The following is a 57671-nucleotide window of genomic DNA, read 5'->3' as shown; positions in this document are numbered from 1 at the left end:
ATACGATTAAGTTGACATTCGTAACTACGGGCATGTTCGACGGCTTCAAGTATGTAAACGATATCAAAGCGTTGCAAGATACGGTTTACAACATCGCAGCCTTCAAGGCAGTAAATGAAGTAAACGATGCATACTGGGTAGAAAAGAACCACAGCACGACTCACCAGATCGGTTTGGATGGTGACATCGAAAACGCTGGCGAATGGAACTTGCACGTGGCTATGAAACCGCAACGCGATGCAGACGGTGAAATCGTGAAGAACGAAAAGGACGAGTCGGTAATGGTTCCGGATACGGTATTCGTTAAGAGCACATTGTATACTTGGGATGCTTCGAAGGGCGCCGTACCGAGCGAAAGCGTATTGGCTATCTTCCCGTATGCTATCCAGAACAATGACAACAACGAGTTCGTTAAGTATGACGATGCACATGGTCGCGAATATTATGTAGCAGATAAGGATAACAAGACCCATTCAACAATCTACAATGAAGAAGGCGAATGGGCATACGGTGTAGATCGCTTCGCATTGAAGATCCAGCCGGATGGTTATCATATTGTAGCATTGAATACTGTAGATCGTAGTGATCTTGTTAATGTTGAAGAAGCTGAAGCATTCTTGGCTGAACAAGTTAAGTTGTATGGTAACTACGACAATGAGTTGGAAGCTAACTACAACATCACAACGATGGGCAACAAAGTCTTCGCCGGTAACGCTGCTACAAGAGGTACTTTGGACCAAGTAGGTAACTACACATCGGTTTACAACGACGTGATGACGATCACTCCGGTAGCCATGCCTGAATATCGTCCGGTTGTGAAGGCTAACGAGGCTGCATTCGATACGGTTCGCATCTATCGCGACGAGAACCATTCGCAGTTGCTGTATGAAAAGAAGGATCAGAAGTCGGGTATCAGCTTCTTGAACATTGATAACGAAAATCAATTCGAGTTGGCAGACGCTATCTTCGTCGATACAGCTTATGTAAACCGTGGCACGAATACACGTTGGCAGTATCTCTTGGTGGTTCAGCCGAACAACGTAAGCGAATGGTATTGCCCGATGCAGGAAGAGCACAACACGGAAGCTTGGCGTGAAGAAAACGGCGTAGACCACTGCCACGACGCAATCCGCAAGAACTACGTAGAAGGCCGCTTCTTGGTGAACTTGATGGATACAGCTAACGTTTACGAAACGACTACGCAGCATGACAATCCGTACATCCACGAAGTAGAAGCTGGTGATATGAAAGCTAAGTTGGCGTTCGTACCTGGTAAACACTTCGGCGATACATTGGTTATCTACAAAGATGCTGCTATGACGCAAGTAAAAGACAGCTTGTTCTTGGGTGAAAGCGACTTCAACATTGCTAAGTTCGCATTCCGCTACGAAGACAATGCTACTGGTTCGTTCAAGATTCAAACGCAGTACAAGGAGTGGTTGGATGGCAACTTGCGTGCTGCAGACGAAGATTGGGCTAAACCGACTAACGAAGGTTACTTACGTTGGGTAAACGGTACGTTGGTTGTAGACGAAGGTTATGACAAGGGTGATGTATTCAACATGACTGAAAACTACACGGAAGGCAACCCGACAGCTAACGAGTCTATCGAAGCAAACGGTGCAATCAGTGTAACAGCAGTTGACGGTGCCGTAGTAATCAAGGGCGCAGAAGGCAAGAACGTAGTAATCGCAACGATCCTTGGTAAGGTAGTTGCTAACGAAACAGTTAACAGCGACAACGAAACGATCGCAGTTCCAGCTGGTATCGCAGTAGTTTCAGTTGACGGCGAAAGCTTCAAGGTTGTAGTTAAATAAATGAATAGAAATAAGTTCATAACATTATAAATTTAAGTTGTTAATAAATAGTTAATAAGCTGGTCGTGCCCCTCGCGAGAGTCGCCGCAGCTAAGAAATACGTTAGTATTAATATTAGTAGAAAATTCTATTCAAAACGCGCTCCCTTCTGGGAAGACCGGAGCGTAAAACTCTTAAGAGCCTCTTTCCATTCCGGTGGGAAGGGGCTTTTTCTATGTTAAACGTCACCTTCGATAGACAGAAGGAATATGCATGGGATGGATTACATACAATTTTCGGTCCAAATGCCCTTCTATCCAAGAAATATTTGTACTTTTGGCTGTTCATTTAAAAAAGGAATAACGTATGGGTATTTCATCATTTTATAAGATGCGCAAACCGCGGCAGTTCGAGCACAAACCGATTTACTGGGATCCGCACGCCGAGGAGCGGGAGGCACGTTTCCGCCGTATCCGCCGGGAAATGGGGGAGGAAAAGGAAATGACGTTGGAGGAATATAAGGAGGAAATCCGAGGAAGCTTCATCGACGGGACGAAACACCTGAAGAAAAGTGTAGATAAGGGCGATACGGCACGCTCACGGAAGTACAAGAACATGCGGCTGCTGTTGGTGTTGGTTATTTTGGTAGTATTGTTTTGGTTTATGTTCTGGGGATGAGCGATATCATACATCTACTTCCGGATAGCATTGCCAACCAGATTGCGGCAGGCGAGGTGATTCAGCGACCGGCTTCGGTCGTGAAGGAGTTGGTGGAAAATGCCATCGATGCCGGCGCGACACAGATACAAGTCCGGATTAAAGAGGCGGGAAAAACCTTAGTACAGGTGGCTGATAATGGTAAAGGCATGTCTGAAGCTGATGCTCGGATGGCTTTTGAACGCCATGCGACGTCGAAAATTGCCCAAGCCGAAGATCTTTTCGCTTTGCATACGATGGGATTCCGCGGGGAAGCGTTGGCTTCGATTGCCGCTGTGGCACAGGTAGAGCTTCGTACGCGCGAACAGGGAGCTGAATGGGGAACGAAGCTGGAGATAGATGGTTCGGAACTGCAATACATCGAAGCGGATACCTGTGCGGAAGGAAGTATGTTTTCGGTCAAGAACCTGTTCTTCAACGTTCCGGCACGGAGAAAGTTCCTGAAGTCGAACGAGACGGAATTCCGTAACATTCTGAACGAGTTCGAGCGCGTTGCCCTGGTCAATCCTTCCGTGGCTCTTTCGCTCTACCACAACGATACGGAGATATTGAATCTGCCAGAGTCTGGACTTCGGCAGCGCATTATCAGTATTTATGGGAAGAACCAGAACCAGAAGTTGCTTTCGTTGGAGGCCACCAGTTCGCTGGTCTCGATTACCGGATTTGTAGGTCGTCCGGATGCAGCCAAAAAGCGGGGCGCACTGCAGTATTTCTTCGTCAACGGACGATTCATGAAGCATCCCTATTTCCATAAAGCGGTGATGCAAGCCTATGAACAGCTCATTCCGGCAGGCGAGATGCCGAGCTATTTCATCTATTTTCAAGTAGACCCGGCTACAATAGATGTGAATATCCATCCGACGAAGACCGAAATCAAATTTGAAAACGAACAACCTATCCGGCAGATTCTTTTAGCCGCTATTCGGGAAACGTTGGCCAAGTCGAGTGCGATTCCTACCATTGATTTTAACCTGGAAGACATGATCGATATCCCTGTCTATAATCCCGAACGGCAAATGGGTAGTAGCGAAGCTCCCCAAGTACAAGTACATAAAGAGTATAATCCATTCCATAGCGACTCGTCCGAACGGGCCGCACGCCCCGCATTCGATTGGGCAGAACTCTATCAAAGTTTTGAAGCAGAACGTTCGGCAGCAATACCCGACGAAAAGGTATTCGAGAAGCCTATCCTGATGCCGGAAGGGAAGTCTCTTTTTCAGGCTTCTACACCAGCGGCGATGCCTTGTTTCCAATATAAGAACCGCTATTTACTGACTACATTGAAGTCGGGGTTGGCGGTGATAGACCAACATCGGGCGCATCTTCGTATCTTATTCGACCAATACCAGCAATCGATTCGCCAACACAAGGCCGCTTCCCAGCAGATGCTTTTCCCTGCACGTGTGGAATTGACGCCTGCCGAAGAGGCCGCTCTGCCTGCGTTGCTTGATGATTTAGGCTATTCTGGGTTTGATATTAGTAATTTAGGCGGCGGTAGTTATTCGATTAACGGTGTACCAGTCGGTATGGAGGGTATTGATTGCGTTGAATTACTTAAAGATATTATCCAAAAAGCTATCGAAACGGATAGCAAAGCGCAGGATGAGATGGTTAATATGATTGCATTCTCGTTGGCTTCGGCCCAGGCGATTCCGGATGGCAAAGCTTTGTCTGCCGAAGAAATGGATCATCTGCTGGCCTCCCTTTTCCTTTGTCCGGAGATGCATTTGACGCCAGACGGGAAAACCATCTATACGCTCTTGACGGACGAAGAGTTGGGCAAACGTTTGGGTTAAGTCCACGGGACGAACAGCACCGTCTCGCCACACTCCAGCGAACGGGGAACGTCGATAAGCCGTTGGTTCGAACTCCCGCGAAAGAGCAAGTCCTCATCGCGAAGCGCTTGGATAAAAGGACCATCGACCAATACATCCACCTGGTGCAACAACCGGGTGGGGGCGGATTGTTTCCGCAAATCCTCGAACAGGAAACCGGTATAGCACCAAATCGTCTTCCGGCTATGCCTTTTGATTGCTTCCGCTAATTCGGCAAATCCTTCGGCTTGAAACATTGGGTCGCCTCCACTAAAGGTGACATTCGCGAACTCGTCTGCCAACACGCGCGCCAGGATTTCCTCCGTGCGCATCCATGTGCCTCGTTGGATGTCCCACGATTCCGGATTATGGCAACCCGGGCAGGCATTGGGGCAACCGGCCGCATAAATCGCCGTGCGGAATCCTGGTCCATCTACGGTTGTATCTTCTATAATATCTAAAATCGAAAGCATTTTAATCGTGCGTCACGCGGTCGTGCAGTTCGGCGAGTTTGGCTTGGTTCCACCGGTCGGTTGTTCCGACGAGATAACCCGTGATGCGCTGGAGCTTATCCAAGTGATGGCTTCCGCACTTGGGGCAGACTTCCAGATTCGGGGCGGCGTTTTCGTATCCGCAATCGAGGCATCGGTTCCGGTTATGATTTACCGAGCCATAGCCCATATTGTATTTATCCATCATGTCGACCACTTGCATGATGACTTCCGGATTATGTGTTGCGTCGCCATCTATCTCGACATAAAAGATATGACCACCGCGCGTCAAGTCGTGATACGGGGCTTCGATCTCCGCTTTATGTCGTGCACTACATTTATAATATACTGGCACGTGGTTCGAATTGGTGTAATAGTCGCGATCTGTAATGCCGGGAAGCGAGCCGAACCGTTGGCAGTCTCGGCGGGTGAATTTACCCGACAAGCCTTCGGCGGGTGTTGCCAACACGCTGTAATTATGTTGATATTGTTCGGAGAATTGGTTTGCCCGGTCGCGCATGTAGGAGACAATTTTCAGTCCCAATTCTTGGGCTGAGGCATCTTCGCCATGATGTTTCCCTACGAGTGCCACCAGACATTCCGCCAACCCGATAAAGCCGATGCCGAGCGTACCCTGATTGATGACTGAGGTAATCGTGTCCGTCGGTTTCAATTGTTCGCATCCCAGCCAGAGGGATTTCATGAGCAACGGAAATTGCTTGGCATAGGCCGTCTTCTGAAACTCCAACCGTTCGTGAAGCTGGCGAGCGGTTAATTCCAGCATGGCATCCAACTTTGAGAAGAACAAAGCAATGCGCTCTTCTTGATTCTTCACGTGCATACACTCGATGGCCAAGCGTACGATATTGATGGTCGAGAAGGAAAGGTTCCCACGTCCGATGGAGGTCTTCGGTCCGAACCGGTTCTCGAAGACGCGTGTCCGACATCCCATGGTAGCTACTTCGTGCAGATAACGTTTGGGGTCGTCTGCCTGCCATGCTTCGCTTTGGTTGAACGTCGCGTCGAGGTTGAGGAAATTCGGGAAGAAGCGCCGTGCCGTCACTTGGCAAGCCAACTTATAAAGGTCATAATTCCGGTCTTCTGGCAGATAGCTTACACCCCGTTTTTTCTTCCATATCTGAATGGGGAAGATAGCTGTCTCACCATTTCCTACGCCCCGGTAGGTCGATTTCAAAAGCTCGCGGATGATGCAACGCCCTTCGGCCGATGTGTCGGTTCCGTAATTAATAGAGCTGAACACCACTTGATTGCCTCCTCGTGAATGGATGGTATTCATATTATGGATAAAGGCCTCCATGGATTGATGCACGCGGGCTACGGTTCGGTTCATGGCATGTTGCAAGATACGAGCCTCGCCTGTCAGCCCATCGAGCGGCTTCTCTAAGTAATCGTCTAATGGCACCTGATACAGATGGCTATAATCCACCCCGTTTAATTGTTCCAACGTTTTCAACTCTTCGATAAAGCTATCCCGCACGTAGGGTGCAAGGTAGAAATCGAACGCCGGAATCGCCTGTCCTCCGTGCATCTCGTTTTGGGCTGTTTCCAATGAAATGCACCCCAAGATGCTGGCCGTTTCGATACGCTTCGCTGGCCGCGATTCGCCATGTCCGGCCGAGAATCCATCATGCAAAATGCGGTCTAACGGATGTTGTACGCACGTGAGGCTTTTTGTCGGGTAATAATCTTTATCATGAATATGCAGGTAGTTGTTTTCAACCGCCACGCGGACCTCTTCGCTCAACAGGTAATCGTCTACAAAGGGTTTAGTAGTTTCACTTGCGAATTTCATCATCATGCCTGCCGGCGTGTCGGCATTCATGTTGGCATTTTCGCGCGTTACGTCGTTCGATTTAATGTTAATGATGTCCAGAAACACATTACGTGTTTTCGCTTTGCGGGCGATGCTCCGCTGGTTACGGTAGGCGATGTATTTCTGGGCTACGTCTTTGCGGCTGCTATTCATTAGCTCCCATTCGACTGCATCCTGGATGTCTTCTACCGTCATTTGCGGGTTTCCTTTGAAAGAAATCCGATCCGTAATCTGGCGAATCAAATGAATATCTTCGCCCTGTTGGGTGTGCAACATGGCTTTACGGATAGCGGTAGCTATTTTTTCTTCATTAAAACCGACGATACGTCCGTCTCGTTTAACTACAGTTTGAATCATTTTTCCGTTGTATTTATAGTGTGTTGAAAACTGCTGCAAAGATACATTCTATTTCAAGTCGGTTTTTATTTTGGAAAATTTTCGGCGAGTTAATATTTGTCAATCTATTTATAGATAACGATTTGAGATAATAAAATGGAAAACTTTTGTTCTTTTGTCAAGAAAATAGTTTTCCGAATGAGAAAACAAATAGATGGGATGTGGTATCTTGAAAATGATTCTCTTTGGAATCTCGTTGGTTTCCGTTTGGAATATAGTTATAATCGCCGGCAAATATAACGATAATCCGCGCGGGTTATGCCTATGTTTTCAGGAAATAAAAACGTGTATTGGCTAAAACAGGAAAAATATGTATCTTCGCCCAGTGTTAGAATGAATGTAGACAGGCTTACTCATATACCATATTATTATAGAAACATGAAAAAGACAATTTGGGGTTGGTGGTGTGGCATAGCGACATGTACGGCGTTGTGCGGATGTGTAGGAACGGGAAATGGACCGGACGCGGCGGATTATACCCGGGGCATTGGCGTTTATCCGGGTAATCCGAAAGAGGATTTCTCGCCTAAATTGGTACAAGATGATACGTATCGTAACTTGGCATACATGCGTGCTACCCGGCAATCTTCGGCTTATGATTATAATTTGACCTCTCAATTAACAACGGACGGCCTTATAGCCCGCGAGTTGCCTCCCTATTTCATCCTTTCAACACCGGAAGGGGAAGTGCCGAAGCGCGAAAAGGAGTGGATGATAGATGGCGGACCTTACTCGCGTAATACCGTTTATGGCGAGGATACCTATTTTCAATTTGCCTTGAAGCATTATCGCAAAAAGATTCGGCAAGTACGTTTGACAGGTACGTTGGCTTATGACGCCGGGAAGGCGAAGGGCGGATACGAGATGACTTGGGAGGGTTCGTTTGATGGACAATCGTGGACGACCTTGGATAGTCATCGGGGGAAAGGATTGCCGGGCGAAGCTTCCCGGCGGAATATACGCGTGAACGATCCGAACAAACAGACGGATGAACTTTCGATGCCCGTCCGGAGATTGAACGAGACCTTCTCTTTTTCAGATACGACATCGTATGCCTTGTATCGACTTCGCTTGAAGATGAAAGGCGCTTATGCCTGGATATTCCATGAAGCCGAATGCATGGACGAACAAGGTGCTGTGGATTTGAAACCTTCCCAGTTTTTTGCCAGTGCATGGATGAGTGCTACCACCGGAAAGGAATGGATTGAGGTTGATTTAGGTACCTGCGCGGAATTCGACCAAATTGTCTTGCATTGGCTGAACAAGGCCGTGAAAGGGAAAATTCAAATCTCCGACGATGCCTCGACCTGGCAAGAGATTGCCTCTTTGCCGGGAGGTGAAAATCCGACTGACATGATTCAAGTCAAAGGAAAGGCGCGCTATGTACGCGTGTGGATGGAAGAACCCGCAAACCAAGAACGCTATATTTTGAGCGAAATAGAGATTAAGGGAAGGGGAGGATTGGTGCCTCGTCCTGCAGATCAAGCACCAGCTGCTGAAGGGAAGATAAACCTTGCGGGCGGTAATTGGCGTTTGCAACGGGCTTCGGAGGTGAAGGAAAGCGGCAAAATCCTTTCGACCTCGGCTTATGAACCGGAGGGGTGGATTGTGGCTACCGTGCCGGGCACGGTGTTGAGCAGTTATAAGAACATAGGTGCTTTGCCTGACCCTAACTATGCGGATAACCAGCGAATCATATCGGAGTCATTCTTTAACGCCAACTTTTGGTATCGGAATGAATTTGAAGTGCCGAAGGGATTCAAGCGCGAGTGTGTTTTGTTGCATTTGGATGGCATCAATTGGAAAGCGAACATTTTCTTGAATGGAGAGAAGGTGGGGCGCATGGAGGGAGCTTTCATCCGGGGACAATTCGACGTGACTTCGTTGTTGAAAGAGGGGAAGAATGTATTGGCAGTGGAAATCATCCGGAATGAACATATCGGTGCGGTGAAGGAGAAGAACAAGCAGAGCACGGACTTCAACGGCGGTATTTTAGGAGCGGACAATCCGACGTTTCATGCCAGCATCGGATGGGATTGGATTCCTACCATTCGCGGGCGCAATATCGGTATTTGGAATGATGTCTTTTTGTCCTCTACAGGTCCCGTTACGTTGCAGGATCCTTACGTGGCCACGAAACTGCCGTTGCCTGATACGACTTCCGCCTGCTTGATACCCGAAGTCGTCGTCAAGAACCAGGGTTCGTCTCGCGTGGAAGGTATCTTGAAGGGACAAATCGGCGAGGTCTCTTTCGAACAACCGGTTGCTTTGGCGGCTCACGAAGAGCGGACCGTCCGCTTCGAACCGCTCCAATTCCCGCATCCGCGCCTTTGGTGGCCCAACGGGTATGGTACGCCCTATCTCTACAATGCCCGCTTTACGTTTTCCTTAAATGAAGAGGTGTCGGATACGAAAAACTTCCGGGTAGGTATCCGGCAAGTGGATTTCAAGGAGGATAATCACATCTTGAATCTGTATATCAACGGGCGACGTTTCATTGGCATGGGTGGTAATTGGGGCTTTAGCGAGTCGAATCTGAATTACCGGAGAAGGGAGTATGAGGCGGCCGTGGCGTATCATGCGGATATGAACTTTACGATGCTCCGTAATTGGGTGGGCATGATTGGGGACGAAGAGTTATACGAGGCGTGTGATAAGTATGGCATCCTGGTATGGCAAGATTTCTGGCTCGCCAATCCCTCGGATGGTCCTGACCCCTACGACCCGGAGATGTTTATAGCGAATGCGCAAGATTACGTGAAGCGCATCCGGCATCATGCCTCCATTGGGTTGTATTGTGGACGAAACGAAGGTTATCCGCCCAAGGAAATCGATGATGCGTTGCGGCGAATCGTGCGGGATACGCATCCGGGTATCCATTATATCTCCAGCTCGGCAGACGATGTGGTGAGCGGACATGGTCCTTACCGAATGCTTCCGGCTAAAGAATACTTTACGCTGAAAAGCGGCAACGATAAGTTCCATAGCGAGCGGGGAATGCCGAATGTCATGACCTACGAGAGTTTCTTGCGTACTTATTCGCCGGAGGGCATCTGGCCGCCGTCGGATGAATGGGGTCTGCATGATTACACGTTGGAAGGCGCGCAGGGGGCGGCTTCGTTTAACGACATAATTGCCCAAGGTTATGGCGAGCCTCAAAGCGCGAAGGAGTTTGCCGAACTGGCGCAGTGGGTCAACTACGACGGGCATCGGAGCCTTTTCGAATCGCGCAGCGCACATCGCATGGGGTTGCTCATGTGGATGAGTCATCCCTGTTGGCCCTCGATGGTATGGCAAACCTACGATTATTATTTCGAGCCGACTGCCGCCTATTTTGCCATCAAGAAAGCCTGTGAACCGTTGCATGTCCAGTGGAATCCGGCGACAGACGAGGTGGAGGTGGTCAATTATCGTGCCGGGCATCACCCTGTGCTGACCGTAGAAGCACGCGTGTTGAATCTGGATGCTTCGGTGGTGTGGACGCAAGAGGCGAAGGTTGATAGCCGCGAGGATACGACCGAGAAATGCATCCGCCTGGAATTTCCAGACGACTTGACGAAGGTTCATTTCATCCATTTGAAATTGAAGGAGGGCGACCGCATTCTTTCGGAAAACTTCTATCATCGGAGCCTGGAGGAAAACAATTACCAGGATTTGAAAAAGCTGGCGCGCGTCTCGTTGGATTCGCATTTCCAATACGAAAAGGCGGCCGACGGCACCTGGCAAGGCATTGCCACCATCGAGAATCCGTCGTCCGTGCCCGCCCTGATGGTGCGTTTGAACGTGGTGGGCGAACAGGATGGCGGGCAGTTCCTCCCTATCTTCTATGCCGACAATTATTTTGCCCTCTTGCCCGGCGAGCAGAAAGAGGTACGCATCCGGTGGAAAGAGGAAGATACGCGCGGGCAGAAGCCTCGGCTGGAAATCTCCGGATATAATGTGGATTGAGATAGCTACAAGGTTGCATGGCGTTAGAAGTCGGACTTCTAGTCTCCCGCAGCATTGCATGGCGTTAGAAGTCGGACTTCTAGTCTCCCGCAGCATTGCATGGCGTTAGAAGTCGGACTTCTAGCTTCCCGCAGCATTGCATGGCGTTAGAAGTCGGACTTCTAGCTTCCCGCAGCGTTGCATGGCGTTAGAAGTCGGACTTCTAGCTTCTCGCAGCATTGCATGGCGTTAGAAGTCGGACTTCTAGCTTCCCGCAGCATTGCATGGCATTAGAAGCCGGACTTCTAGCTTCCCGCAGCATTGCATGGCGTTAGAAGTCGGACTTCTAGCTTCTCGCAGGGTTACATAAGGTTTCCTCCTTTTGCATCACGGCTCTTCCCTTTAGATTGGATACCGCAGGCCTCGCTCCGCTTCGACCCACGGTTACCTGAAGATTGTGCCTCTTCGAGGCGAATATAAGGTGGTGTATCAAAATACTATCTGAAAAGCTCCCCTGTCCTTAGGGGAGCTGGCTCGCGTAGCGAGACTGAGGGGTTAAATCTCTCATAATAAGCAACCACCCCTCACCCCTGCGGGGAGCTCCCCTAAGGCAGGGGAGCTTTTTCAGTTACTTCCTGATAATATTTCTCTATTTTGATACATCCCCCTTTGCTTAGCTGTCTGGTCGAAGCGAAGCGAGGCCTGCAGCAAATTTTAAAAATGAAAAGGACGGGCTTTTTGTATTAATTTAACAGGAAAAGGATAGGAGCGTATGGCACAAACTTGTACTTTTGGAGTGTCTGCTCTTTTAGGTAGAGAGTGGATTTAAGAGGTAGATTTAATTTATTTGTAAACTAAAAACGGTGTAAACCATGAAACATGTATGCTGGGGGACGTGTATCGTCCTGCTTTGCTTCCTGGCTGGCGTGACCCAGGCGCAACAAAAGGCGGGGGCATTTGGAGTGAAAGGCGTGTTGCTCGATTCCTTGTCGCACGAAGGCGAGCCTTATGCGACGATTCGCGTGTATTTGAAAAGCGAGCCGAAAGAGCCGGTCAAGTTGGCGGCCTCGGATCTGGACGGGAAGTTCCAAGCCGATCTTCCTTCGGCCAACGAATACATTATTTATATTACATCGATTGGAAAGAAAACAGTTTCCCGGACGTTTACGACGACCGACGAGCAAAAGATGGCCGATCTGGGGACGCTTTATACCTCGGAAGATAGTGAAGTGCTCGAAGGGGTAGAGGTCGTGGCGCAAAAGCCGTTGGTGAAGGCGGAAATCGACAAGATTTCGTACAGCATCGAGGACGACCCGGATTCGAAAACCAACACGACGCTCGAAATGCTCCGCAAGGTGCCGCTCGTGACGGTCGACGCCGAAGATAATATCCAGGTGAACGGCTCGTCGAACTTCAAAGTGCACGTGAACGGCAAGCCGAATACGCTCATGAGCAACAATCCGAAAGAGGTGCTGCGCAGCCTGCCTGCCAACTCGGTGAAGTCTATCGAGGTCATTACCGAGCCGGGCGCGAAATATGACGCCGAGGGCATCGGCGGTATCCTGAACATCATTACAACGGACGCGAAGATGCAGGGCTATAACGTGACGCTGGGCGCGAACGGAGGCAACCAGAATGCCGGCGCTTACGCCTACGGAACAGTACAAGTCGGGAAATTTACCGCGACCGGCAATTACTCACATAGTTGGCAATATTCACCGCGAGGCTATGGCATGTCCGGTCGAGAGGATTACACGTCCGATCAGTATAAATACCTAAATGGCGAGAATTCTTATAAGAGCAACGGCCATTTCCAATTTGGCAACATCGAGGCGAGCTACGAAATCGACACCTTAAACCTGCTCACCTTCTCGGCCAATGTGTTCGGCGGCTCGTTTGACACTGACAATGATTATTCCGCAGAAATGCGTAATGCGCAACGTGAGCTGATGTATAAGTACAAGTCTCGGAGTGCCAATACCAACAGCTTCGGGAATGTAGGCGTCAACCTCGATTACCAACATTCGATGAAGCGGAAGGGAGAATACCTGACCGCCTCTTACAAATTCAACAACTCGCCGAACAACTCCGAATCGGCCACGATGTATGAAGAGCGCGAAAATATTCCCTTCGACCTCATCGACCAACGCTACGACAACGACGCGCACACGTCGGAACATACGCTCCAGCTCGATTACGTCAACCCGTTGAACGAGATGCACTACGTGGACGCCGGCGCGAAGTATATCTTCCGGAAGAATGCCAGCGACAGCAAGTATTTCTTGGAGCAGGCAGACGGCTCTTTCCTGCAAAGCCAAGATATGAGCAGTATCTTCGACCAAGGGCAAAACATCCTCGCCGCTTACGCAGACTACCAGCTGAAATGGAAGAAGCTGGGCGTGAAGGCGGGTGTACGCTACGAACATACCTTCATGAACGTGGAATACGACCTGCAGCCCGACCGTAATTTCGACGCGGGATTCGATGATGTGGTTCCTTCGGCCAATATCTCCTACATGTTGGGCACGGCATCGACCCTGCGCGCCAATTACAACATGCGCATCAACCGTCCGGGCATCTGGTACTTGAATCCGTTCCGCGATGAAAGCGATCCGACCTCCGTCAGTTATGGTAATCCGGATTTGGATACGGAGAAGTCGCACAACTTCGGACTGACCTACAGTAGCTTCACCGCCAAGTTCAGCCTCAATGCCTCGTTGAGCTATATGTTCATCAATAATGGCATCGAGCGGTACTCGTTTATGAACAACGGCGTGATGGAAAATACGTATGGCAACGTCGGCAAGACGAAACAGACGCGCCTCTCGCTCTGGGCCAACTGGAATCCGGGCAGCAAGACGCGTATTTCCATCAATGCCAGCGGTTCCTACGTCGATTATAAGAGCGATGCCCTCGCGAGCCATAATTACGGATGGCAAGGGAATCTCTTCGGCAATGTCCAGCAAACCCTGCCGTGGAAATTGCGTCTCAGCTTCTACGGAGGAGGAAGCACACCCTATATTTCCCTGCAAGGCGAAGGCTCTTCCTATTATTTCTATGGTATCGGACTGAGCCGCTCGTTCCTGAAGGAAGACCGCTTGAATATCTCCATCAGCACCAGCAATATCTTCCAGAAATATCAAACCTACAACAACGAGACGCTAACGGATACCTTCCGCTCGTGGAGCGAGAGCAAATCGCCCAACCGTTACGTGAACCTCAGCATCAGTTGGCGATTTGGCGAACTGAAGACGCAAGTGAAGAAAACGGCGCGTAGCATCCAAAACGATGATGTGAAATCCGGAGGTAATAGCGGCAGCCAAGGCGGAGGACAGGGAGGCGGAATGTAACTCGTGCTACAAAGACGAGATAATCAGATTATATAATATAGAATAGGAAAGGTGTGTCCTAAATAGAAAATGGCACACTGAACACTGATTTAACAGATGACCACAGATTTATTTAGTTATAAATCAATAAAAAAACTGAGGTCATCTGTTAAATCAGTGTTCAGTGTGCCATACACCCATTATGACATACCGCCTTTTTAGCACAAATGGATACCGTGCATCGTATAAATAGTGATTTTATCCTCGAAACCCTGGGGTTTTGTCCTCGATTCCCTTAGTTTCGGATAAAAACTCAAAAGTTTTTTCAGCAAAACTCTTGCATTTTCATTTTTCCTCCTTACCTTTGCATCGATTCCGCGAAGGAAGACGTTCCCGCGGAGGTTTGAATAGAATATTAGAATAGAATTTTATAGAACTCAATTTTATTAACAATTAAATTTTAGTTTAGTTATGAACAAAAAAGTACTTACGCTTTGCGCGGGCTTCTTGCTCGCGGGTAATGCCGTAGCTTTTGCAACAGTTTTTGGAGGTTCAACTTCTGGTGCTGTTGCTCCGACAACAGGGTACACGATTCAAAACGCTACCTTCACTACAGAAGGTGTTATTAGCGCGGATGAATCAGATGCGGTGGATAATCTGCGATTCCCGACAGTTTCTCCGTTCCCTGTTAATACCACGTACGGAGCAAAACCTATTGCAGAATTGAAGCACGTAAATGGAGATATTGCGGAAGATCAGTATTTCCAATTTGTTGTCAGTGGTGATCCTCAAGGTAATGGCCATGAAGGTAAGGAGGTATTGACAATGGTTTGGGTAAATGACACGAATAACCAAGGTCATTACGAATTACAAGTAGAAAATGTTTTGAACGCAAACATTCGTTCGAATCGTATTCTTTTGGATCGTACTTTATGGAAAGTAACTGCGAAGAAGGAAACATCTGGTGCAGGTAACACATTGTATTATACTTTACAAAACAAAGCAACAGATGCAATTCTCCAACTTTCAATTTCATCAGCAAAGGATGTTGCTATTACAGGTGTTGATGCAAAAGAAGTAGAATTGAAAATTGTGGCTGGCCAAACTCAGTGGCGTTGGGCTGAAGGAGAAAGAGCTGCTACGACTTCTCGGAATGATTTAGGCAAAGAAGTTCTGAAAAATCAATTTTCTGCTCAGTTTAGTAATGGGACAACTTTATTCCTGGTAAAGAAAACAGATACAAATGGAAATTCTAAACTGACAGGTTTATTGTTGAATAGCAACTTAGGTTTTGGACCAGCGTATAGTCAATTGACTGCAACAAATGGAGACAAGTACCAATATGTAGAGTTCGAAGGTTGGGAAGCTAACCCGATCATTTTGACTGCAGACCAAATCAATTCAGAATTGGGTGCAGAGACTTTGAATGGAGGTCAGGATAGCAAGAGCTTCAAGTTTACTTTCGACCCGGGCGTTGTGGGTAGCACGAATATTATGACAGATGACGGAATTACATTCGAAGCTATCAGTGCAGATGCAATTGAAGGTAAGAATCGTGTTCCAGGTGATGCTGCTGATGGTTTCGTTCGTTTCCAGAAAAAAGGTACAAGCGAATTCTTAATGGTCGATACTACTTATTACAATGAAGCAGCTCAAGACCGTTATGAATTGAAGATGGCCGTTCAGGAAATTACTTTCCCGCGTGCAGCTGTGTTGAAAGATCAAACCACTATTGAGGAGTTGAATACTAAAAAAAGTAATAAAACGCTATACGATGCGGTAAGTTACTCTGCTGCTGCTTACGTCCAGTTAATGCGTCAATCAAACTTCCGTCCTATCTTCTATCCGGCTACGCAGACTTTGAAATTGCAGGCCGAAATGATTTACAAGAAGGCGAAGAATGATGAACCTTGGTGGTATCAAGTTCGTCATGATATTGCTACTTCTGGATATTTGGATATTGCAGCATATGCTTTGGATAATTCAAAGAATCCGTTAAGTACTGATGCTATATCTGGAGAAGTAAACGCAGTAGGTTATTATCCGGCTTATGTAGATGCAACAACATCTTCAAATGAGATAAAAGCTCGTGCATTGGCTTATAATTCAGCATTCAGTTCTTCAAGTTCATCAAATGGTTACAACAAGTTTGGTGCTGAATATAGAACTGGACAAGATGTTTGGAATGCTGTTACTAATTTGAAAGTACAGGATGTAATTTCAGACGGTGGTGGTATCAATCAACGTGATGTTCCTTTCTATAATAGTGTAGGAGATGGAATTTATTCACAAATGTTAGTTCGAGATCCAGCAAATGCAGCAACAGATGCAGATATGAAGACTATTTGGAGTCCGCTTTATGTACAGGCTAACAGCAATGTCGTTAAATTGGTTACATTGTCAAGCAATGAGAAATTCTTATCTACTGACATCGCCGATCCGAACGACGCTACTTACAACGGCTTGTTAACAAACATCTCTATCGAAGGTTTGCGTCAGAACTCGGATATTCCAGCTGCAGCGAATATCAAAGAAGGATATTACTATATCCAGAATGCTAACGAGGAAGATTCGCAGATCGCAGGCGTAGGCGCTTATCGCTATGAGGACTTAGCTGCTACAAACGCTATGTTCGCTTACTGGAACCAGAATACACAGAAGTGGGATCGTGGTGTATCAGGTGATGGCGATGGTGCAAAAGCTGGAGATAAGACAGTCACTACTTTAGGAGACGTAATCAAAGACAACACGGGCATTAACGAAGGTCTGCACAGTGCAGATAACGCAAATGTCGGTAACTTGGTTTACTCTGACAAGAAGTTGGCTATCCCGTCGGCTCAATGGTACATCAAGGGTGATGGCAACCACTATGTGATGATCAACCGTGAATCTGGCCGTCAGTGGAATACGGAATACTGGTGGGCAACAGACGAACCGGGCGTATACATCAACCAAGCAACTCGCACGAACTCGGCAGGTCAATCTGAAACTTACTACGATAAGATTCGTTTGACAGAAGTTCCGGCTGCTGAATTGAATGATCCGTACATGGGTTATTTGAACCTCTCGCAGGCAGAATGCCAGAACGATACAACGGTTTACAACATTGGCATGACAAGCATGAACACAACTCGCTTCTCATTGTCTTCTGTAGACGGTGTATTGACGATGACTCCGGATTCAACAGGTGCTTACAAGCTGGAAAGAGCATTGGTTAAGGACGTTGATAAGTATGTAAATACAAACAACGAACACTATGCTGACGAATTAGTATATGGTTATGTTCGTCCGGACGCTAACGATCCGACAGCAGTTGATACGATGCAGATGTTGAAACGTGCTAAATACTACATCTATAAGGATGAAGTGAGCGCTAACTCAGGTATCGAAGACGAAAGTATCAAGACACGTAGCTATATTACTTTGTCGAACGGTAAGTATCGTTTGCAGGATGTAAAGGTACAGTTCAATAAAGTTGAGAATGGCAACGATGTTGAGGATAACGATTTGTATTCGTTCAACTTGGACGTAGAAGAAGTACCGGGTACTGAAAACGTGAAGTATCGCCGTGCATTCTACATCAAGCAAATCACTCCTGATGCGAACCAGTTCGTATTGGTTGATCCGGAAGTAGTTTCTACAACAGACAACAATACAACAGGCAAACCGGCTTACGGTGCTCGCGTATTCGTGAACCAATTGACAGCTGAATTGCAACCGGGTAACTTGATTTCTGGTGGTTATGCAAGCAGCTATGCAAACAGTATCTTAGACTTCGAAAAGGTTGGCAAGCAGAACTACGCAGACATCCGCGGTGGTGAAGATCGTATGAACGCTAAGTTCTTCGTAGAAGGTGATAACACTTGGTTGTTAGGCGAAAATGGTGCTGTGAAGGGTTCGAACGTAGGTTTGTTGGAATTGAGAAAGCAAGATGCAGACATCTGCAACTCGATCTTTGTAGATACAGCTAACGTACATGATGCAGCGTTCCCACGCTTTTTATTGGCTGTTCGCAATGTAGATTCTACAGAAGTTTCTAACATCCCGAACCACAACCACCACATCTTGACGAAGGGTGCTTACCTTGTAAATATGATTGATTCGGCTGCTACGAACAATGTTTACAAGTATGTGAACCGCGACTTCAACAACACTGAATGGTATCGCTTAGGCTTCGTAAACGCTACGCACCAAGGTGACTCTTTGACAATCGATAATACGAAGACGGTATTCGACTTGTCTACAGAAGGTTTGGATAAGACTGGCGGTTTGAACTACGCTACATTCGCATTCCGCTATGTAGATACAGAACGTGACAACTTCTATATCGAAACAGCTTACAAGGATGCTACTAAGGGTTGGGTTAAGATCCACAACGGTGTAGCCGTAGTAACTCCGGATATCCAAGAGGCTGAAGTATTCTCGTTCGAGACTACAGATGAATACGCTACAGCAAACGAAACGATCGCAGCAGAAGGTGCAGTTTCAGTAGTTGCAACGGACGGTGCAGTCATCGTGAAGGGTGCTGAAGGCAAGAACGTAGTAGTTGCTACTATCTTGGGTAAGGTAGTTGCTAACGAAACTATCAACTCAGACAACGAAACGATCGCAGTTCCGGCTGGTATCGCAGTGGTATCGGTAGACGGCGAAAGCTTCAAGGTAGTGGTTAAGTAATTGACAATTGATAATTGACAATTGACAATTTAAATAAGGGAAGCCTCTCTCTGTATAGAGAGGGGCTTTTTCCGTCTAAAGGCGACCTTTAGCCCGTCTCGGTTTGATTCATGTGACGATTACGGTAAGGATACGGTGCTATCCTTACAAGGATACGGAGCTATCCCGATAAGGATATGATGCTATCCTTATAAGGATACGGAGCTATCCTAAACGAGAGGCGCGGAAGGCTGCACTAAAACGAGATAAGCAAACAAAAAAACAACTATTAAACATATCATGATATGAAACAACGATTACTTTTAGCCCTGCTGATGCTGTTTGTGTCGGTGGGTGTTTCGTGGGCGACCACAGGAAAGCTCACTTTAAATATAAAGAAAGGTAATACAGTTACTGTTTCAGCTATAGGTGGAACTGTGGGATATGGCGGTTGGAAGTCACAAGTCACGGTTACGGCCAATCAAGGAAACGATGATAAGGCTGAGAACTATATAGTTGAAGTTAGCGAAACCGTTACTGCATTATCTGTTTCAGGTAAGGTCATTCAATGTTCTTTGAAGGATCCCAATAATACGATTAAGACATTATCTTTTACAGGAAATGGAGATTTGACTCACTTGTACGTAACAGAAGCAACAGCTTTGACGAAGGTAGAATTAGGAGAGAATCAGTTGTCTACTCTTAGTGCACCTTCTTCTTGTGAAATAACAGGAACGCAAACCATCGCAGTTGCAGACGGTGATGGTTGGGCGACTGGAACAGCAAAAGGTTTCGATGTATTAAGTCAATTGAAATCGAAGTTGATTGCATTCCATGGTGATTTTTCGAACGTTACTTTCTCTAATTGGAAAGCCGTAGAAGGTACGATTGTGGCTAAAGAATATGGCAATCAATTTGCATTTGTGGACGGCGATGGTTATTATACTTCCGGTGAAGTAGGTTGTACAATCAGCAATGGCAAAGCAACTGTTACTATCAGCCGAGGCATTAAGATTACACCGGCTTCTATCAAACTGGACAAAATAGACAGTCCGAAAGATATGTGGGGTACGTCAACAGGTGATGTCAATGGTTTGCCTACTTCTGCGGAACAAGGCACGGAAATATCTGTAACTGTTACTCCTACCACAGGATACGAATTGGATAAGTTCGTTACAACGGGTTTAGTGGATGGCGAATTGACTGGAACAGTAAAGAAGTTTACCGTAAAAGCCAAGGCGAGCGATAGTAATCCTACCGTCCAGGAAGCCGTGTCAATTCAAGCTATATTTAAAGGAAAACCTCAGAAAGTAACTCTCTCAAAAGAGACAAAAGGTGGAGATTTCTCAGTGATTGAATATGCACAAAAGGAACCTGGAAGCAGTGAATTAACGCCGACACCATGGCCTGCCGGGACATTGTCGAAGGATGTACCTTATGGCAATAAATTGGAAATTATAGCAGCACCGGATGAGTTCTATAAGGAAAGCTATACAATCAATGCAGAAGAGCCAACTACACCTAATACGCCTTTCTCTGCTAAACATGTAGCAACAGTAAAAGTCGACAAGAATATGTCCATTGCTATCAAGTTTACTCCTAATTCTATCAATCAGGAATATAGCTTTGCTTTATCGGGTACAAATGCACAATATTGGTCAGATGTATTTAAGGCCATTTCTGTAGAAGAAGAGGAAGTGAAATTGATTTATTCCAGCGGAGATAATATACCGGTTAGTACGGATGTTCAGTTTAAAGCGACTCCATCAAGCATTACAGCAAGCGAAACGGTTGCGATGAAATTGGAATTAAATGAAGACATGAAGGGTAAATATGCGATTGAATCAATAATGCTTGGTGAAACTCAGCCATTGCCCTTGACTCCTGTTGCTACGGGTGTCTATACAACTGCATTTACCGCTCCGGAAGAAGGAAATGCTTCATTTACTATCAAAGTATCGGTATTGAAAGAGATTGAGGTTGCATTTACGAATAAGAGTGCCACTAATGCGGGACAAGTCATAAAGGCACAGACCGTCACTTATGATGGTTCATTGAAATCATTCCAATATACAACAACTCCATCAAACTTGGAATTAGATATTTGGTATAAAGTAGCTGGAGCAAGCGATAACACTTATACAAAAGATAAGCCAATAGATGCAGGTTCTTATGCTGTTAAATATGCACGAGATGCTAAAGATGGCTATCAAGCCATAGAAGAAACAAAAGTTACGGTAGAAGGTATTAATTATACATCAGATAAAAAAGGTGCTGAATCCGTTTTAATAATCGAACCGGCCGATGTACAAATTAAAACAGTTCCGGAAGTAAAAGCTATAAAGCAAGAAGATGGAACGTATAAATATGAAATCGGCACAGGAGAAGGTACAGCTTTAGATAAAACAGTAAAAGGTGTATTTGAAATTGTCGCTGTGAATGGAAAGAATGGAACTACGACAATTGATGTAAATGATTTAAGCGGAATTGCGAATGCTTCAGTATTATATGAATCCGGAGACGCCGTACCTGGAGGCGTTAATGCTAAAGCACATACGGTAACTTTACGTTTCAAAGTACAAAAGGATGGTAAAGAGGATGTAAATTACCAAGTTGCAGCCGTGGTTGTTCCTGTTAAAGTCGGAGACCAAGAACTTGCCTCTCAAACAATAACAATCAATCCGAAAGATGTTCGTGTTGATGGCGTGTCCATGGGAAATGCACCGACTATTACAGTTAAAGTATTTAATGGTACTCAAGAATTGAAGAGCGGAACAGACAAATTTGAAGTTTCTGTTGCGAAAGGTTCGACTATCAAATTGCAGGCAATTGTAGCAGATTATAAGACGGTAGAATTTATAGATGCAGATAAACAGTATAAGCCTGCTACTTATATAGGCAATAATACGTTTGAATGGACTTTGACTTCTGTTACGAAAGATGAGACTTTTGGAATTGCGTTGAAAGACGAATTGAAAGACATCTTTGAAATAACAATCGACGAAGTATATTCAACGCCTTATACAGGAGATGTTATTCCTTTTGATAATAGCAAGATTACTATTAAAAAAGATGGCTCGGTGTTAACAGGTGCCGATAAAGATGCGATATGCAAGACCATTACATATAAAGATGCGTCTGGCAATTTATTAGCAGGAGCTCCTAAGAACGCAGGATTTTATACTATCTGTCTGGATATTCCAATGTCAATGGAAGAAGGTTATGCTGGATATTCATTTGTAGGAACAGGCAAGATGCAAATCACCAAGAAAGTGCCAACCATCACTTGGCCTACTTCTGTAGATATGATTGGCAAAGGACAAACTTTGGAAGCTGCGACGTTGCGTGGCGGTTCGGCTGAAGTACAAGGTAAGTTCTCTTATGTAGATGCTGCAACGACAATACCGGAAGATGGCGAGAACTATCGTATTCAGTTTGTTCCGAACGATCAGACAAACTACGAGATTGCTTATCTGGAAATCGAAGATCAGACGACTACGGCATTAGATTTAGATATTGTTGTGTCTGATAAACCGATTTTGGCGATTGCAGATGTGCAGAATGGTAAGATCATCGTAGATAATTATGCGAAGAATACGCAGATTCCGGCTGGTACGAAGTTGACGATTCGTGCGATTCCGAATGAAGACTTCGAAGTAGAATCAATTACTGTAAAGGGAACAAAGACAAGCCAGACTTATTCTGGATCTACGGTAACGATTGAAATGCCAGATGAATCCATCTTAGTAACCGGCTCCTTCCGCGTCATCAAAGAAGACCCCGAGGAAATCATCGACCCGAATACGCAGTACATTGTTACATTGCCAGAGGCCAATGCCGTGCGCGGCGCGATTATCAATAATCCGGGCAAGAACGGGGTGAAGTTCAACGATCCGTTCACATTCTCGATTTCGACGTTGGCAGCTGATGCCAAGAACTTGGTCGTAAAGGCGAACGGTACGACGTTGACGCCGACATCGGCTGGTACTTATCGCTTATCTTCTGTGACGGGCAATACAACCATCACTGTTTCGCTCCCGAACCCAACCGAATTGAAAGTCAACATCCCGCGTGAATACAAGAACACGAAGGGCTATTTGGTTGGTAAGGTACAGGTAGAAGGTCCAGCGGATGGCAAATGTTATTATGGCGATGCCTTGACGTTAGTGGCTTATCCGGAGAGCGGTGTTTCGTTTACTCGCTGGAGTGATGGTAATCGTGAGCAATTGCGTGAAATCACGGTAACGAAGGACTTGGAACTGAAGGCAGAGTTTTCGGGCACGCCAACCGGCATCGAAGATATCGAATCGGCCAGCATCTATGCAGGTGACGGTTATATCCAAGTGAAGAACGTAGTGAATGCGGACTTGACGGTGGTTAGCATCAGCGGTCGCATCCAGACGAAACAACAACTGAGCGGCGATACGCAAGTACGTGTGCCAGCCGGTGTGTATGTCGTTATCTTGGAGAGTGGCCAAGAGGTGAAACGTGTGAAAGTAATCGTGCGTTAATTGATTGATATTATTGACTGGGCACAGAGTCTCGGGACATGGAGCTTTTTCGGAAGCTCCTGTCTCAGGGGCTCTGTGTTTTTATTATATTATGGCCGTTATATCGCCGAAAAGCCGTACCTTTGCGGCAAAATAGATTAGAAGAAAGAAATATGGGTATAGAACAGCAAATTACCGGGTCGGTGGTGGCCGGTATCAAAGCACTGTATGGGGCAGAAGTGGATGCCGCACAAGTACAGTTGCAGAAGACGAAGAAGGAGTTTAAGGGACATTTGACGTTGGTCGTGTTCCCTTTTTTGCGTATTTCAAAGAAGGGACCGGAACAGACGGCTGAAGCCATAGGCGAATATTTGGTACAGCACGAACCGGCGGTGGCGAGCTATAACGTCATCAAAGGATTCTTGAACTTGACGGTAGCCAGTGGATGTTGGATTGGTTTGTTGAACGAGTTGAACGCCCAGCCGCATTACGGTATTCGCGAGGCGACGGCCGATTCTCCGTTGGTGATGGTCGAATATTCATCGCCGAATACGAATAAACCTTTACACTTAGGACATGTGCGTAACAACCTCTTGGGTTATAGCCTTTCGCAGATATTGGCAGCCAATGGGAACCGGGTGGTCAAGACGAACATTGTGAACGACCGTGGTATCCATATCTGTAAGTCGATGTTGGCTTGGAAGAAGTGGGGCGAAGGTGCCACACCGGAATCGACGGGAAAGAAGGGCGACCACCTGATAGGAGACTTTTACGTTCTCTTCAGTAATAAGTTGAAAGAGGAGACCGCTGCCCTCGAAGCACAAGGTATGACGAAAGAAGAGGCCGAGGCTGCTTCTCCTTTGATGCAAGAGGCACGCGAGATGCTCCGCCAATGGGAAGCCGGCAACCCGGAAGTGCGTGCACTCTGGAAGATGATGAACGATTGGGTCTATGCCGGTTTCGATGAGACATACCGCTTGATGGGCGTTTCGTTCGATAAGATTTATTACGAATCGGATACTTATTTGGAAGGTAAGGCAAAGGTACTTGAAGGATTGGAAAAGGGTATTTTCTATCGCCGTGAAGATGGTTCGGTATGGGCTGATTTGACGAAGGAAGGGTTGGACGAGAAGCTTCTTCTTCGTGCCGACGGGACTTCGGTGTATATGACGCAAGACATCGGTACGGCGAAGTTACGTTTCGACGATTTCCCCATCAACAAGATGATATATGTCGTGGGTAACGAACAGAATTACCATTTCCAGGTGCTTTCTATCTTGCTAGACAAGTTAGGGTTTGCTTTTGGCAAGGGACTGGTGCATTTCTCGTATGGCATGGTCGAATTGCCCGAAGGAAAGATGAAGAGCCGCGAAGGTACTGTGGTCGATGCCGACGATTTGATGGAAGAGATGATTAACACCGCCCGCGAGACCTCGCAAGAACTGGGTAAGCTCGACGGACTGACGAAGGAAGAATCCGAAAACATTGCCCGCATGGTTGGTCTCGGCGCCTTGAAGTATTTCCTCTTGAAGGTGGACCCGCGCAAGAACATGACCTTCAATCCGAAGGAATCTATCGACTTTAATGGCAATACGGGACCGTTCATCCAATATACGTATGCCCGCATTTGCTCTGTCTTGCGCAAAGCGGCCGAGCAGGGTATCTCGTTGCCTGCAGCTTTGCCTACGAATTTCGAGATTTCCGAGAAGGAAGAGGGCTTGATTCAGCTCTTAGCCAACTTTGCTTCGGTGGTGAAAGAGGCCGGCGACACGTACAGTCCGGCGTTGATTGCCAACTATACGTATGACCTCGTGAAGGAATTCAACCAATTCTACCACGATTATTCTATCTTGCATGAAGCGGACGAACAGTTGAAGACGTTCCGCCTTGTGCTTTCGGCCAATGTGGCAAAGGTGGTCAAGGAAGGCATGGCGTTGCTGGGGATTGAAGTCCCGGAACGGATGTAATTCGCTTCCGACCTCTCAAGATATGACGCTTGCCTGGAGGACCGGGCAAGCGTTCCATTTCAAAACCGGCTGCTTGCATCCCGCGCCGCACTTCCCCTTTGGCGCAATAGGTCGTCAGCACAGCTCCTTCCGCCGCACATTGGTATAGTTTTTCATACATGGCTTGCGTCCACATCTCCGGTTGTTTTTCAGGGGCAAACGCATCGAAATAAATCAGATCTATATTCGAAGGAAAGGTGCACAGGCGGCAGTCTCCTTGTATCTTATGCAGGACGAACCAGTTGCTTATCCGCACCTCCTTATTCCATGCCGCCTCGTGCAGGGCAAAGAACAAATCCTTTCGTTCCGGCCAAATCCGATCGCCATAGTTTAGTGCTTTGATCGTTTCCGGAGGCAGAGGATATAACTCGATGGTATGGTAAACAATCCGCTGGCAAGCCGCCTCTTCGATGGCTTTCAGTGTAAGCAACGCGTTCAGTCCCGTGCCGAAACCGATTTCGAGCAGTTGGATTTCCTTTTTCGGGACCTCCTGCAATCCGGCGCGGATAAAAATATGTTCCGATTCTTGGCACGCGCCGTTTACCGAGTGGTAGTGTTCGTTCATCTCCGGCACGAAGAGCGTATGGGAGCCGTCGGCCGTCAGTTGCAATTCCCGATGTATCAGATGTGTTGTTTTCATGCCTGCAAAGGTACAGAAATTCTTCTGTTCTTTTCTCTTGAAAGAAAAGAACCAAAAGTTCAAGGCTACACTTCAGCGTCTACAAATGGGGGTGTGGAGCTAAAATCTCGGGAAACTCGCTTCGCTCAAACAGCCGAGATTTTTTCACACTCCACACCCTCATTTGCTTTACGCCGCTTTCGTTAGGTCAACTTCTTTAAGCCGATTTGTCCTTGTTCTCCTTTTTGCTTTTCTCTTCCGAATGACTGAAGTAAGCTAGAAGCGTTGCATCTGGCTTCCCGCTGCGTTGCATGGTTCTAGAAACAATGATTCTAGCTTTATGCAGTGTTGCATGGCCTTAGAAACAATGATTCTAGCTTCATGCAGTGTTGCATGGTCCTAGAAACAATGATTCTAGCTTCATGCAGCGTTGCATGGCCTTAGAAACAATGATTCTAGCTTCATGCAGCGATGCATGGTCCTAGAAACAATGATTCTAGCTTTATGCAGCGATGCATGGTTCTAGAAACAATGATTCTAGCTTTATGCAGCGTTGCGTGGCCTTAGAAACAATGATTCTAGCTTCATGCAGCGATGCATGGTTCTAGAAACAATGATTCTAGCTTTATGCAGCGTTGCATGGCTTTAGAAACAATGATTCTAGCTTTATGCAGCGTTGCATGGTTCTAGAAACATTGATTCTAGCCTCGCACAAATGAAAATGCAGCCCAACCGGCCTAACGAAAGAGGCGTAAAGCAAATTCCAAGCGAAGCGTGAAAAAATCTCGGCTGTTTGAGCGAAGCGAGTTTTCCGAGATTTTAGCGGAGCGAAGCGAATTTGTAGCCTCTGGAGTGTAAGCCTTGATTTTTTGGTTCTTTTGCATCAAGGCAAAAGAACAGTTTTAGTTTTTTAAGAGAAAAACGGGAGAAAAGCGGCGGGGAAGGCATATCTTTGCCCCCGAAGATTTTGTGCGGATGATAAGGTTTTGGTTGTTAAGTTTGATAGGTTTGCTGGCTTCGGCCGAAGGGCTGAGGGCGCAAGTGTGGAGCCGGGAAGACTCAGTCCGGTTGGCGAATATCCTTTCGGGGAAAGATACACTGCGGTTGAATCCGGAGTTTCAACGTGCTATTCAAGACGGGACGTTTATCAATGCCCATCCGACCTTGAAGATGCAGGAAACCGACAAGTCGGACATACCTATTATCAAAGACTTTTCGGATTATATCCGCCCGGACGAGAAGACGCTTTACGACGGCCGTTCGTCTGTTATCATTCCCCAGATGCCGCCTCAGGCCGCGATACGCCAACTGGAACCTGCGCCAAAAGAGAAATTACGGATGAACCCGCAAGCCTTTTCAATACCCGGTGCGGTTAAACGGACACCTATGCGAGGAATCGGTACCGACTTCAACCATGTTCTTTCCTACCTTTTTTCGAAGAAATATCGCCAGCATGTGAAGAATCGCCAGCGTGCCGCCAGTTGGAAATACAACGACCTGCCCAGTTCGGAACTATACCGAAAGCAGAAAGCCTTTCGTGAGGCGCATCCGGAATTAATCCACAAGCCTGATAGCATTAAGCCCCTCGAAACGCTAGAATATCCGCAGCCTGCCGAGCCATGAATTTCGGATGGAAAGCCTCCAGTTCGCTGGCCGGACGGAATCCCCACGTGACGCCACACGCATCCACGCCGCTCTGAAGCGCCGTCTGCATGTCTACGTTCGAATCGCCGATATAAAGCGTCTCCTCTTTCGATACGCCGGCGATGGCGAGGATATCGTACACGATTGTCGGGTCTGGTTTCGTCGGGATGCCTTCGCGTTGCCCCAAGATGGCCGTGAAATGTATATGCGGAAAGAAATGAGGCACGAGTTTTTCGGTGGCCGCTTGGTATTTATTGGAAGCGACGGCTATTTGGGCACCATCCGCTTGCAACGCTTGCAGCAATTCCGGAATACCAGGATAGGGACAACTCTTGTCGGCGTTATGGATATCGTAGTAGGCCAAAAAATCCCGGCGAATAGTTTGGATATTCTCTTCTGTCTTTTGTCCTTCCGGCAAAGCCCGTTCGAAGAGTTTATTGATGCCATTTCCCACGAAGAAGTTATACTCGCTCACTTCGTGCGTGGGGAAACCATTCTTTTCTAATGCGTAATTAGTGCTATGAGCCAAGTCGGCAATGGTATTGAGCAACGTGCCGTCCAAATCGAATATAAATAAACGTTTCATGTTTTTTCTTTTGCCTGCAAAAGTAGGAAAAGCATTTTATATACGCAAAAAAGCCGACCCCTAACCTGTAGGAGCCGGCCCAAAGCTTATGAAATCTTTATGGAATTATTTACCTGAAAGTTTGTCTCTCAATGCAGCTAATTCTTCGATATCGCCCAACGTAGTCTTCTCTAACGGAGTAGAGAGGATATTGTCTTCCTTCTTGTTGTGCTTAGCCTTCTTTTCTGCAGCAGCTTCGCGTTTAGCGTTCTTTTGCTCATCTTCGAATACGCGGCTATGCGAAAGGATGATACGTTTAGCTTCCTTGTTGAACTCGATTACCTTGAACGGCAACTTCTCATCAACTTGGGCTTGCGAACCGTCTTCTTTCACCAAGTGTTTCGGAGTAGCGAATCCTTCTACGCCATAAGGCAATGCGATAACGGCGCCCTTATCCAACATCTCTACGATAGTACCTTCGTGGATAGAACCTACCGTGAAGACAGTTTCGAATACATCCCAAGGATTCTCTTCGAGTTGCTTGTGACCTAAGCTCAAGCGACGGTTTTCCTTATCGATTTCCAATACCTGAACTTCGATATCCGCACCAATCTGCGTGAATTCAGACGGATGTTTGATTTTCTTCGTCCAAGAAAGGTCTGAGATGTGAATCAAACCGTCAACACCTTCCTCGATTTCAACGAATACACCGAAGTTTGTGAAGTTGCGAACCTTAGCCATGTGACGAGAACCAACCGGGAAGCGTTCTTCGATGTTCTCCCATGGATCCGGTTTCAGTTGCTTGATACCGAGAGACATCTTACGCTCTTCGCGATCGAGCGTCAAGATAACAGCTTCTACTTCGTCGCCCACCTTCATGAAGTCCTGAGCCGAACGCAAGTGCTGTGTCCAAGACATTTCCGATACGTGAATCAAACCTTCTACGCCCGGAGCGATTTCGATGAATGCACCGTAATCAGCCATCACGACTACTTTACCCTTTACGTGGTCGCCCACCTTCAAGTTCGGGTCAAGAGCGTCCCAAGGATGCGGAGTCAGCTGCTTCAAACCAAGGGCAATACGCTTCTTCTCGTCGTCGAAGTCGAGAATAACCACGTTAATCTTTTCATCCAAATGAACGATTTCTTCCGGATGCGAAACACGTCCCCAAGAAAGGTCTGTAATATGAATCAAACCATCTACGCCGCCCAAATCGATAAATACGCCGTAAGAGGTAATGTTCTTGACTGTACCTTCCAATACTTGGCCTTTTTCCAGCTTGGAGATGATGTCTTTCTTCTGTTGTTCCAATTCTGCTTCGATAAGAGCCTTGTGCGAAACAACCACGTTCTTGAATTCCTGATTGATTTTAACAATCTTGAATTCCATTGTCTTACCAACGAATACATCGTAGTCGCGAATCGGCTTCACGTCGATCTGAGAACCCGGCAAGAAGGCTTCGATGCCGAATACGTCGACAATCATACCGCCCTTCGTGCGACATTTGATGTAACCCTTGATGATTTCGTCATTTTCGAGTGCTTCGTTCACACGTTCCCAAGAGCGAGAAGCACGCGCCTTTTTGTGAGAAAGGATTAATTGTCCTTTTTTGTCTTCTTGGCTTTCAATGTAAACTTCTACTTGGTCGCCAATTTTCAAATCCGGATTGTAACGGAATTCCGACATCGGAACGACGCCGTCTGATTTGAATCCAATGTTTACAACAACTTCGCGCTTGTTCATTGCTGTAACCGTACCCATGACCACTTCCTTTTCCTTTACCGTGTTCAGGGTCTCGTCATACGTTTTTTCAAGGTCTTCCTTGCTTACGTTTCCGTAAGATTCGCCCTTTTCAAGAGCATCCCAGTCGAAGTTTTCGATGGGCTGAATGTTCTTTAAATTTTCCATTCTAAATTTGTTAATACTAAAATTGTTTTGTTTGTTTAATTAGTAAGTTAGACATTATGTTGCCTCTCTCAAAAATCGGTTGCAAAGGTAATGCTTTTTTCTGATTGACAAGTTTATTAAACGTTTTTTTCGTACAAATCGAGCCGATTTGTAGGGCGAAGGGGCGAAAAAGTCCTGCTTATGCCCTTTTTATGGTAGTTATGAACTTTTCGGATGATAACTATAAACCTTTTCAATCATAACTATAATCTTTTCCGATTCTCGTTATATTTCATGAGGTTTCTGCCTGGATTTGGAAAGGATAGCGCATAGGCGTTAATTTTCCCTTGGGTGAATCGTTCCTTTTTCGTACTTTTGCAAGCATAAAATCCAAGCAATGCGAAAGGTTCATTTAATTTCAATCACGGATCCACTTATGTTGGAATTGGCTTTGGCCATCCAGGAAAAGGGATATGAGGTTAGCGTTTCGGGGGGAGCTCTCTCGGATGCGTTGTTAGACGAGTTGCGTCATCGTGGGCTTACGTGTTATGGAAATGGTTGGTTTCCGGAACGATTGACCAAAGATACTTACTCGGTTGTGTTGGGACGCCAAGTGCAAGGCGATAACCCGGAGCTTCAACGTGCCCGCGAGTTAGGCTTGTTGACGTTGTCGGTACCCGAGTTTATTTATCAACGGACGAAGTCGAAGACGCGCGTCGTCGTAGCAGGTAGCCGGGGAAGAAGGGCTATTTTAGCGATGATTATGGCCGCTTTGAAACAGCAAAAGTATGCGTTCGATTATGCTTTAACCAGCGAAGTGCCGCATCTTGCCACGCATTTGCATTTTAGTTATGAATCGCGGATTGCCTTGATAGAAGGCGATGAACACGTTACCTCTCTTTTGGAAAAACGTTCGCAGTTAGAATTTTATCGTCCTCATATTGCGGTTATGACGAACTTGGCGTGGGAATCCTCGCACGACCATGCCTCGCCTGAAGCCTATATGAATATGTACCGTTATTTTTCAACTTCGATTGAGCGCGAAGGAAAGCTTATATATTATGGTGGAGATCCGACCATCGACGAATTGGTGCAAGGCATCCGGGCAGACATTACGGCTATTCCTTTTGAAGAACATCCGACGGTGTGCCGCGATGGACAGGCATTTCTCCAGACACGTTACGGAGATTATCCGATACGGGTATTGAACCGTTATTTCTTGGTCAATGTGAATGCCGCCCGGTTGGCTTGCCGGCAATTAGGTATAAAAGATTCCGACTTTTATCAATCAGTATCTGATTTTACATTATCCTTATGATTATAGCTCGTCAGAAAAGAAAAGAAAACATCTGCGAATACTTGCTTTATATGTGGCAAGTAGAAGATTTGATTCGCGCGAACCATTTTGATATGGAGGAAATCCGCCGAAATGTTCTTTCACGTTATCAACAACCCGAGGAGACGATGCGTGAAATAGAACAATGGTACGAAGAACTCATTGAAATGATGCGTAGCGAAGGCGTTAAGGAATCAGGGCATATTCAATTAAATAAGAACGTGGTCATTACTTTGACTGATTTGCATCTCCGCCTTTTGAAATCTCCGCGTGAGATGGTTTATGGAGCGGCTTATTATAAGACGTTACCTTATATCGTCCAACTTCGCGCGAAATCGGGAGGTACGGATGTAGCTGAATTGGAAACCTGCTTTACGGCGGTCTATGGTTATTTGGTATTGCGCATGAAAGGGCAAGAAGTGAGTCCCGAAACGTTGGAAGGCATCAAGCAAATTAGTTCCTTTCTGGCACTTTTGGCGGCAAAATACCGAGATGATATGGAAGGAAAACTTGAATTAGAAAATGAATAGCGATGAAAACCGTATTGGTATTAGGGGCTAAAGGGCAATTAGGATGCTCGCTCCAAGCAATCGCACCGGCACATCCTGGCTTTCAATTTCTCTTTTGGGATAAGGATGAGTTTAATATGGTGCATTATTCGGATTGGGATACGCTTTTTTGTGTGCAAAAGAAGTATAAGATAGATTGGATTGTGAATTGCGCGGCTTATACGAATGTGGAGAAGGCAGAGACAGAACGTGATGCTTGTGAAAAGCTGAATGTGGACGCGGTTCGTATGATGAGCGACTTCTCACATAAATTCGGTTTCAAAGTACTGCACGTATCGACCGATTTTGTGTTTGATGGAGAACATTTCTTACCTTATACGGAAGATAATCCAATTCGTCCGTTATCCTGGTATGCCAAGACGAAAGCGATGGGTGATTATCAGGTATTGTTGCGTTCGATGGAAGCTGTTGTCTTGCGTACGTCATGGCTTTATTCCGAATATGGAGCTAATTTTGTCAAGACGATGTTGCGTTTAGGAGCCGAGCGGGAAGAGATAAAGGTGGTATGTGATCAAGTTGGTACGCCGACGTATGCGGGAGACTTGGCTTTTGCCATGATGGAAATCTTAGAAAGTGATTCGCGCGGTGAGTTGAAAGCGGGACTCTACCATTATTCGAACGAAGGCGTGTGTAGTTGGTACGATTTTGCGCATGAGGTGATTTATCAAGCGGGTTTGCCAGCTCGGGTGCTTCCTATCGAAACGGGTGAATACCCGTCTGTAGCATCTCGTCCGTGGTATAGTGTGTTAAACAAAAAGAAAATCAAACAAGCATGCGGATTACAGATTCCGCATTGGACGGATAGCCTTCGTACTTGTTTAGCTAATATGAATGCATTGAAGAAATAAACAAAAGAAATGGGCCAATTTTCAGAAGAAATCAAAAGGAGAAGAACATTTGCAATTATTAGTCATCCAGATGCGGGTAAAACAACATTGACAGAGAAGTTGTTGCTCTTCGGTGGAGCTATCCACGTGGCGGGTGCAGTTAAATCAAATAAGATTAAGAAGACGGCGACGTCGGACTGGATGGAAATCGAAAAGCAGCGCGGTATCTCCGTGGCTACGTCCGTCATGGCGTTTGATTATGCCGACCATAAAATAAACATCCTCGATACGCCCGGACACCAAGACTTCGCCGAAGATACTTTTCGCACGCTCACGGCGGTGGATAGCGTTATCATCGTTATCGACGTGGCGAAGGGGGTAGAAGCTCAGACACGCAAGCTGATGGAAGTCTGCCGTATGCGCAAGACGCCCGTCATCGTCTTTGTGAACAAGATGGACCGTGATGGTAAAGACCCCTTCGATTTGCTGGACGAAATCGAGGAAGAACTCCACATTCACGTCCGCCCGCTCAGTTGGCCAATTGATATGGGCCAGCGTTTCCGTGGTGTTTATAATCTTTACGAGCAAAAACTTAATCTCTATATGCCGAGCAAACAATACGTAACGGAAAACGTCGAGTTTAAAGATATCAACAGCCCGGAATTGGAGAACTACATCGACCCGGCTCAGGCCGCAAAGCTCCGCGAGGATGTGGAAATGATTGAAGGCGTTTACCCGGAGTTCGACGTGAATACCTACCTGTCTGGCGACATCGCTCCGGTGTTCTTCGGCTCCGCGCTGAATAATTTCGGTGTTAAGGAGCTGCTGGATTGCTTTATCCGTATCGCGCCTTCGCCCCGACCTGTTCAGGCTCTGGAACGGGTGGTTGATCCGGAAGAGGATGCGTTTTCAGGCTTCGTCTTCAAGATTCATGCCAATATGGACCCGAATCACCGCAGCTGCATCGCTTTCGTGAAGGTTTGTTCCGGAAAATTCGAGCGCAACGTGAATTACAAACACGTCCGCTTCGGGAAGATGATGCGCTTCAGCAGTCCTACGGCTTTCATGGCGCAAAAGAAGGAAGTGGTGGACGAGGCTTTTGCTGGCGACATTGTGGGTCTGCCCGATACGGGAAATTTCAAAATCGGCGATACGCTTACCGCAGGCGAAGAGCTTCACTTCAAGGGCCTCCCCAGTTTCTCGCCGGAAATGTTCAAATACATCGAGAACGCCGACCCGATGAAGGCAAAGCAACTGAACAAGGGCATCGAGCAACTGATGGACGAAGGCGTCGCCCAGCTTTTTACCAACCAGTTCAACGGCAGGAAGATTATCGGTACTGTGGGCCAGCTCCAGTTCGAGGTAATTCAATACCGTTTGCTTCACGAGTACGGTGCGCAATGCCGCTGGGAACCCCTCAGTCTTTACAAAGCTTGCTGGATTGAAAGCGATAACGCCGAGATGCTTGAGAATTTCAAAAAGCGTAAAGCGCAATACATGGCGTTGGATAAGGAAGGCCGCGATGTTTATCTCGCCGATTCCTCTTATGTCTTGATGATGGCACAGCAGGATTTTCCGGATATTAAGTTCCACTTTACATCGGAGTTTTAATTAGAATTAAGCATGAAGAATTATATCCTATTTGTGTGTTTGTTTGGTTGGCTAGTAAGTCTTGTTAGTTGCCAATCAGTTTCGAAACAGTATTATACATATAGTGGGCAATTGCATACGCCTTTTCATATTAAATATGAATATAATGAACCGCTTGATGAGGAAATAAAAGCAGAATTGGATCGCTTTTATCAATTGTTTAATGTTTTTGATTCGACATCCGTTCTTTCGCAAATTAATCGAAATGAATTGGATGTAGTTGAGGATTCGACTTTATTGACAGCATTACATACGGCTTTAACACTTTCTTCTTATACAAATGGTGCTTATGATATTACGTCAGCCCCACTGATTAATCTTTGGGGCTTCGGTTTTAGTAAAAAGGATAGTGTTACGCCAGCACATATCGATAGCATTCAGCAGTTCGTGGGGTATCAGAAATTGCATCTGAAGGGTAATCGCATTCAGAAGGAGGATGCTCGAATGTCGTTGAATTGTTCTTCGTTGGCCGATGGAACCGTATGCGATATGATTGCCGATATGTTCGATAAGCATGGCATTCAGAATTATATGGTTGAGTTTGGGGGAGAAATAGTTTCGAAGGGTATTAATCCACGGGGTGAATATTGGCGCTTGGGGATTACACGTCCGACAGATGATGCTTCTGGATTGAACCAAGAACTTCAGGCAACGATTCATTTGAAAGGTTCGCGTCGGGGGATGGCTACTTCCGGCAATTACCGGAATTTCTATTTGAAAGAGGGAAAGAAATATGCTCATACTATCGATCCGCGTGCCGGCACACCGGTTCAACGGGATGTGTTAAGTGCAACGGTTATTGCTCCAACGGCACAGTTGGCAGATGCTTGTGCGACGGCTTGCATGGTGATAGGTTCGGATAGTGCGGCTGTCTTAAAGCAACAGCTTCCCGAAATAGAATATTTTCTGATTTGTTCGGATGATTCGATGGAATATAAATATGTAGAGTCGGATGGATTTAAAGATTATTTAATCCAGTTGAAAGAGTAAAAACGAAAGGCGACAGATGGAACAAACAGGGGTTGAAAAAAGTAGCAGACTATATTTAAAAATGTTGTTTTCCTGTTTGTCCATCCGTACACCTTTTTATCATATCAAATAGTGATTATTTCGTAGCGTTTACTTCCTAATCCGATTTGCTCGGCATAATCGACTGTGTGTCGTCCGTGGAGCTGGTTGATGCGTTCGACAAGCGGTTGATTGTTATTTCCTTCCGTTGGTTGGATGGCATAAATCAAATCCAGGCAGGCATTGTCGAGTGCGACAGGGTCGAGTGAAGCAAGAATGCCAATATCTTGTAATTCCGGATCGTGCGGATGCGCATCGCAATCACAATCAATGGAGATATTGTTCATGACGTTAATATAAAGAATTTTGTCTCCGAAGTGGTCGGCTACGGCTTGTGCGGCGGCAGCCATCGACTCGAGGAAAGCGTCTTGCTCAGGCAAGTTGTTCCATAGTTCGGCGGGTTCGGATGTCTTACCAGCTGTATGGATATAAGCTTTCCCATGGGAGGAGGCGACGCCAATGGATTGGTTCTTCAATACACCTCCGAATCCGCCCATGGCATGCCCCTTGAAGTGGGCGAGGTTAATCATGAAGTCATAATCTTTTAAATGCGCTCCTACAAGATTGTACTGCAAGTGTTTCTTATCGCGTACTTCAAGTCGCATGTCGCCCTCAGCGTCCATGATATCCACGTTGGCAATCTCGAAGAAGCCGTGTTCACGAGCTGCTTTTAGATGTTCTTCCGTCGTAGAGCGGCGACCAGCATAGGCGGTGTTGCATTCTACGATTGTCCCGTTCGCCTCTTTTACCAAATCTTTTATCAATGCAGGCTGCAGGAAGTTATGCCCTCCAGGTTCGCCCGTTGATATTTTGACGGCTACGTGTCCCGTAGCTTTGCGTCCCAATGCTTCATAGATGCGTACCAAACTGGCCGGTGAGATTTCCTTCGTCATGTATACTTTCGATGCTTTGGCTACGCTCATCCCTTGCGTAGCCTCTATTTTAGCACACGCCGGCATCTCTTTGAGCACGGCCATCGAGGCTAAAGCTGCAATTGAGGACTTCATCCAAGTCCTGCGTGTCATTTTCTTGTCCATAAGCTATGTTTTTTATTTATATTCTTATTCATGCTGCAAAATTAAGGGGAAGAAAGCAACGAAACATTACCTATATTACAGTTCGTGTTACCCATGTTACGGATTCTGATTCGTAGTTTCTCGGCTTAAGGCGGATAGGTACTTGGAGTAAAGTGATTAGGTCCTATGGAAAATGGGAAAGGATTCGAGTATTTCTCTATCTTTAGCCTAAAGATATATATCTTCAACTTAAAGACACGTATCTGCAGCTTAAAGATATGTATCTTTAGGCTAAAGATAGAGAATGGGTCGTATGTTTCGAACTTTTTTCAGGGTGTCTGGAAGTTTACTTCGGTATCCATTCCTTTTTGCACCGTTCTTTTCCTCGAAAAGTATGGCGGGAACTTATTTTTTATTAATATTCAATTAAAAATTTGTCAAGTGTCGAATTTTTCGTATATTGCCGCCGAAAAACATAAAGGCTCATTGATTTATGACAAAAGAAAAGTTTGATATTGAGTATGGATTAGGCAACGTGTCGCTTAATAGCCTTTGGAATCAGCTAACCACTCCGAACGGACTGGCCGCATGGTTTGCCGAAAAAGTGACGATAACGAACCGTACGTTGTATACCTTCCGGTGGGATAAAGACATGCAGCAGGCAAGGGTCGTATTGCTTAAGCCCGATGAGCGAATCCGTTATCGTTGGGAAGATGAGACAGACCCGGTAGCTTATTTCGAGTTTTCTATCCATAAATTGGAACTAAGCGGTACGACAGCCCTTCAAATAACCGATTTCGCAGAACCAAGCGAGAAACAAGATGCTATTGATTTGTGGGACCATCAAGTGGATACCCTGCGACGCAGCCTCGGCATTTAGGTAGTTTTACATATAAAAAAGAGGAAATTATCGTTTTTTGCACTACTTTTGCCCCACAATAAGAAGGCAATGTTTAGAATAAAACGATTATATACATTCATGCTGCAGACCTTTCTGCCGCTTTTTTTCATGACTTTTGGGATATGCCTTTTCATCGTGTTGATGCAATTCCTTTGGCGTTCAATTGACGATATGGTAGGTAAAGGGTTGAGTATCCCTGTCTTGGCGGAGATGTTCATGTATGCAGCACTTTCGTTGGTACCTATGGCGCTTCCGTTGGCCATCTTATTGGCTTCGTTGATGACGTTTGGTAATTTAGGAGAGCGGTTGGAGCTTTTGGCGATGAAGTCGGCGGGAGTCTCGTTGATACGCATCATGCGTCCGCTTATCGTCACGATTGGGTTGATTTCTGTGGGGGCGTTTTTCTTCCAAAACAATGCGATGCCTATCATTCAAGTAAAGCTCTATACGTTATTTTATTCCATTCGTCAGAAGTCGCCCGAACTGGATATCCCGGAAAGTACCTTTTATAAAGAGATTACGGGCTATAGTGTCTATGTGAAAGAGAAGGAGAAAAACGGTTTGCTAAAGGATATGATGATTTATGATTACTCGGAAGGTTTTAACAATGCTCGTGTAATCGTAGCTGATTCAGGTCGTTTGAAGACATCGGAAGACAAATTGTACCTGATTCTTTCCCTTTTCAATGGCGAATCATTTGAGAACCTGAAGCAACAATCGCAGCAATCGAAGATGAAATCGGCCGTCCCTTACCGGCGCGAGTCGTTTGCTACGAAGGACATCTTGATAGAGTTCGATTCTAATTTCCGCCGGGGCGACGAATCCTTTATGGAAAACCAATACGTCGGGAAAAACTTGGCGGCATTGCAAGCTTCTATCGATTCGATGACCGTCCGTCTTGATAGTGTCAAGAACGAGAATGCCAAGCTCGTCATGCGCCAGTCTTACCGACAGGAGTTTGTTCAGCGGGAAAAGATAGATGGAAAGTCGCAAGCCGTTAATAAGATTGATTCATTAGTACCTTTGGCCGAAAAGATTACGTTGAATTTTGATAGTCTTTACCAAGCTCTTACGCCTGGAGAGCAATCGGCTATTCTGGCGAAAGCGAAAGGAAATATCGATAATACCCGGGCGGAATTGGTGTTTAAAGCCTCTACGGTGGGAGATGAATCCAACAAAGTAAGACGTCACTTGACGGAATGGCACAAGAAATTTACTCTTTCGTTTGCTTGTTTGGTGTTTTTCTTCATTGGCGCACCGTTAGGAGCGATTATTCGCAAAGGAGGTTTAGGTATGCCGGTGGTGATATCGGTCTTTCTTTTTATCTTTTATTATATTATTGATAATATCGGTTTTAAGATGGCGCGTGATGGTATTTGGCCGGCATGGGAAGGCATGTGGTTGAGTTCGGCCGTGCTTACGCCGTTGGGTATCTTTCTAACTTATAAGGCTGTTAACGATTCTGTGATTTTAAATGCCGACACCTATTTGAATGCTTTGAAGAATTTGATTGGCAAACGTCCGGGACGTAAAATTGAGCGGAAGGAAGTCATTATCTATACGCCAGATTACGACGCTATTGTGCCTCGTCTTACGGAATTGTCACAGAATGCGGCACATTACATCACGAAGCATCGCCGTTGGATTAATTATATCCAATATTGGAAATCAGGAGGAAAAGACCATGAGGCCGAGGCGCTTGCGCTGGAAATGGAAAGTATTGTTGAGGAATTAGCCAATTCCGACCAGAATTTACTTTTGAACAAGTTGATGGATTATCCTATTATCGGCAATTATCATCAGTTGAATGCCGATCTCGGACAGAAAGTGGCATTAGCAATAGGTCTTTTCTTGCCAGTAGGTATTCCGGTTTATTTGTTGGCTATTTACCAGCGGAAATTGTTGAGACAAGATATAATCACCGTACAAAAAGTAAGTGAAGAGCTTAAATCTGTGATATTTTCACTACATTTGTCGGATGAAAGTCTAGACCATATAAATAATACAAACAAGATATGAACGAGTACAAATTAAACACGATAGAAGAGGCTATCGAAGATTTCCGCGAGGGGAAATTTATTATCGTAGTAGATGACGAAGACCGCGAGAACGAAGGAGATTTAATCATTGCGGCTGAAAAGATTACGCCCGAGAAGGTTAATTTCATGCTGAAGCATGCACGCGGTGTTTTGTGCGCTCCTATTACGATTTCACGTTGCGAGGAATTGAACTTGCCTCACCAAGTGATGAATAATACATCCGTATTGGGAACGCCATTTACGGTTACGATCGACAAATTGGAAGGATGTACGACAGGTGTCTCGGCTGCTGACCGTGCAGCTACGATTCGTGCGTTGGCGGATCCGGCTTCAACACCGGAAACTTTTGGGCGTCCGGGACATATTAATCCGCTCTATGCTCAAGAAAAAGGCGTGTTGCGTCGTGCTGGACATACGGAGGCTTGCGTGGACATGTGTCGTTTGGCCGGACTTTATCCAGCTGCAGCTTTGATGGAAATCATGAGCGAGGATGGGACGATGGCTCGTCTTCCGGAACTCCGTAAGTTTGCAGATGAATATGACTTAAAGCTTATTTCTATTGCTGATTTGATTGCTTATCGTTTAAAGCAAGAATCCATTGTAGAGCAGGGTGAAGAGGTGGATTTACCGACAGAATATGGCCATTTCCGTTTAATTCCGTTCCGCCAGAAGAGCAATGGGTTAGAGCATATAGCTATTATCAAAGGGAATGTGAAAGGCGATGAACCGGTCTTGGTGCGTGTGCATTCGTCGTGCATGACGGGTGATATTTTCGGTTCCATGCGTTGTGATTGTGGCGAACAATTGCATGAAGCTTTGCGCATGATTGAACAAGAGGGGCGCGGTGCGGTGATTTACCTGAACCAGGAAGGACGCGGCATTGGCCTTATGGAAAAGATGCGAGCTTATAAGCTGCAAGAGAATGGTATGGATACGATTGATGCGAATATCTGTCTTGGGCATCAGGCCGACGAACGTGATTATGGTGTGGGTGCTCAGATCCTTCAACACATTGGAATCACAAAGATGCGTTTGATGACGAATAATCCCGTGAAACGGGTCGGTTTGGAAGCTTATGGCCTTTCTGTAGTCGAGAATGTGCCCATTGAAGTTACTCCGAATCCATACAATGAGTTTTATCTGCATACGAAGAAGGAGCGGATGGGACATACGTTACACAATGTGAAATAAGAATGAATACATAAAACTAATACATCATGCAAACATCTGAAAGATTAAGGAGACTCTCTCCGTCGGAGACACTGGCGATGTCTCAGAAAAGTAGCGAACTGAAAGCGCAAGGCATCGACGTAATTAACCTCAGCGTCGGCGAACCGGATTTCAACACGCCGGCACATATCAAAGAGGCAGCCAAGAAGGCTATCGACGAGAATTATTCGAAATATTCACCTGTGCCGGGTTATCCGGCGCTCCGGAATGCGATTGTTGCTAAACTGAAGAATGAAAACGGATTGGAGTACACCGCAGCGCAAATCTCATGTGCCAATGGCGCCAAGCAATCGGTTTGCAATACGATTATGGCGTTGGTGAATCCAGGAGACGAAGTCATTATTCCCGCACCCTATTGGGTGAGTTATCCGGAGATGGCGAAGTTGGCAGATGGTGTCCCCGTGACGATTCCGGCCGGTATCGAGCAGGATTTCAAGATCACGCCGGCGCAGTTGGAGGCAGCTATTACGCCTAAAACGAAGCTGTTGATTCTTTGTTCGCCTTCGAACCCGACGGGGTCGGTCTATAGTCGCGAGGAATTGGCTGGATTAGCTGCTGTATTGGCCAAGTATCCGCAGGTATATGTTATAGCCGACGAGATTTACGAACACATCAATTATATGGGTAAGCACGAAAGTATCGCGCAATTTCCCGAAATCCGTGATCGCGTGGTGATTGTTAATGGAGTTTCGAAGGCGTATGCAATGACGGGTTGGCGTATTGGTTTCATTGCGGGTCCGGAATGGATTGTGAAGGCGGTGAACAAACTCCAAGGACAATATACGTCCGGTCCATGCTCTGTTTCGCAAAAGGCGGCCGAGGCAGCTTACACCGGTACGCAAGTACCCGTCGAGGAGATGCGCCAGGCGTTCCAACGCCGCCGCGATTTGATTGTGGGGTTAGCAAAGGAAATTCCGGGATTCGAAGTGAATATTCCTCAGGGCGCCTTTTATCTTTTCCCGAAATGCAGCTCTTATTTTGGCAAGACGGACGGTAAGCGGACGATTGGAAATGCCGCTGATTTGGCGATGTATTTGCTCGAAGTGGGCCATGTAGCTTGCGTAGGCGGTGCCGCTTTTGGCGCTCCGGAATGTATCCGCATGAGTTATGCTACTTCCGACGAGAATATCGTGGAAGCCATGCGTCGCATCCGGGAAGCATTGGCAAAATTGCATTGAATATCCTGCTGAAAAATAAAGTGAAGTGCACCCCAAAAAGTTTTGTGTCTAACTTTTGGGGTGCATTTTCTATTTCGACACGCCTCCTTCCCGACGACGCGGCAAATGATTCCGACATGTCGGAAAGTCTCCCGGCGACGTGGCGAACGATTCCGACATGTCGGAAAGTTTCCCGACGACGCGGCGAATGATTCCGACATGTCAGAAAGTCTCCCGGCGACGTGGCGAACGATTCCGACATGTCAGAAAGTCTCCCGACGACGTGGCGAATGATTCCGACATGTCGGAAAATTTCCCGGCGACGGAGGCTCCCTTTTTCCTGTTCACGTGCTTTGTTTTCGCTTGAAACCGGTATCTTGCGGAAGAAGAGAAATTTTTAGTCCGCAGGTTGGTTTTATCTTCGCGCATTATCCGTATATTTGTGGAAATAATTCTAAATAAATACAATTGGTATGAAATCGATTCATTATTTGTTGCTTTCGGGAGCCTGTTTGGCTGCGTTCGGTTTGACTTCTTGCCAAGAGGCAGAGGCTCCCGCTCCGGTTTTGCCCGTGCCTACTCCCGAGCAGGTGGAATGGCATAAGCTGGAAACGTATGCGTTTGTACATTTCGGGTTGAATACGTTCAACGATTTGGAGTGGGGGTATGGCGACACGCCGGCTTCGACGTTCAACCCGACCGATCTTGATTGCGAGCAATGGGTTCGTACGATTAAGGCGGCCGGACTGAAAGGCGTTATCCTCACGGCGAAACACCACGACGGCTTTTGCCTCTGGCCTACGGCTACGACGGAATATTCGGTGAAGAATTCACCTTGGAAAGATGGAAAGGGCGACATGGTACGCGACCTTTCGGATGCTTGCCATAAATATGGATTGAAATTTGGTATTTACCTCTCTCCATGGGATCGCAATAGCGCGAATTATGGTGAGCCGGGTTATGTGGACAAGTTTCATGCCCAGATGGAAGAGTTGATTAGCAACTACGGGCCGTTGTTTGAATATTGGTTCGATGGCGCGAATGGAGGCGATGGTTATTATGGCGGCGCCCGCGAGACGCGCTCCATCGACGCCAAGACCTATTATAAATATGAAGAGGCGCGCGAAAAGATAAAGGCGAAACATCCGCAGGCCATGATTTTCGGCGGGACAGTACCCGATATTCGTTGGATTGGAAACGAAGAAGGATGGGCTGGCGCGACGCAATGGAGCCTCTTTGATACAGAGCCTGCCGTAGGCGATTACCGTAATAGCGTTTATGGCGACGAGAACGGAAAGAAATGGTTGGGAGGCGAATGCGATGTCTCGATTCGTCCAGGTTGGTTTTATCATAAACGGGAAGACCATCTGTTAAAGTCGCTTCCGCATTTGGTTGATTTATATTACCGGAGTGTGGGGCATAATGCGAATTTCTTACTCAATTTCCCAGTGGCATTGAATGGAAAAATTGCACCGAGCGATTCTATCCGTGCCATAGAGTGGTATCAGACTATTCAAAACGATTTGAAGACGAATCTTTTGGCTGGAGCTTATGTGGAAGCTGACAATACGCGTGGGCGAAACTTTTCGGCTTCGAAAGTGACGGATGGCGATTGGGATACCTATTGGGCTACAGAGGATGGCGTCGTGAAAGGTACACTTACCTTTACGCTTCCGGGCGCGACGGATGTGAACCGCGTGTTGATACAGGAATACATTCCACTGGGTCAGCGCGTTCGTTCGTTTACGATTGAATACCAGCAAGACGGGCAATGGAAACCGGTGCAACCGGTTGATTCAACGACCACAGTCGGGTATAAACGTATCGTCCGTTTCCAAACGGTTCATGCTGAAAAATTACGGGTGAATTTCCTCGATGCCCGTGGTCCGCTTTGTATTAATAATGTAGAAGCCTTCTTGGCTCCGGCCTTGTTGACGGAACCACAAATTACACGTAATGAGAAAGATGAAGTTCTTATTCAGGCAGGAGACCAAGGTTCGGAAATCTATTATACACTTGATGGTACTGAACCTACGAAAACTTCTACCCGTTACGAGCAACCCTTCGTCTTGAACCAAAAGGGCACTGTAAAGGCCGTGGCCTACGATGCGACTTTCGATAAGTACAGTCCTGTGAAGACTGCTCGCTTTGACATTTCGAACACTTCTTACCAAGTAGCCGACCAGAAGGCACAAGTTCTTTTCGATGGCAATGGCTATACGGTTTATTATTTGCCGGAAGGAACGCGCGAGCTGACGATTCATCTGACGGAACCGCAGACTATCTCCGGATTCCATTATACACCTGATCAAAACCGGTGGGCATCAGGCATTATTTCGAGTTATCGTTTCTATGTAGATGGTAAGCAAGTGGCTAGTGGTGAGTTCTCGAATATTAAGGCCAACCCGATAGAGCAAGAAATCCGCTTTGCTCCGGTAAAAGGTAAAGAACTGAAATTCGTCTCTGTTCGTAACGTAGACGATGTGAAGCAAACTGGTATTGCTGAATTTTCGGTGATTACGGATTAAGAGTAGGGTAAAAGAGGGCACGGAGAAGCGATAAGGTAAGAACTCCGTGCCTTTCTGCCTCTTTGGGGATGGTTAGGATTGAAAGCAAACATAGTTATAAACGAAAACGATTATAGTTATAAACGCGAACGATTATAGTTATAAACGCGAACGATTATAGTTATAAACGGAAACGTTCATAGGCATCAATGAGAGGAATGAGAACGGAACGGAGCAAACCATGAGGGCAAGGTCGTGTAATTTTCAATCCGCCTCTTTCCTTTTTCAATTCATAATTCGTAATTTTGCGCCATTATTTCAAATGGATATGGCAAAGAAGACGGAAGAGGAGTTGTTTAGACGGTTAGATGGGAAGGTTGTCCGGGCATTGCGTATGTATGGATTGATTGCGGATGGCGACAAGGTGTTGATTGGCCTGTCTGGAGGTAAGGACTCGCTTGCATTGATGGAATTGCTGGGGCGGCGTGCGCGTATTTATCGCCCGAAGTTTACACTCGTGGCGGCGCATGTGCGGATGCGCAACATTCCTTACGAGGTGGACGAAACCTATCTTAGAACGGCGTGTGAAGCATATAACATTCCGCTGATAGTAGAGGAGACGGAATTCGATCCATCGACCGATACCCGCCGTACGCCCTGTTTCCTTTGTTCGTGGATGCGACGAAAAGCACTTTTTGAAATCGCGAAAAGAATGGAATGCCGTAAGATTGCCTTAGGGCATCATCAAGATGATATATTGGAGACGCTGCTTTTGAATCTCACTCACCAAGGTTCGTTCGGCACGATGCCTCCCAAGTTACGGATGAAGAAGTTTGATATGGAGATTATTCGTCCGCTTTGTCTTATTTCAGAAGCGGAATTGGTGTCTCTTGCCCAACTTCAACATTATCAGAAACAGGTAAAAAATTGCCCTTACGAGAATCTGTCAAGCCGGTCATCTATCAAACGAATTTTTCGCGAACTGGAAACTATCCAGCCGGATGTACGCCATAGTCTGTGGAATAGTATGACGAATGTTCAGACGGAATATTTGCCTCAGGAAGTACAAATGTAAAAAAAGAAGTATAGCATGCAACAAGGATTTTACACGATACTGATGTTAATTGTATCGAATATCTTCATGACCTGTGCCTGGTATGGGCATCTGAAGTTAAAGCAACAATTCAGTTGGTTCGAACATCTGCCTTTGATAGGGGTGATTGTATTTAGTTGGGTATTGGCTTTTTTTGAATACTGTTTCCAGGTACCGGCTAATCGGTTGGGATTTCGGGATAATGGAGGACCGTTCAGCCTAATCCAATTGAAAGTCATCCAAGAAGTCATTACGTTGGTCGTTTTTGTCGTTTTCAGCTCGTTAGCCTTCAAAGGAGAAACGCTGAAGTGGAACCACGCGCTGGCTTTCCTTTTCCTGGTGGCAGCGGTGTATTTGGTTTTTAAGAAATAAATCCGAACGGGTAATGAGAAAGCAGTTTTACATCTTTTCTGGATTGTTGGGGCTTGCGATATGGGCTTTTTTGCAAAGCTATTTCGCGTACTATTTCTTTTACGTTGAACAGAGCCAGTTATTTTTACTATCAAAAGCTTATTGGATAGAAAAGGCGAGTAAGATGGGCGGTGTATGCGAATGGTGCGCGGAAGCGTGGGTGCAATTCTTTGCTTATCCTTACTTGGGTGCTTTGATAGTGGCCTTTATAGTGTTTGCTTCCGCTTGCCTTACGGGGGCTTGGTTGAGGCGTGTTTCCGGTTCTGGTTATGTAGCTTTTGGGGGATGGTTGCCTGCCTTGGCATTATGTTGGGCATCGTTGGATTTCAACTATAACGAGGCGGGGAATATGGCATATCTCCTTTGTGTTGGTATGGCATGGGGTTATACGTATGTGAAACCTTGGGTAGGGCGCGTGTTGGTTGGCGTGTTGTGCATCGGATTATTGAGTTGGATGGGAGGTGCTGCTTTTGCTCCGCTTGCCGTCATGCTCTTCTTTTATGAAATAGGGCAAAAGGGAAGAGGCGAATGGCGCATTTCGTTTGTTTATCTTTTCATCGCGTTAGCGATAGGGTATGGATTTTATCGGATGGGTTGGTCGAATTCGTTTGGAGATTCTTTCCTGCCGATACGTTATTATATGCCGAAGCTCGATGTGCCTTCTGTGGTGTATGCGGCCTGGTGGATGGTATTGGTTTTAACTCTCTTGGGTTGTTTAGTAGGAAAGTGGAATTGGATGCTGAAAGGATGGAAGCGGACGAGTGTATGGATAACGGAATGCCTTCTCCTCATCTGGATTGCCTATTGGGGCGTAAGCAAATATGGCGATTGGAAAACATTGGCATATATGAAATTGGACTATTATTCGCGTACGGAACAATGGGATAAAATCATCCAAGATTGTGAGGGACGTTTGACAAATTACCTCTATATGACGCTCCTTAGCCGGGCGTTAGCTGAAGAGGGACGGTTGGCGGACGATCTTTTCTGTTTTGATATTCGTTCGGAGAAGGGGTTGGGCGTACCTTGGAATCGTACGGAGGCGTTGTCTGTTCTCTTGAGCGATCTTTTTTATACGTGCGGCAATACATCTCTTTCGCAACGGATGGCGTTCGAGGGTGATGTATCGGCTCATGGGAGTCATAACGTACGGATGATTCAACGTCTGGTGAAGACGAATCTTATTTTGGGGGCTTATCCAGTGGCCGATAAATATTTACGTCTTTTGGAACAATCGCCCGTATATCGCGAATGGGCCGAAGCGCAACGTCCTTTCCTCTATAATGACGAAAAAGTAGAGGCCGATGCGGAGTTAGGATTAAGGCGTGCCCTTTTGCCTTCGCCTGCAGATACTTCGCAGATGATAACCTCTGGAAATGAATTTGTGATGGCACTTATCAATCCGATTCAGGCTAATCCGGAAAAAGCACAAACGGCTTTCCAATATTTGGCGGGTTATTTCCTTTTGGCCAAGGACATGGGGCGGTTCGTCTCCCTGATGGATGAATACCGAGGTACCCATGCGTTGCCTACGCTTCCGGTACGTTACCAGGAAGCGCTTATCGTGGCTTTCGAAAACGATAGTACGAAGTGGAATGCGTATGGCGTGCATCCGGAGGTGGTCGCTCGTTATAAAGACTTTAAACGTCAGATATTGGCTAATCGGGGAAGCGGAAGTGCGGCGAATTTACTCCGTCGTTCGTATGGCGAGACGTATTGGTTTTATGTAATGTTCAATTGAAAATGGAAAGAAATATAACGATAAAAAAATCCATTTATGCCTATGTTTTTTGTATGGCATGGTTATGTTTAGGAGCGTGCACAGGCCACTTTCCGAAAATCGATAAGCAAATAGATGCATATCCATCCATATGGCCTGATTATGAGGAAGTAACGATTCCTCCACGCATAGCACCGCTCTGTTTTGGTTTGCAAGAGGAGGTGGAAGAGGCTGTAGCCCGTTTTTCTTCCGGCGAGCAAAGTTTCGAGGTACCTTATCGGGCGAATACCTTCTCAATTCCCTTGGCTAAATGGCGAAAACTCTTGGAAACATCCGTAGGTGAATCGATTCAGGTCGAGGTTGTCGTGCGGAAAGCGGGCGAATGGCATGCCTATCGTCCTTTCGAATGGTATGTTTCGCCGGATTCGATCGACGGGTATTTAGCGTATAGACGGATTGCTCCTGGATATGAACTCTGGAATCATTTGGGTATTTACCAACGCGATTTGTCCTCGTTTGAAGAGACACCCATTGTGGAGAATTACCAGACGGGCGAGAATTGCATGAATTGTCATTCGTTTTGTAATCGGCGTCCGGATCTTTTCCTTTTCCACATGCGCCAGAAGTTCGGAGGCACCTATCTCGTCCGGGGTAAGGAAGTAGAGAAGCTCGATACGAAGACGCCGGAGACCATTTCCGATCTCGTCTATCCTTCTTGGCATCCAGGCGGACGATTTGTGGCTTTCTCGACCAATACCACCCGCCAATTTTTCCATCCGAACGACCCGAACCGCATCGAGGTATATGATATGGAATCGGATGTCGTAGTCTATGATAGTGAACGACATGAGCTGGTGACTTCGCCTGCCCTCTTCTCGAAACAAGCCTTCGAAACGTTTCCTACTTTCTCTGCAGATGGAAAGCAGCTTTACTTCTGCACGGCCGAGGCTCAGGAGATGCCCCGGGAGTTTCGAAAAGTAAAATATAGCCTTTGCTCCGTTTCGTTCGATGCGGATACGCGTACGTTCGGAACGGAAGTCGATACGCTTTATTCCGCTTTGCGCGGGGGGCGGAGTGTTTCTTTCCCGCGCGTATCTCCTGATGGACGTTTTTTGCTCTATACGTTGTTCGATTATGGTAATTTTTCCATCTGGCATAAAGAAGCGGATTTGTATTTGCTCGATTTGCAGACGGGTAAGAACCGGAACCTCACGGAGGTGAATAGTCCCGATGTAGAAAGTTATCATGCGTGGAGTAGCAATGGAAGGTGGATTGTGTTCAGTAGCAGGCGAGGCGATGGGTTGTATACCCGTCCTTATTTAGCGCATATCTCGGAAGAGGGAGTGGCTTCGAAACCTTTTGTCCTTCCGCAACCGACACGTGATTTTTACGTAGAGTTCATGCAATCGTACAACATACCGGAGTTTGTGCAAGGGCGCGTCGAGGTTTCTTCCCGCACCTTGATGGATAAAGCGCAAGCAAAAGGAGTGTCTATCACTTTTCAGCCTTGAGGATGATGTCTTGGTTCAGTTCACTTTTCCCTTTCTGGAAACCCGTCACCTTGCCGCGTGAAGGACAAGATGGGACGATTTTGCACGCCTTTTGCTGGTCGTTCGATACCATCCGCAAGCATTTGCCGGAGATTGCCGAGGCGGGATTTACGATGGTGCAAACATCTCCTGCTAATCGTTGTTTCGTGGGCGAATCGGGGGGGATGGATATCTACGGAAAGGGAAAATGGTATTATCATTATCAACCCACAGACTGGACGATTGGGAATTACCAAATGGGTACGAAGCAAGCCTTTGCCCGCATGGCGAAGGAGGCAGCGCGATATGGCATCAGGGTATTGGTCGACGTATTGCCCAACCATACGGCTTTCGAGCGGACGGCCGTTTCGCGCGTCTTTATCGATGCGGTCGGAGGCGATGACAAGCTCTATCATGCCAACGGATTGAACCTCATTGAAGATTATAACGACCGTTATCAATGTACCACGGGCGCCGTGGGCGGTCTGCCCGACGTAAATACCGAAAATCCTCTCTTCCAGCATTATTTCCTTACTTATATCAACGAACTGATTGCCCTTGGAGCCGGTGGTTTCCGGTACGACACGGCGAAACACATCGGCCTCCCGTCCGACCCGAAAGATGCCAAAGCAAGGCGGAACAATTTCTGGCCTGTCATGACCGGGCGCGAATCGGTCTACGGACTCTCGTTGGCCAAGAAGCAGGAATTGTTTATTTATGGCGAAGTTTTGCAAGACAAGAACACGAAAGAACGGGAGTATGCCCAATATATCGGCGTGACGGCCAGCACCTACGGTGGTTGCTTGCGGCATGTGTTGGAGGCGAAAGATTTCCGGTGCGAAGACCTTAAGTCGTGGCATCATAAGGCAAATCCCAAACAATTGGTTACTTGGGTCGAGAGCCACGATACCTATTGTAATGAGGGCGAGTCTGCCCATCTGACCGATGCCCAAATCCGGTGCGGATGGACGTTCCTTGCGGCACGAGCTTCGGGTGTCCCGCTTTTCTTCAACCGTCCGGCGGGGTCGGCACCCGGCAATCGGTGGGGGAACAATCGGATAGGGGAGCGCGGGAACGATAATTTCTTCCATCCGGAGGTCGTGGCCGCCAATCGTTTCCGCCAAGCGATGCGTGGCGAGCGCGAATCGCTCTTTTTCTCTCCCGATGGAAGTGTGGCGGAGGTGGCACGCGGTTCACGGGGCGTAGCGTTGGTCAATTTGGGCGAACGCCACCCCATTTCTCTCCCGACTTCACTCCTCGACGGGCATTATACCGACGCCGTGCATGGCACCCCTTTCCTGGTCTCCCGCGGGAAACTCTCCGGCATAGTCGAAGCGGAACATGCCTATGTTTTGCAAATCTCCCGGCAAGTTTGAAAACTCTTTCAGCACGCTATTTTCACTTTTCCACAAGCTTTCCCACTATTTTGATTCCATTTCCTATGCGCAGGAAATACTTTCCCACGATTTTAATTCCTCTCCCTATGCGCAGGAAATATTTTCCCACGATTTCGATTCATCTTCCTGCATGTAGGAAATACTTTCCCACGATTTCGATTCCTCTCCCTATGCGTGGAAAATGTTTTCCTACTATTTTGATTCCTCTTCCTACATGCAGGATATGCTTTCCCACGATTTCGATTCAGCTCCCTATATGTAGGAAATACTTTCCCACTATTTTGGCAAATCAACAAAAGCATTTTTTGAATAGTCTTAGCAAGACTACGATATCTTTCTCCGACCAAGTACGTTTTTCCACCTTTTCCAAAGCGCAAGAAGGCTTAATTTAAAAAGGCTCGAAGCAAAAAATGCACTTACGGCATATTTTTTAGGTTAATGTATATTGCATTTTCGATAAAGACTTATTAATTTTGCAGCGTTCTTTTGCTAAAGATGCGTAAAGACGACGTAGTCTTGCTAAGACTACGTCAAAAGGCAGAAGGGTATTTTCCAGAAAAACACTTGTATAGCGAGGAGCTGGCACCTGTTCCATGGAAAGCTAAAAAGAAGAAAACACATTTTATAATAACATAAACTGAACATTTATGCCAAGCAAAAAAAGTAATTCTGTTTGTTTGCTTTTGGTGGCTACCGCGTTAAGCCTGACAGGCAACATGTATGCGGAAATAGCCCCAGCAAACCCGAGCGCCCTCCATGCACAGCAGGACGGGAAAGTGACAGGTACGGTAACGGATGCCTATGGTCCGGTCATCGGAGCGTCCGTCATTATTAAAGGTACCACCAATGGAAATATTACCGACATGGACGGTAAGTTCACCCTCGAGGGAGTTAAGAACGGCGACGTCATTGAAATCTCCTATGTGGGATACAAGACGCAGGAAATCCCCTATACGGGGCAAGCCACGATCAATGTCAGCATGGCCGAAGATTCGGAACAGCTGGAGGAAGTGGTGGTGACGGCGTTGGGTATCAAACGCGAAAAGAAAGCGTTGGGTTATTCCGTCAGTAGCGTAAAAGGAGATGAATTGACGGAAGCCGGTACTCCAATGAACGCTATGCAAGCCCTTTATGGCAAAACTTCCGGTCTGCAATTACAAACAACTGCCGGTGGTCCTTCGGGAGGTATGAACATCAAGGTACGTAATGCGGCTACTTTGAATGCAGATGCTTCTACTCGTCCGTTGATTGTGGTTGATGGTATTCCTATCCACGATGAAAACACAGGAATCTCAACAAACAGCCGCGACGGGGGTGACCATGGTACGGGTATCAACGATATTAACCCGGAAGATATCGCTTCTATTGAAATTTTGAAAGGTGCGAAAGCTGCCGTGCTTTACGGTTCAGAAGGTGCCAACGGTGTTATGTTGATTACCACAAAAACAGGTTCAAGGAAAGGATTAGGCATCGATTTTGGTGTGAACTATCAATGGAACATGTCGGCATACTATCCAGAATATCAAAATGAATATGGTTCAGGTTCTAGTGCTGGTACAGCGCGCGTGTCGAATATTTCGGCAGATGGTTTCTATATGATGCAGGATCCGCAGACGGGTCAAATGGTAGAATCGTTGTGGCGCGGAGCATCAGCTAACTTCGGTCCACGTTTGGATGGACGCCAGTTGTTGTGGTTTGATGATACGTATCGTTCTTATTCAGCAAAACCCAACAACCTGACAGACTTGTTCCGTACAGGACATCAATCCAATGTAAACTTCGCATTGAGTAATAGTGGTGATTTAGGAAGTTTCCGTCTGTCATATAATTATCGTGATTATGCGGCTACTTCAGTGGGTGCAGACAATGATTCGCATTCTTTCAACTTTGCCGGAGATTTTAAAGCGAACGATTATGTAAAGGTGAAAGTCAATACACAATACACCAATACGAAAGACCATAATGCTCCTTATCAAATAGGCGATATGGTAACGTATGGTATTCCGCGTGAATTAGATGTGAATGTGATTCGAGATGAATTGGTAACAGAGGATGGATATAACCGATTTGCTTTAGACCATTCGATGTCTTCTCGTTACCGTGCAACGCAATATTTGGGAGATTATTATTGGTCTCAGTTAATGGACGAAAATGAATATACTCGAAACCACTTAATACAATCTGCTAATTTAGATGTGACTTTCAATGATAAATTTTCATGGAACTCGTTAGGTGGTATTGACTGGACGATTGTAGACCACGAAGTAAAACAACGCGTACAAGAGCCATTGTCGCAGGAAAGTCAACAAGGATATTACGGTATCCAAAGTATCCGAAACATGACATTATACGGACAAACAACGTTCAATTATAACCAAACGTTCAATGACGTGTGGGATTTGAGTGTAATGGTCGGTGGTGCGGTAAAACGTAATACGATGGAAGACCAAAATCAATACGTGATGCAGACATTTGCTATGGAAAACTGGTTCTCGTTGAACAATACGACAGAGGATTTTGGTCCACGTGGAGAACGTAGTCGTGGAAAAGACCTTTTGTTGAGCGTCTTTGGTTCAGCTCAGATTGCTTATGCAGACCAACTTTATGTAGAATTTCAGGCTCGTAACGACTGGTCGTCTATCTTGCCTCCGGAAAATAACCATTACTTCTATCCGGGTGTCAGTGCATCGTGGATTTTCACAGAGACATTTGATATTCCGTTCATGACTTTCGGTAAGTTGCGTGGTTCGTGGGCAGACGTAGGCCGTCCAGGTCCTCGATATTTCGGTACAGTAGATTTCTCTGTAGATTCGTATGGCGGTGCTCCTACTATGAATATCGGTTCTACGCTCCCACCGGCAAACTTTACAGGTATTGGATTTCCAGAACCTAATTTGGAACCGGAGCGTAAGCGTGAATACGAAATTGGTTTGGAAGCATCTTTCTTACCGGGAAATCGTATTAGTGTAGATTTCTCTTATTTCCATAATAATACCTACAATCAAATTATATCTTTGGATGTGCCCGTTTCTTCTGGTGTTAGCAGTGCTAATATTAATGCGGGCGATATCGAACAGAATGGTGTTGAACTTTCTGTGAATACTGTCCCATACGAAAATAAAGACTGGAAATGGGAATTAGGTTTCAACTTGTCGAACTATTCGACCAAAATTAATGAATTATCCAGAGGACTTGACCGCGTATCGTTGTGGGGAGGAACAGGTGCTACGATTATGGCACCGGTTGGCGGTGAATATGGTGAAGTTTGGGTACGTCCTTATCGGACAGATGACCAAGGTAACCGTATAGTCAATCAAGGTACAGGCGTATGGGAATTTGACCAGACACAGTATAAAAAAGTAGGTAAAGTGACACCGGATATCATCGGAGGTCTTACAACAAGTTTACGATATAAAGACTTTACGTTGAGTGCCGTATTCGATTTCCAGTTTGGTGCTACAATGGTTTCACAAACTAATATGTATTTGTTGGGTAATGGTTCGGGCGTAGAATCATTAAAATACCGTGACGAGGCGCATGGAGGTCTGCCCTATTACATGAACAATGATGGTGAAAGAATATTATTGGACAGCCATGATGCAGCAGTTCCGGCAGATTCTTATTATCCATTCATTTTACATGATGGTGTGATTACGGAAGGTGTGACGGAAACAGGCGAAAAAAATACAATGTTGATTACAGCTGAACAATATTATCAGAACTTGTATTGGCAAAGCGGTAGCGATTTGTGTGAAGACCAAATCTACAAGAGCGACTACATTAGTTTGCGTTCGCTCTCTTTGAGCTATAATTTGCCGAAGAGCTTCATTAATAAGTTCAAAGTTCAATATGCTCGTATTAATTTATTTGCCAACAATTTGTGCTATATCTACAAAGATATTCCGAATGTGACTCCGGAATCTACTTTGGGTACAAACTCATTTACAGAACAGACGATTACGCCGGGTATTCGGAGTTTCGGTATCGGTCTTAATGTATCATTCTAATTTAATCCGATTTTAAAATGAAAAAAATAACAAAATATATAGCAGCCCTGTTGATAGGTGCTATGACCACAGGTTCTATTACCTCGTGTGCCGACAATTTGCGAGAGGAATTTTACGATCCGGATCAAGTGACGACACCTCAATACGAGTTACTTTTTGCTGGATTACTGACGCAAACGCATTTGTTCCGTTATGAATACGGACCTGTTTATCACTATATGGTAAATTTTACTCGTATGTTGGGTGTTTCCATGAGGCCGGATCTCTTGGATGCCAGTCAGAATAGTACGATTTTCCAACCTTGGACAGGATGGTCTGGGACGACATTCTATCCGCTTATCTTTAATAAGACAAATGTAGAGTATAGTAAAAATTACTATGCCATGCAATTGCTTTACAATGAGATGACGGATGAGGAGAAGGCCGAGAAAGCCGTGTATGTATATTGTAGCAATATCGTGCGTGGTTATGCATTCCAACGTTCTACTGATATGTACGATGATATTCCTTATTTTGATACAGGTAGTGCTTTCTCTGGTGAGTTTTATGTAGGATATGATACGCAAGAAGAAATCTATGCGGATATCATGGCCAAACTGAAAGAGGCTGTAGATGGCTTGAGTAATTTCACATTTGCATCAGATGTCGACCAAATTCAATTTAATGCAGCTGACGTGTTATGTAATGGAAGTATTGACCAATGGATTCGGTTTGCCAATTCGCTCCGTTTGCGTATGGCTATGCGTCTTTGCCATGTAAAACCGGACGAAGCAATTTCTACAATTCGTGAAATAATAAATGATGGACGTTTGATATTGACATATGACCAGAATGTAGGCTTCGAAGAGCAAGATAAGACACATGCATTCGAAGTTACATTCTTCCGTGGCATCGAAGAACGTGGAAACGATTGTATTGCACCGGAAACTATCATCCGTGATATCTTGAATTACGAATACCAACCGGGAGACGAAAATGGAATTTCTCCGGACCGTCATGATTTCGACCCACGCTTGTATGCCATGTTCCAGCCGGACGTACACAACCGTTACATTGGTTTGCCCGTCCACATGGCAGATACCGTACGTTTGCATGATTATTATACGGATCAGGAAATCTATGATATGTTCAATTACTTGGATGCAGAAACATCTTCATGGGCTGAAACACGTTTGGTGACTCAGTATAACCGTAAGACGTACTTCAATTTTGATATGAAATTCCCGGTAATTCATGCTACGGAAGTACATTTGTTGTTAGCAGAAGCGGCCGTTCGTTGGCCAGGGGAGTTTAGTGATATTGACCCTGCTGAACATATCAAGCAGGCGATTGACATTTCCACGCGTTTCTATTATGAAACGAATATGACGAATGGATATAGCAATTCAACGACTCCTCCGTTACAATATTTGAAAGAAAGCGCAACGGCACCGGCTTTAGACGAAACGCATTTGTCCGATTATTGTGATTACGCAGCCGAACAGTTCAACTCATTGAGTACATTGGATAAAATACAGTATATCTTCAACCAAAAGATGGTTGATATGAATATTATGAATCCTTATGAGATTTATAATGAAGCACGTCGTTTGTATAAAGACTTTGGTAGATTACCAATGACACCTATGCCAAATGTCGTATTCATGGATCGTTTCCCATATCCAGATGATGAGGCTACGATGAACCCCGAAAACTTTGCTGAAGTTGCCTATAAGAACAATCATACAACTCCTGTATGGTGGTCTGGCAGAACGGAAACTGCGGTGAATACGAATGGAGATGCATTATAAGTAAATAGAGGGGGTGCATTCAAAGTGTACCCCTCACAAATAACAAAATAGGATATGAAAAAGTGGATATTATTATCAATAGCAATGTTATTCGCGGGTAATTTATTTGCACGTGATGTTGAGAGTGAAACCACTGATTGCACTTCTGTTACGCTGAATTCAGACAATTATGTCAAATATACTATTTCTAATAAAGAAACGGTTGATATGAATAATGATGGTTACATTGATCGAGTCAACTTTAAAGTAAACTGGGTATATAGCGGTTCCCTCTCATTGCCACATATTGTATACATTGTGACAATAAAAGAAGACAACGTTATACTTGATGAATTCCAAGATTCAGCCATAGGTGAATTTTCTGGATCAAGAAGTTATTCTATCGATTGCCAGTCTAGACTTTCTGAGAATGATGGTTGGCGCATCACTATAGGTATTGTTGGATCCGATGGGAGTCATTATTGATTGTTAAATAGCAATACAAATTGAAACGCGTTGTAAATGGCATGAATAATAAAAAGAGGAAGGGGCAGGCAATTTTGTCTGCCTTTTCTATTGATATCTTGCAAAAGAATATGTAACTTTGCCGCGCAAAAGGAAACCACGGGGCTGACCGGTTTTGACAGCGGGTAGAAGTGGTTTGTAAGCATGTAGTGCGTGGTCGGCTTGCACTTTAATCTCAGACGGCGAACAATTAACTGGCGAAAACAACTACGCTCTCGCTGCTTAATCGAAGCATAGTAGATTAGAGCTTAATCCCTGCAAAAGTTGCGGGGACGAGACATCACCCGGATGCTGTGGCTCCGAAGCGTTCCGAATAGGTGGTGCAGCAATATCGGAGATAGCCTAAAGCACGCCTCGGGCGTTAGGCGAAGTTTTAGAGGATACGGTTCAAGTGGGTGGCTTCGGTCTTGCTTGTTCCCGACAATCGAAGGCGAAGATAAACATGTAGAAAGCAGATTAGTTCCTCGTTTGGACGAGAGTTCGAATCTCTCCAGCTCCACCGAAAGGATTCTAAAAGGATCTCAAAGAATCACAAAGCACTGATAAGTAGTCTATAAGATGAACATCAGTGTTTTTTTGTGATTCTTTGTGTGTATTTTGATTTCACAGAATGGCGAGAGCCAGATACGAATGCACGCATTGGGGGCTCAGTAGAAATTTAATGGGGATAAATTTGTTAGTTTGAAGAACAAACCTTTATTTTGCAGTATGGAAAACGATTATTTGAACATACTTGCCGGTATTGTACTCCC

33 protein-coding genes and 1 other RNA gene (1 of these 34 running past the window's edge) are annotated in these 57671 nt (G+C 46.0%); 28 read left to right on the top strand and 6 right to left on the bottom strand.

Annotated elements, in window-relative coordinates; translation table 11 throughout:
* From B5F77_RS09470 to mutL, 3 genes are all read left to right on the top strand, one after another.
* A protein-coding gene (locus B5F77_RS09470) for a DUF6383 domain-containing protein (RefSeq protein ID WP_087330151.1) crosses the window boundary here: on the top strand, nt 1-1817 show its 3' end. The gene continues 2278 nt to the left of window position 1, outside the view; 1817 of the gene's 4095 nt are visible here — the last part of the coding sequence; its start codon lies off the left edge, out of view; it ends in the stop codon at nt 1815-1817.
* Nucleotides 1818-2162: 345 nt separating this feature from the next.
* Complete coding sequence (locus tag B5F77_RS09465; RefSeq protein ID WP_087330149.1) at nt 2163-2474, top strand: hypothetical protein; 312 nt, start codon at nt 2163-2165, stop codon at nt 2472-2474.
* The gene (mutL, locus tag B5F77_RS09460) at nt 2471-4309 is read left to right on the top strand and encodes a DNA mismatch repair endonuclease MutL (protein WP_087330147.1); all 1839 of its coding nucleotides are present in this window, start codon (nt 2471-2473) and stop codon (nt 4307-4309) included. Before B5F77_RS09465 ends, mutL begins: the two co-directional genes overlap by 4 nt.
* On the opposite strand, the gene nrdG is transcribed toward mutL, so the two are convergent.
* A complete protein-coding gene (gene nrdG, locus B5F77_RS09455; protein WP_087330145.1) occupies nt 4306-4800 on the bottom strand; it encodes an anaerobic ribonucleoside-triphosphate reductase activating protein in 495 nt (164 codons plus the stop codon). The two genes, mutL and nrdG, sit on opposite strands and share 4 nt — an antisense overlap.
* A gap of 1 nt (nt 4801) precedes the next feature.
* The gene (locus B5F77_RS09450; protein ID WP_087330143.1) at nt 4802-7009 is read right to left on the bottom strand and encodes an anaerobic ribonucleoside triphosphate reductase; all 2208 of its coding nucleotides are present in this window, start codon (nt 7007-7009) and stop codon (nt 4802-4804) included.
* A 417-nt stretch (nt 7010-7426) separates the two neighbouring features.
* On the opposite strand from B5F77_RS09450, the gene B5F77_RS09445 reads away from it, so the two are divergent.
* The 5 genes from B5F77_RS09445 to argS all read left to right on the top strand — a co-directional run bounded on the left by B5F77_RS09445 (nt 7427) and on the right by argS (nt 25414).
* Nucleotides 7427-10996 (top strand): discoidin domain-containing protein, encoded by a 3570-nt coding sequence (locus tag B5F77_RS09445; RefSeq protein WP_087330141.1) that lies wholly within the window; start codon nt 7427-7429, stop codon nt 10994-10996.
* Between the two features lie 851 nt (nt 10997-11847).
* A complete protein-coding gene (locus B5F77_RS09440) occupies nt 11848-14325 on the top strand; it encodes an outer membrane beta-barrel family protein (RefSeq protein ID WP_087330139.1) in 2478 nt (825 codons plus the stop codon).
* Between the two features lie 450 nt (nt 14326-14775).
* A complete protein-coding gene (locus tag B5F77_RS09435; protein WP_087330137.1) occupies nt 14776-18978 on the top strand; it encodes a DUF6383 domain-containing protein in 4203 nt (1400 codons plus the stop codon).
* Between the two features lie 284 nt (nt 18979-19262).
* Nucleotides 19263-23468 (top strand): T9SS type A sorting domain-containing protein, encoded by a 4206-nt coding sequence (locus B5F77_RS09430; RefSeq protein ID WP_140392862.1) that lies wholly within the window; start codon nt 19263-19265, stop codon nt 23466-23468.
* Nucleotides 23469-23620: 152 nt separating this feature from the next.
* On the top strand, nt 23621-25414 hold the full coding sequence (gene argS / locus B5F77_RS09425) for an arginine--tRNA ligase (RefSeq protein ID WP_087330134.1): 1794 nt from the start codon (nt 23621-23623) through the stop codon (nt 25412-25414).
* Here argS and mnmD read toward each other — a convergent pair.
* Nucleotides 25365-26093, bottom strand: a complete 729-nt coding sequence (gene mnmD, locus B5F77_RS09420) for a tRNA (5-methylaminomethyl-2-thiouridine)(34)-methyltransferase MnmD (RefSeq protein ID WP_087330171.1) — start codon at nt 26091-26093, stop codon at nt 25365-25367. The genes argS and mnmD overlap by 50 nt on opposite strands.
* Nucleotides 26094-27047: 954 nt before the next feature.
* Here mnmD and B5F77_RS09415 point away from each other — a divergent pair.
* Nucleotides 27048-27695: a hypothetical protein gene (locus B5F77_RS09415; RefSeq protein WP_087330132.1), complete on the top strand. Its 648-nt coding sequence runs from the start codon at nt 27048-27050 to the stop codon at nt 27693-27695.
* On the opposite strand, the gene B5F77_RS09410 is transcribed toward B5F77_RS09415, so the two are convergent.
* On the bottom strand, nt 27649-28302 hold the full coding sequence (locus tag B5F77_RS09410; protein WP_087330130.1) for an HAD family hydrolase: 654 nt from the start codon (nt 28300-28302) through the stop codon (nt 27649-27651). The two genes, B5F77_RS09415 and B5F77_RS09410, sit on opposite strands and share 47 nt — an antisense overlap.
* Nucleotides 28303-28407: 105 nt before the next feature.
* Nucleotides 28408-30189: a 30S ribosomal protein S1 gene (gene rpsA / locus B5F77_RS09405; protein WP_087330128.1), complete on the bottom strand. Its 1782-nt coding sequence runs from the start codon at nt 30187-30189 to the stop codon at nt 28408-28410.
* Between the two features lie 376 nt (nt 30190-30565).
* Here rpsA and B5F77_RS09400 point away from each other — a divergent pair, with 376 nt between their 5' ends.
* From B5F77_RS09400 to B5F77_RS09380, 5 genes are read left to right on the top strand one after another with little or no spacing between them, the layout of a single operon-like run.
* Nucleotides 30566-31486, top strand: a complete 921-nt coding sequence (locus tag B5F77_RS09400) for a Mur ligase family protein (protein WP_087330127.1) — start codon at nt 30566-30568, stop codon at nt 31484-31486.
* Nucleotides 31483-32034, top strand: a complete 552-nt coding sequence (locus tag B5F77_RS09395; RefSeq protein WP_087330125.1) for a DUF4924 family protein — start codon at nt 31483-31485, stop codon at nt 32032-32034. Before B5F77_RS09400 ends, B5F77_RS09395 begins: the two co-directional genes overlap by 4 nt.
* A gap of 2 nt (nt 32035-32036) precedes the next feature.
* The gene (gene rfbD / locus B5F77_RS09390; protein WP_087330123.1) at nt 32037-32921 is read left to right on the top strand and encodes a dTDP-4-dehydrorhamnose reductase; all 885 of its coding nucleotides are present in this window, start codon (nt 32037-32039) and stop codon (nt 32919-32921) included.
* Between the two features lie 9 nt (nt 32922-32930).
* Nucleotides 32931-34511 (top strand): peptide chain release factor 3, encoded by a 1581-nt coding sequence (locus B5F77_RS09385; protein ID WP_087330121.1) that lies wholly within the window; start codon nt 32931-32933, stop codon nt 34509-34511.
* Nucleotides 34512-34523: 12 nt separating this feature from the next.
* Nucleotides 34524-35540 (top strand): FAD:protein FMN transferase, encoded by a 1017-nt coding sequence (locus B5F77_RS09380; RefSeq protein ID WP_087330119.1) that lies wholly within the window; start codon nt 34524-34526, stop codon nt 35538-35540.
* A 104-nt stretch (nt 35541-35644) separates the two neighbouring features.
* Here the strand turns inward: B5F77_RS09380 and B5F77_RS09375 are convergent, their stop codons facing one another.
* Nucleotides 35645-36655 carry a DUF362 domain-containing protein gene (locus tag B5F77_RS09375; RefSeq protein ID WP_087330117.1) on the bottom strand — a complete coding sequence of 337 codons (1011 nt, stop codon included), beginning with the start codon at nt 36653-36655 and terminating at the stop codon, nt 35645-35647.
* A gap of 472 nt (nt 36656-37127) precedes the next feature.
* On the opposite strand from B5F77_RS09375, the gene B5F77_RS09365 reads away from it, so the two are divergent.
* From B5F77_RS09365 to ssrA, 14 genes are all read left to right on the top strand, one after another.
* Complete coding sequence (locus B5F77_RS09365; RefSeq protein WP_087330113.1) at nt 37128-37514, top strand: START-like domain-containing protein; 387 nt, start codon at nt 37128-37130, stop codon at nt 37512-37514.
* A gap of 69 nt (nt 37515-37583) precedes the next feature.
* On the top strand, nt 37584-39554 hold the full coding sequence (locus B5F77_RS09360; protein ID WP_239446119.1) for an LptF/LptG family permease: 1971 nt from the start codon (nt 37584-37586) through the stop codon (nt 39552-39554).
* Complete coding sequence (locus B5F77_RS09355; protein WP_087330111.1) at nt 39551-40765, top strand: bifunctional 3,4-dihydroxy-2-butanone-4-phosphate synthase/GTP cyclohydrolase II; 1215 nt, start codon at nt 39551-39553, stop codon at nt 40763-40765. The genes B5F77_RS09360 and B5F77_RS09355 overlap by 4 nt, the downstream gene beginning before the upstream one ends.
* A 23-nt stretch (nt 40766-40788) precedes the next feature.
* Nucleotides 40789-41982: a pyridoxal phosphate-dependent aminotransferase gene (locus B5F77_RS09350; RefSeq protein WP_087330109.1), complete on the top strand. Its 1194-nt coding sequence runs from the start codon at nt 40789-40791 to the stop codon at nt 41980-41982.
* A 452-nt stretch (nt 41983-42434) separates the two neighbouring features.
* Nucleotides 42435-44489 (top strand): alpha-L-fucosidase, encoded by a 2055-nt coding sequence (locus tag B5F77_RS09345; RefSeq protein ID WP_087330107.1) that lies wholly within the window; start codon nt 42435-42437, stop codon nt 44487-44489.
* 307 nt (nt 44490-44796) lie between these two features.
* A complete protein-coding gene (locus B5F77_RS09340) occupies nt 44797-45543 on the top strand; it encodes an ATP-binding protein (RefSeq protein ID WP_087330167.1) in 747 nt (248 codons plus the stop codon).
* A gap of 15 nt (nt 45544-45558) precedes the next feature.
* Nucleotides 45559-45933, top strand: a complete 375-nt coding sequence (locus tag B5F77_RS09335) for a DMT family protein (protein WP_087330106.1) — start codon at nt 45559-45561, stop codon at nt 45931-45933.
* Nucleotides 45934-45946: 13 nt separating this feature from the next.
* On the top strand, nt 45947-47713 hold the full coding sequence (locus B5F77_RS09330; protein WP_087330104.1) for a DUF6057 family protein: 1767 nt from the start codon (nt 45947-45949) through the stop codon (nt 47711-47713).
* Between the two features lie 53 nt (nt 47714-47766).
* On the top strand, nt 47767-49203 hold the full coding sequence (locus tag B5F77_RS09325) for a hypothetical protein (RefSeq protein ID WP_239446084.1): 1437 nt from the start codon (nt 47767-47769) through the stop codon (nt 49201-49203).
* A gap of 2 nt (nt 49204-49205) precedes the next feature.
* Complete coding sequence (locus B5F77_RS09320) at nt 49206-50597, top strand: alpha-amylase family protein (protein WP_087330100.1); 1392 nt, start codon at nt 49206-49208, stop codon at nt 50595-50597.
* A gap of 668 nt (nt 50598-51265) precedes the next feature.
* Nucleotides 51266-54625 carry a SusC/RagA family TonB-linked outer membrane protein gene (locus B5F77_RS09315; protein ID WP_087330098.1) on the top strand — a complete coding sequence of 1120 codons (3360 nt, stop codon included), beginning with the start codon at nt 51266-51268 and terminating at the stop codon, nt 54623-54625.
* A 17-nt stretch (nt 54626-54642) separates the two neighbouring features.
* Complete coding sequence (locus B5F77_RS09310; RefSeq protein WP_087330096.1) at nt 54643-56415, top strand: SusD/RagB family nutrient-binding outer membrane lipoprotein; 1773 nt, start codon at nt 54643-54645, stop codon at nt 56413-56415.
* A 54-nt stretch (nt 56416-56469) separates the two neighbouring features.
* Complete coding sequence (locus B5F77_RS09305; protein ID WP_140392861.1) at nt 56470-56880, top strand: hypothetical protein; 411 nt, start codon at nt 56470-56472, stop codon at nt 56878-56880.
* Between the two features lie 140 nt (nt 56881-57020).
* Nucleotides 57021-57421: a transfer-messenger RNA gene (ssrA, locus tag B5F77_RS09300) on the top strand.
* Nucleotides 57422-57671: the final 250 nt, after the last annotated feature.

The sequence above is a fragment of the Parabacteroides sp. An277 genome (assembly GCF_002159645.1).
Lineage (GTDB): Bacteria > Bacteroidota > Bacteroidia > Bacteroidales > Tannerellaceae > Parabacteroides.
The sequence above is the reverse complement of the archived record's forward strand: the minus strand, read 5'-3'. Positions and strand labels throughout refer to the sequence as shown.

Bases quoted from the DNA above. Each gene is read 5' to 3' on its own strand.
- B5F77_RS09465 (WP_087330149.1), top strand. From the start codon at position 2,163: ATGGGTATTTCATCATTTTATAAGATGCGCAAACCGCGGCAGTTCGAG.
- mutL (WP_087330147.1), top strand. From the start codon at position 2,471: ATGAGCGATATCATACATCTACTTCCGGATAGCATTGCCAACCAGATT.
- nrdG (WP_087330145.1), bottom strand. From the start codon at position 4,800: ATGCTTTCGATTTTAGATATTATAGAAGATACAACCGTAGATGGACCA.
- B5F77_RS09450 (WP_087330143.1), bottom strand. From the start codon at position 7,009: ATGATTCAAACTGTAGTTAAACGAGACGGACGTATCGTCGGTTTTAAT.
- B5F77_RS09445 (WP_087330141.1), top strand. From the start codon at position 7,427: ATGAAAAAGACAATTTGGGGTTGGTGGTGTGGCATAGCGACATGTACG.
- B5F77_RS09440 (WP_087330139.1), top strand. From the start codon at position 11,848: ATGAAACATGTATGCTGGGGGACGTGTATCGTCCTGCTTTGCTTCCTG.
- B5F77_RS09435 (WP_087330137.1), top strand. From the start codon at position 14,776: ATGAACAAAAAAGTACTTACGCTTTGCGCGGGCTTCTTGCTCGCGGGT.
- B5F77_RS09430 (WP_140392862.1), top strand. From the start codon at position 19,263: ATGAAACAACGATTACTTTTAGCCCTGCTGATGCTGTTTGTGTCGGTG.
- argS (WP_087330134.1), top strand. From the start codon at position 23,621: ATGGGTATAGAACAGCAAATTACCGGGTCGGTGGTGGCCGGTATCAAA.
- mnmD (WP_087330171.1), bottom strand. From the start codon at position 26,093: ATGAAAACAACACATCTGATACATCGGGAATTGCAACTGACGGCCGAC.
- B5F77_RS09415 (WP_087330132.1), top strand. From the start codon at position 27,048: ATGATAAGGTTTTGGTTGTTAAGTTTGATAGGTTTGCTGGCTTCGGCC.
- B5F77_RS09410 (WP_087330130.1), bottom strand. From the start codon at position 28,302: ATGAAACGTTTATTTATATTCGATTTGGACGGCACGTTGCTCAATACC.
- rpsA (WP_087330128.1), bottom strand. From the start codon at position 30,189: ATGGAAAATTTAAAGAACATTCAGCCCATCGAAAACTTCGACTGGGAT.
- B5F77_RS09400 (WP_087330127.1), top strand. From the start codon at position 30,566: ATGCGAAAGGTTCATTTAATTTCAATCACGGATCCACTTATGTTGGAA.
- B5F77_RS09395 (WP_087330125.1), top strand. From the start codon at position 31,483: ATGATTATAGCTCGTCAGAAAAGAAAAGAAAACATCTGCGAATACTTG.
- rfbD (WP_087330123.1), top strand. From the start codon at position 32,037: ATGAAAACCGTATTGGTATTAGGGGCTAAAGGGCAATTAGGATGCTCG.
- B5F77_RS09385 (WP_087330121.1), top strand. From the start codon at position 32,931: ATGGGCCAATTTTCAGAAGAAATCAAAAGGAGAAGAACATTTGCAATT.
- B5F77_RS09380 (WP_087330119.1), top strand. From the start codon at position 34,524: ATGAAGAATTATATCCTATTTGTGTGTTTGTTTGGTTGGCTAGTAAGT.
- B5F77_RS09375 (WP_087330117.1), bottom strand. From the start codon at position 36,655: ATGGACAAGAAAATGACACGCAGGACTTGGATGAAGTCCTCAATTGCA.
- B5F77_RS09365 (WP_087330113.1), top strand. From the start codon at position 37,128: ATGACAAAAGAAAAGTTTGATATTGAGTATGGATTAGGCAACGTGTCG.
- B5F77_RS09360 (WP_239446119.1), top strand. From the start codon at position 37,584: ATGTTTAGAATAAAACGATTATATACATTCATGCTGCAGACCTTTCTG.
- B5F77_RS09355 (WP_087330111.1), top strand. From the start codon at position 39,551: ATGAACGAGTACAAATTAAACACGATAGAAGAGGCTATCGAAGATTTC.
- B5F77_RS09345 (WP_087330107.1), top strand. From the start codon at position 42,435: ATGAAATCGATTCATTATTTGTTGCTTTCGGGAGCCTGTTTGGCTGCG.
- B5F77_RS09340 (WP_087330167.1), top strand. From the start codon at position 44,797: ATGGCAAAGAAGACGGAAGAGGAGTTGTTTAGACGGTTAGATGGGAAG.
- B5F77_RS09335 (WP_087330106.1), top strand. From the start codon at position 45,559: ATGCAACAAGGATTTTACACGATACTGATGTTAATTGTATCGAATATC.
- B5F77_RS09330 (WP_087330104.1), top strand. From the start codon at position 45,947: ATGAGAAAGCAGTTTTACATCTTTTCTGGATTGTTGGGGCTTGCGATA.
- B5F77_RS09325 (WP_239446084.1), top strand. From the start codon at position 47,767: ATGGCATGGTTATGTTTAGGAGCGTGCACAGGCCACTTTCCGAAAATC.
- B5F77_RS09320 (WP_087330100.1), top strand. From the start codon at position 49,206: ATGATGTCTTGGTTCAGTTCACTTTTCCCTTTCTGGAAACCCGTCACC.
- B5F77_RS09315 (WP_087330098.1), top strand. From the start codon at position 51,266: ATGCCAAGCAAAAAAAGTAATTCTGTTTGTTTGCTTTTGGTGGCTACC.
- B5F77_RS09310 (WP_087330096.1), top strand. From the start codon at position 54,643: ATGAAAAAAATAACAAAATATATAGCAGCCCTGTTGATAGGTGCTATG.
- B5F77_RS09305 (WP_140392861.1), top strand. From the start codon at position 56,470: ATGAAAAAGTGGATATTATTATCAATAGCAATGTTATTCGCGGGTAAT.